The organism is Rhodococcus pseudokoreensis (assembly GCF_017068395.1).
Classification (GTDB): Bacteria; Actinomycetota; Actinomycetes; order Mycobacteriales; family Mycobacteriaceae; genus Rhodococcus_F; species Rhodococcus_F pseudokoreensis.
Genome location: NZ_CP070619.1, coordinates 4525220 through 4582890, shown reverse-complemented (window position 1 = coordinate 4582890; position 57671 = coordinate 4525220). Strand labels below are relative to the sequence as shown.

At 69.5% G+C, this 57671-nt stretch carries 33 protein-coding genes (2 of these 33 running past the window's edge); 13 read left to right on the top strand and 20 right to left on the bottom strand.

Going from position 1 to position 57671, the window contains the following annotated elements:
* The 4 genes in view from JWS13_RS26125 to JWS13_RS26110 are tightly spaced (at most 44 nt apart) and all read left to right on the top strand, a layout consistent with a single transcriptional unit that may run on beyond the window.
* On the top strand, positions 1-70 hold the end of the coding sequence (locus JWS13_RS26125) for an MBL fold metallo-hydrolase (protein WP_206008249.1). The gene continues 743 nt to the left of window position 1, outside the view; only the last 70 of its 813 coding nucleotides appear in the window; its start codon lies beyond the left edge, outside the window; it ends in the stop codon at positions 68-70.
* A 44-nt stretch (positions 71-114) separates the two neighbouring features.
* Entirely contained in the window at positions 115-1668 is a 1554-nt protein-coding gene (locus tag JWS13_RS26120) for a class I adenylate-forming enzyme family protein (protein WP_206008248.1), read from the top strand.
* Positions 1665-2564: an acyl-CoA thioesterase domain-containing protein gene (locus JWS13_RS26115; protein ID WP_338050676.1), complete on the top strand. Its 900-nt coding sequence runs from the start codon at positions 1665-1667 to the stop codon at positions 2562-2564. Before JWS13_RS26120 ends, JWS13_RS26115 begins: the two co-directional genes overlap by 4 nt.
* Complete coding sequence (locus JWS13_RS26110; RefSeq protein ID WP_206008246.1) at positions 2561-3586, top strand: NADPH:quinone oxidoreductase family protein; 1026 nt, start codon at positions 2561-2563, stop codon at positions 3584-3586. The genes JWS13_RS26115 and JWS13_RS26110 overlap by 4 nt, the downstream gene beginning before the upstream one ends.
* 48 nt (positions 3587-3634) lie before the next feature.
* On the opposite strand, the gene JWS13_RS26105 is transcribed toward JWS13_RS26110, so the two are convergent.
* Positions 3635-4738 carry an XdhC family protein gene (locus JWS13_RS26105; protein WP_206008245.1) on the bottom strand — a complete coding sequence of 368 codons (1104 nt, stop codon included), beginning with the start codon at positions 4736-4738 and terminating at the stop codon, positions 3635-3637.
* 183 nt (positions 4739-4921) lie between these two features.
* On the opposite strand from JWS13_RS26105, the gene JWS13_RS26100 reads away from it, so the two are divergent.
* Positions 4922-6109, top strand: coding sequence for a CaiB/BaiF CoA transferase family protein (locus JWS13_RS26100; RefSeq protein WP_206008244.1), 1188 nt, complete (start codon positions 4922-4924; stop codon positions 6107-6109).
* An 18-nt stretch (positions 6110-6127) separates the two neighbouring features.
* Here the strand turns inward: JWS13_RS26100 and JWS13_RS26095 are convergent, their stop codons facing one another.
* The gene (locus JWS13_RS26095) at positions 6128-7489 is read right to left on the bottom strand and encodes an amidase (protein WP_206008243.1); all 1362 of its coding nucleotides are present in this window, start codon (positions 7487-7489) and stop codon (positions 6128-6130) included.
* A 142-nt stretch (positions 7490-7631) separates the two neighbouring features.
* Between JWS13_RS26095 and JWS13_RS26090 the strand changes: the two genes are divergently transcribed.
* Positions 7632-8804, top strand: a complete 1173-nt coding sequence (locus tag JWS13_RS26090) for an MFS transporter (RefSeq protein ID WP_206011727.1) — start codon at positions 7632-7634, stop codon at positions 8802-8804.
* Between the two features lie 43 nt (positions 8805-8847).
* On the opposite strand, the gene JWS13_RS26085 is transcribed toward JWS13_RS26090, so the two are convergent.
* The 12 genes from JWS13_RS26085 to JWS13_RS26030 all read right to left on the bottom strand — a co-directional run bounded on the left by JWS13_RS26085 (position 8848) and on the right by JWS13_RS26030 (position 21409).
* Complete coding sequence (locus JWS13_RS26085) at positions 8848-9636, bottom strand: hypothetical protein (RefSeq protein WP_206008242.1); 789 nt, start codon at positions 9634-9636, stop codon at positions 8848-8850.
* Positions 9637-9750: 114 nt separating this feature from the next.
* Positions 9751-11190 carry a proline--tRNA ligase gene (gene proS / locus JWS13_RS26080; RefSeq protein ID WP_206008241.1) on the bottom strand — a complete coding sequence of 480 codons (1440 nt, stop codon included), beginning with the start codon at positions 11188-11190 and terminating at the stop codon, positions 9751-9753.
* A 45-nt stretch (positions 11191-11235) separates the two neighbouring features.
* Positions 11236-12180: an amidohydrolase family protein gene (locus JWS13_RS26075; protein WP_241032302.1), complete on the bottom strand. Its 945-nt coding sequence runs from the start codon at positions 12178-12180 to the stop codon at positions 11236-11238.
* Positions 12177-14171, bottom strand: a complete 1995-nt coding sequence (locus JWS13_RS26070) for an acetoacetate--CoA ligase (protein ID WP_206008240.1) — start codon at positions 14169-14171, stop codon at positions 12177-12179. Before JWS13_RS26070 ends, JWS13_RS26075 begins: the two co-directional genes overlap by 4 nt.
* A 29-nt stretch (positions 14172-14200) precedes the next feature.
* A complete protein-coding gene (locus JWS13_RS26065; RefSeq protein ID WP_206008239.1) occupies positions 14201-15052 on the bottom strand; it encodes a fumarylacetoacetate hydrolase family protein in 852 nt (283 codons plus the stop codon).
* A 38-nt stretch (positions 15053-15090) separates the two neighbouring features.
* The gene (locus JWS13_RS26060; RefSeq protein WP_206008238.1) at positions 15091-16335 is read right to left on the bottom strand and encodes an MFS transporter; all 1245 of its coding nucleotides are present in this window, start codon (positions 16333-16335) and stop codon (positions 15091-15093) included.
* Between the two features lie 6 nt (positions 16336-16341).
* On the bottom strand, positions 16342-16941 hold the full coding sequence (locus tag JWS13_RS26055; RefSeq protein WP_206008237.1) for a nuclear transport factor 2 family protein: 600 nt from the start codon (positions 16939-16941) through the stop codon (positions 16342-16344).
* Positions 16934-18046, bottom strand: a complete 1113-nt coding sequence (locus JWS13_RS26050) for an amidohydrolase family protein (protein ID WP_206008236.1) — start codon at positions 18044-18046, stop codon at positions 16934-16936. The genes JWS13_RS26055 and JWS13_RS26050 overlap by 8 nt, the downstream gene beginning before the upstream one ends.
* Positions 18043-18534, bottom strand: a complete 492-nt coding sequence (locus JWS13_RS26045) for a flavin reductase family protein (protein WP_206008235.1) — start codon at positions 18532-18534, stop codon at positions 18043-18045. Before JWS13_RS26045 ends, JWS13_RS26050 begins: the two co-directional genes overlap by 4 nt.
* A 35-nt stretch (positions 18535-18569) precedes the next feature.
* Positions 18570-19520 (bottom strand): VOC family protein, encoded by a 951-nt coding sequence (locus JWS13_RS26040; RefSeq protein WP_206008234.1) that lies wholly within the window; start codon positions 19518-19520, stop codon positions 18570-18572.
* A gap of 33 nt (positions 19521-19553) precedes the next feature.
* A complete protein-coding gene (locus tag JWS13_RS26035) occupies positions 19554-20159 on the bottom strand; it encodes a 3,4-dihydroxy-2-butanone-4-phosphate synthase (RefSeq protein WP_206008233.1) in 606 nt (201 codons plus the stop codon).
* Positions 20160-20194: 35 nt separating this feature from the next.
* Positions 20195-21409, bottom strand: coding sequence for an acyl-CoA dehydrogenase family protein (locus tag JWS13_RS26030; protein ID WP_206008232.1), 1215 nt, complete (start codon positions 21407-21409; stop codon positions 20195-20197).
* A gap of 156 nt (positions 21410-21565) precedes the next feature.
* Here JWS13_RS26030 and JWS13_RS26025 point away from each other — a divergent pair, with 156 nt between their 5' ends.
* Complete coding sequence (locus tag JWS13_RS26025; RefSeq protein ID WP_241032301.1) at positions 21566-22378, top strand: FadR/GntR family transcriptional regulator; 813 nt, start codon at positions 21566-21568, stop codon at positions 22376-22378.
* Positions 22379-22396: 18 nt separating this feature from the next.
* On the opposite strand, the gene JWS13_RS26020 is transcribed toward JWS13_RS26025, so the two are convergent.
* Positions 22397-23053, bottom strand: a complete 657-nt coding sequence (locus tag JWS13_RS26020) for a TetR/AcrR family transcriptional regulator (protein ID WP_206008231.1) — start codon at positions 23051-23053, stop codon at positions 22397-22399.
* Between JWS13_RS26020 and JWS13_RS26015 the strand changes: the two genes are divergently transcribed.
* Both JWS13_RS26015 and JWS13_RS26010 read left to right on the top strand, forming a co-directional pair.
* Complete coding sequence (locus JWS13_RS26015) at positions 23031-23621, top strand: DUF2867 domain-containing protein (protein ID WP_206008230.1); 591 nt, start codon at positions 23031-23033, stop codon at positions 23619-23621. The two genes, JWS13_RS26020 and JWS13_RS26015, sit on opposite strands and share 23 nt — an antisense overlap.
* A 51-nt stretch (positions 23622-23672) precedes the next feature.
* Positions 23673-24095: a hypothetical protein gene (locus JWS13_RS26010; RefSeq protein ID WP_206008229.1), complete on the top strand. Its 423-nt coding sequence runs from the start codon at positions 23673-23675 to the stop codon at positions 24093-24095.
* 1 nt (position 24096) lies between these two features.
* On the opposite strand, the gene JWS13_RS26005 is transcribed toward JWS13_RS26010, so the two are convergent.
* Both JWS13_RS26005 and helR read right to left on the bottom strand, forming a co-directional pair.
* Complete coding sequence (locus tag JWS13_RS26005) at positions 24097-24876, bottom strand: DUF899 domain-containing protein (RefSeq protein ID WP_206008228.1); 780 nt, start codon at positions 24874-24876, stop codon at positions 24097-24099.
* Positions 24877-24971: 95 nt separating this feature from the next.
* Complete coding sequence (helR, locus tag JWS13_RS26000) at positions 24972-27110, bottom strand: RNA polymerase recycling motor ATPase HelR (protein ID WP_206008227.1); 2139 nt, start codon at positions 27108-27110, stop codon at positions 24972-24974.
* A 441-nt stretch (positions 27111-27551) separates the two neighbouring features.
* On the opposite strand from helR, the gene JWS13_RS25995 reads away from it, so the two are divergent.
* Entirely contained in the window at positions 27552-27980 is a 429-nt protein-coding gene (locus tag JWS13_RS25995; RefSeq protein WP_206008226.1) for a nitroreductase/quinone reductase family protein, read from the top strand.
* A 416-nt stretch (positions 27981-28396) separates the two neighbouring features.
* On the opposite strand, the gene JWS13_RS25990 is transcribed toward JWS13_RS25995, so the two are convergent.
* On the bottom strand, positions 28397-28753 hold the full coding sequence (locus JWS13_RS25990; protein WP_206008225.1) for a helix-turn-helix domain-containing protein: 357 nt from the start codon (positions 28751-28753) through the stop codon (positions 28397-28399).
* 86 nt (positions 28754-28839) lie between these two features.
* On the opposite strand from JWS13_RS25990, the gene JWS13_RS46025 reads away from it, so the two are divergent.
* Entirely contained in the window at positions 28840-28962 is a 123-nt protein-coding gene (locus tag JWS13_RS46025; RefSeq protein ID WP_259375274.1) for a hypothetical protein, read from the top strand.
* 395 nt (positions 28963-29357) lie between these two features.
* Here JWS13_RS46025 and JWS13_RS25985 read toward each other — a convergent pair whose 3' ends face one another.
* Positions 29358-29537, bottom strand: coding sequence for a hypothetical protein (locus tag JWS13_RS25985; RefSeq protein WP_206011967.1), 180 nt, complete (start codon positions 29535-29537; stop codon positions 29358-29360).
* A gap of 390 nt (positions 29538-29927) precedes the next feature.
* Here JWS13_RS25985 and JWS13_RS25980 point away from each other — a divergent pair, with 390 nt between their 5' ends.
* Entirely contained in the window at positions 29928-31190 is a 1263-nt protein-coding gene (locus JWS13_RS25980; protein ID WP_206008224.1) for a hypothetical protein, read from the top strand.
* 16 nt (positions 31191-31206) lie between these two features.
* On the opposite strand, the gene JWS13_RS25975 is transcribed toward JWS13_RS25980, so the two are convergent.
* Entirely contained in the window at positions 31207-31953 is a 747-nt protein-coding gene (locus tag JWS13_RS25975; RefSeq protein WP_206008223.1) for a glycoside hydrolase family 25 protein, read from the bottom strand.
* Between the two features lie 241 nt (positions 31954-32194).
* On the opposite strand from JWS13_RS25975, the gene JWS13_RS25970 reads away from it, so the two are divergent.
* Positions 32195-57671, top strand: partial view of a non-ribosomal peptide synthase/polyketide synthase gene (locus JWS13_RS25970; RefSeq protein WP_206008222.1) — the 5' portion only. It continues 200 nt past the right edge of the window; 25477 of the gene's 25677 nt are visible here — the first part of the coding sequence; the start codon lies at positions 32195-32197; its stop codon lies off the right edge, out of view.

Below are 57671 nucleotides of genomic sequence, written 5' to 3'. Positions count from 1 at the left end.
GCACTTTCCCGGCCTCAATTTCGGGCGGATGGTGCTGACCGACGGGCAGCGCCGATTCTCCGCCCTCTGAGGGGCTCGGTGTCATGATCTTCAGGAAGCATTGAAAGGACGACGATGGTCACCTACGGGGAGCAACTCACCATCGGGCAGATTCCGCACCTGCACGCCCAGTCGCACCTGCTCCGCCACAAGACTGCGATCGTCGAAGGCGAAACCCGCCTCACCTGGTCGGACGTGAGCGAGCGTACGGCGAGACTGGCCAACGGGCTGGCGAGACTGGGCGTACACAAGGGCACGAAGGTGGCGGTGATTCTCACCAATCGTGCGCAGTACGTCGAGATCGTCTATGCGGTTGCCGGGCTGGGTGCGGCCGTCGTACCGATCAGCTATCGGTTCACGCCGGGGGAGATCGAGTACGCGGTCCGTCACAGCGATGCCGAGGTGGTCATCGTGGACGGATATCTCACCGGCACGTTCGCCGCCGCCCACGAGACTCTGCCGCACATTCCCGCCGACCACGTCCTCCTCGTCGCGGGGAAGGACGAGTCATCCGGCTATCTCGACTACGAGACAGTGCTCGCCGGATCGTCGACGGACGTCGAGTATCTGGACATGGATGAATGGGACGTCTATCACCTGGCATTCACCGGAGGCACCAGCGGCCCTCCCAAGGTCTGTGAGATCCCGCAGCGGATCGCCCGGCAGGGGTGGTACGACATCACCGTCGAGGTAGGCAACCGCGCAAACGACGTCACCGTCCTCGCCGGGCCCTTCTACCACGGCCTCGGGTTCACCTGGGGGCTCCAGCAGCTCATGGTCGGCGGAACGATCGTCATGCTCCGGGAATTCAACGCACGCGAACTCCTGCAGACCATCGAACGTGAACATGTGTCGTTCATCCCCATGGTCCCGACGATGTTCGAGATGCTCCTCGAGGTGCCCGACCGGGCGTCGTTCGACATCGGGTCGGTACGCCGGCTGATGTCGGCCGGATCGCCCCTGCTCACCGCGACCAAGGAGCGTCTGCTCGAGTACTTCCCCGCTGCGGGACTCTACGAGCTCTACGGCTCGACGGAGGCGGGCTTCTTCAGCATCCTCAAGCCGGAGGACCAGCTCCGCAAGGAGCGCTCGGCGGGCCTGCCGTATTTCGGATGCGAATTGCGGATCCTCGATCCCAGCGGTGAGGACGTCCCCGTGGGAACGGTGGGACAGATCTACAAGCGGGGACCGGGGCTGGGAGTGCGGTACTACAAGAACCCGGGGGCCACCGAGGACCAGTTCCTCGGGGATTGGATCTCGAGCGGGGACCTCGGCCGGTTCGACGAAGAGGGTTACCTCTATGTGGTCGACCGGGCCAAGGACATGATCATCTCGGGCGGAGTGAACATCTTTCCCACCGAGATCGAGGATGTACTCGTCAAGCATCCGGACGTCGTCGAAGCCGCCGTCATCGGTCGTCCCGACCCCAAGTGGGGCGAGATCGTCACCGCGTATGTCGTGACCAGGGACAAGATTCCGATCCCGACAGACGAACTCGATGCCCTGTGCCGGGAGAAGCTCGCCGGCTACAAGAAGCCGCGCTTGTATATCGCACTCGACGCACTACCGAAGAACGCTTCCGGCAAGCTCCTCAAGCGTGTGCTCAAATCGGAGGGGGGACACGAGTGAGATGTGATGACGTGACGACGAACGTGGGCGTGTCTGGATACTTCCGTCGTTGCCCCGGTGCGGAATTCGAGAAGCTGACGCCCTTGCCGGTGGCACTGAGCGGGTGGGGCAGCGAACACATGCGGGGCAGTGCCGTCACCGGCGCCCTGGCGCGATCGGCGGAGAATGAGGGCCGAGCGCGCCGGGACCTCCGACCGGTCAGGTTTACTGCTGATCTTCAGAGGGCGGCGACGATGGCGCCGGTGTCGACCAGGTCGACCGTCGTCCGCGAGGGCGGTCGGTTGCTGCTCGTGGACAGTGAATTCCTTCAGAACGGTCACGTCATGGCGCGCGCTCGCACGCTGTTTCTGCCGACGACCCAGCGGGTGGTCGCCGATCCACCCTGGTCGCCCGATCGGTCCCCGAGCATGCCACCCGCCGGCCTGCGGCCGGCCACCGACGAGGGACGCCTGTTCTTCAGCGAGGAGCATGGATGGAGCGCCGACGCGGCCGCTCACCAAAACTCGGAGCGAAAACAACTCTGGTGCAGGAGCATCCCGGTCGTGGAGCGCGAGAGCGTATCGCCGTTCCAAGCTTCCGCCACCGCCGCGGACCTGACCAATCTCGTCACCCACTGGGGTGGCGGCGGCGTCCGCCACATCAACGCCGACGTCACGCTCACCCTGGCCAGATTCCCCGACGGGCAGTCCCTGGGTCTGTCTGCGACGGGTCGAGTCGGAGGGGGTGCCATTTCGGTAGGTACGGCCGAAATATACGACCATCGAGGGGTATTCGGACACACCGCAGTGTCCACGGTCCTGCAATCCGGTCGTCCGGTGGACACCATCACCCAGCTCATGCGGGGTAGCCGGATTGAATTGTCCTCGGGTCGTCACGGAAGGACGGAGTACGCATGACCGCGCCGAGTCGATCAGGTGTCACGGCCCTTCGAGTCCACCGCTATCAGGAAACCCCGATCGTCGCAGTGGACGAGATCCCTTCTCCAACATGGGGACCCCACGATGTGGTGGTGGCACCCCGAGCAGCGGCTCTCCACGTTGCTGACCTGCTGATGATGAAGGGTGAGTACCAGGTTCGGCCTGAACTTCCCTTCGTCCCGGGAATGGAGGCGGCAGGACTGGTGATCGAGGTGGGCGACGAGGTCAGCCACGTCGCCCCCGGGGACAGGGTTCTCGCCGTAATGGCCCAGGGAGCGATTGCCGGCGCCGCAGTGGTGCCTGGGGCGCAGGTCGCACGGATCCCGGATTCGATGACCTACTCCGCGGCCGCGACGTTCGGAATCGCGTACTTCACCGCATACGCGGCCTTACATTTTCGAGCAGGTGTACGCGCAGGTGAGACCGTGCTGGTCACCGGTGCGCGAGGTGGCGTCGGCCGCGCCTGCGCCCAACTCGCCACGGCTATGGGGGCGACGGTCGTGGCTGTCTCCCGCGACGCAGAAAAGGCTCGTCCGGAACTACGCGAGTGCGTCGACAACGTGGTGGAAGCGGACGAGGAGACGGTCGTCGATGCGGTGAAGCGCGTGACCGGTGGTCGCGGCGTCGATGTCGTCATCGATGTGGTCGGTGGACGGTTGCTGAGTCAACTCGTTCGCGCCACGGCCTGGGAGGGCAGGATCGTAATCGTGGGGTTCGCAGCGGGCGCACCCGAACCCGTCAAGCCCGGACATCTCCTCGTGAAGAATGTCTCGGTGGCCGGCCTTCAATCGACCGACTATTGGACCCGTAGCCCAGACAGGCTCCGAGCCGCTCTCGGCGAGCTGCTGGCGCTTGTCGACACCGGCGCCCTGTCAGTCCCAGAACCCCGAGAGTTCCGTCTCGGAGAGATCGACGTCGCGATGCGTGCCTTGGCAGAGGGATCGTCTCGGCGAAGTGTCGTGATCCTTGTCGGGCAGGATGAGACGAGCGGGGCGAGATAGAGCTGAACCGGATCGCCGAGCAAGCTGTCCGTCCGCGGCAGTACCAGGTCATGCGGTGCACTCGAGCGGTCGGCCGGTGCCGGCGGGGGCGTCGCGGTGGATCGGGCCGGTGAGCAGGTGGAGTTCGAGCCCCGTGGTGCCGCGGGTCGTCTTCATCATCTCGGCGAGGATCGACACCGCCGTCTCCTCGGGGGTGCGGGCGCCCAGGTCGAGGCCGATCGGCGAATGCAGCCGCGCCAGCTCCGCCGCGGTGGTTCCCTGTTCGCGCAGCAGCGCGACGCGGCGCTCGTGGGTGGCGCGGCTGCCCATCGCGCCGATGTACGCCGCGTCCGATCGCAGGGCCAGCTCCAGCAGGGGAATGTCGAATTTCTCGTCGTGGGTCAGCACGGCCAGGACGGTCCGGCGGTCGACCGGTGCGGTCTCGAGGAATCGGTGCGGCCACATCACGACGACGTCGTCGGCGTCCGGGAACCGGGCGCGGGTCGCGAACACGCCGCGGGCGTCGATCACCGTGACGTGGTAGCCGGCGAACGCTCCCAGCGTGCACATGGCGGCGGCGAAGTCGATGGCCCCGAAGATGTACATCCGCGGTGGCGGCGCGAAGATCTCGACCATGCACACTGTCTCCGACCGCAGCTGATACACCTGCGACTCACCGGCGTCGAGCCGCCGGCGAACGTTCTCGATGTCGGCGGCGGTCAGGTCGAGGTCGCCCACCGGCCCGTCGCCGGTGATCACGCAGCGACGGGTTCGCGATCCGTCGCCGGTCTCCGTCACGACGGCGATCGATTCGCCGCCGCGGATGCGCCGCGCCGCGTCCGCGAAACCCGGGAAGTCGTGCTGTCCGATGCGCTGGACGAACACCTCGATGGTGCCGCCGCACGTCAGTCCGACGCCGATCGCGTCGTCGTCGGCCACGCAGAACACTTCGGTGCGGCTCCGCCCGTCGGCCAGCACGTCCCGCGCCGTCTCGTACAGCGTGCTCTCGACGCACCCACCGGACACACTTCCGAGGACCTCACCGGATTCCGACACGGCCATCGCCGCGCCCGGCGCCCGCGGGGACGACTTCCAGGTGCGCACCACCGTGGCGAGCGCGAACGTCTCACCGTGGTCGAACCACGCTTCCAGGCCCGTCAGGATGTCGCGCATCGTCTCGTCCTCCTCGGGTTCTTCTTCGGGTAGCTCACGCTAACCGGCGGCGACCCGCCGTCGCGGCACACAATGCGCCGAAATCCCCAGCGGCCGCTTGTGCATTCTCGCCATCGCTATCGACCGGTGAGTCCGCAATTCTCGGACGGTCCCCCTTCCTTCACAGAGAACCGAGGATCCACCATGAACCAGTTGCTCAGCGGGATCCGGGTCCTCGACCTCACGCGCGCACTCGCCGGACCGCTGTGCACGGCACTGCTGTCGGACTTCGGCGCCGACATCATCAAGGTCGAGACCCGTTCCGGTGGCGACAGTTCCCGGCAGTGGCCGCCGTTCGACGGCAGCGACAGCCTGTACTTCACGTCCGTCAACCGCGGCAAGCGTTCGGTCGCCCTCGACATGCGCAGCGAACAGGGCCGGAAACTGCTGCGCCGCATCGCCGTCGGCGTGGACGTCATCGTGGAGAATTTCCGCCCGGGTGTTCTCGCGGACATGGGGCTCGATCAGGAGTCGCTCGCCGCGGACAATCCCGGGGTGATCGTCATGAGTGTCAGCGGTTTCGGGCCGACCGGTCCCGAGCAGTTCTCGCCGGGACTCGATCAGGTGGCGCAGGGCATGTCGGGCCTGATGTCGGTGACCGGTGCCGGCGACCACACGCCGATGCGCGTCGGGATCCCGATCATCGACACGGTGTCCGGTATCTATGCGGCGCTGGGCATCACGGCGGCACTCGTGGCCCGGGGGCGGGACGGTGCGGGTCATCACGTGCAGACGTCCCTGCTCGAATCGGCGCTGTCGATCATGTCGTTCCAGGCGCAGGACTACCTGAGCACCGGACGCGTCGCGGAGCCGAACGGAAACACGCACCCGACGATCACGCCGTACGGCACGTTCGACACCGCCGATTTCCCCATCATCATCGCGACCGGCTCGGACCGGCACTGGCAGTCGCTGTGCGACGTTCTCGGGGACCGCGAACTCGCCGACCGGCCCGAATACCGCACCGGCCAGTCACGACTCGCACACCGGGATCCGCTCACGAAGGAACTGCTCGAACTGCTGTCCGCACGTCCGGCCGCAGAATGGGTGACGCTGATTCGTGCGGCGGGCATCCCGTGCGGCCCCGTCCACACGATCGATCAGGCGTTCGCCGACCCGCAGGTGCGGGCCCTGAAGATGGTGCAGCCCGTGGCCACCCCGGACGGCGGTGAAGTGCCGCTGGTCCGGAGTCCGCTCTGGGTGGACGAGGAAACCCTGCCGATCCGGAATGCGCCGCCGATGGTGCTGGGGCAGGACACGGCCGAGGTGCTGGGCGAATTCGGGTTGAGCGAGGAGAACATCGAGGGCCTCCGGCGGGACCGGGTGATCTGACGCGCGGCCGTGGTCGCCTCACAACCGGGCGGCCACGGCCAGTGCAACGTGCTCGCACCACGGCCGCGCGACCACCTGCACGCCGATCGGCAACCCGGACCGGGTGTTTCCCACCGGGACGACGACGGACGGCAGGCCCGTCACACTGACCGCGCGGCAACTCGCCAGGGCCTGAGCCCAGGTCAGCGACTGCCCACCGACGTCGAACAGTTCTTGGCCGAGCGGGGGCGCCGGAATCGAGGCGACGGGGAGGATCAGGACGTCCCCCATCTCGCCGAGCAACCGGTGCACCAGTTCCGATCGCCGCGCCCACAGCCGTTCGACCCCGCGCCGGTCCACGTCCCGCCCGGCGGCGAGCATCGCGGCGATGTCTTTCCCGAATCCGGTGCCGAGTTCTGCAATGTCGGTGTGGGTTTCGACGGACCGCAGCGACCCGAACAGGTCGTTCCCCTCCGCCAGCGCCGCACCCCGGTACGGGCGGGCACCGAGTTGCCGGGCGGCACCGGCGACGGCCGCGACGATCTCCTCGTCCACCGGGACGGTCCCCTCACCGGGCGCCCACGTGACGTCGAGACGGGAGAGGTCCACCGTGCCCGGGTCGGTCCACCGGTACTGCCGGGACGAGAGCACCCGCAGCACGAGGGCCGCGTCGTCCAGCGTCCGCACCATCGGACCGATCGTCTGCAGCGTGCCGTGCATGGTCGCCGGATTGGTCAGCAGGTGATCGCCCGACGCGACGCCGGGATACTGGCCGTCGGGGTCGACCCGGCCGACGGTCGGGCGGACGGAGCGCAGTCCCGTGCAGTGTGCGGGCCAGCGCACCGACCCGCCGAAGTCGGTGCCGAGACCGACCACGCTCATCCCGGACGCGATCGCCGCCGCCTCGCCGCCGCTCGAACCGCCGGGCGAGCGGGGAACCCCGTCGGGCCGGAGTGGGTTCACGGTGTACCCGAACAGGTCGTTGTGCGTGAGACCGCTGGCCCCGAACTCCGGGGTGTTCGTCTTGCCGACGAGGATCGCGCCGGCCGCCCTCATCGCGGCCACCGCGGGGGCGTCGACGCGCGGCACGTTGTGCTCGAGCGCGCGCGAACCCGCCGTCGTCCGGACCCCCGCGGTCGCGATGAGGTCCTTCACCGTGAACGGCACCCCGGCCAGCGGTCCGACGTCCTCACCTCGGCCGATCCGGGTGTCGAGGTCGTCGGCGGCCCGGATCGCCTGGTCCTCGGCGACGGTGACGACGGCGTTCAGCTCCGGGTTCCGCGCCTTGATGTGCGCCAGGTGGTCGTCGAGCACCTGGCTCGCGGACACCTCCCCGCCGGTCACGGCGCGGGCGATCGCGTGCGCGTCCGAGCCGACCCAACTGCCGTCGTTACCCCACACATGTCCTCCTCGGCTCGTGCTCAGAGGTCGACGCTAGACATCCCCGGGCCCGCCGCACACGGCCAGTGTGCACAGGAATGCGGGGCCCGACCTGTGAAGAGTTGATACTTCGCCGCGCTACCGGTTCTGGGAGGATCGGATGATGCTCTCGCCCTGGGTCCGCCTTGCCTTCGCGCTGTTCGCGGTCAGCTGGGGAGCCAACCAGTTCGCCCCGATGCAGCTGGTCTACCGCGAGCAACTCGGTCTCGGGAGCGGTTCGTTCACCGCGATGCTCGCGTCGTATGTCGTCGGGCTGATCCCTGCGCTGCTGTACTTCGGGCGCGTGTCCGACCGGTTCGGCCGGCGAGCGGTGATCCGCCCGATGATCCCCGTCGGCATCGTCTCCTCCCTCGTCCTGATCGCGGGAGCCGCCGTCCCCGACCTGCTCTATCTGGGACGGGTGCTGGCCGGACTCGCCTCCGGCATGGCGTTCGGCGCCGGCACCGCCTGGATGAAGGAACTCAGCTCCACGTCGCAAGCCGGGGCGGGTGCGCGCCGCGCGGCGGTGTCGTTGTCGGCGGGCTTCGGTTGCGGAGCCCTGTTCGCGGGCCTGATCGCGCAGTGGCTCCCCGCGCCGGAACTGCTCCCGTATCTGGTGCACATCGTGTTGATGGTCGGGGCGCTGGCCCTGGTGTGGTCGGTGCCCGATGCGCGGGCCCGCGCGACGGACCTCGTCGCCAAGCCCCTGTCGGCGCTCGCCACCTCCCGGTTCCGGTTGGGCATCGCGCCCTGGGCGCCGTGGGTGTTCGGGGTGGCGACCGTGTCGTTCGCGACGCTTCCGCCGCTCGTCTCCGAGTCACTGCGCTCCACGTCGGTGGCGTTCACCGGTCTCGTCGCGGCACTGACCCTGATCACCGGGGCGGTGATCCAGCCGTGGGCCAAACGGTGGTCGGAGCAGGACGACGACGCCGGGATCCGCGTCGGCATCCTGCTCGGGGTGCTCGGTTTCGGCGCCGCGACCGTGGCTGCCTATACCGGCGGCGCGCTGTCGGTCGCCGCGATCGTCGTCGCGGCCTTCCTGCTCGGATCCTGCTACGGCATCCTGCTCGGGTCGGGACTCGCGTCCGTCGAGAAGCTGGCGCCGGAAGACGAACTCGCGCAGACCGTGGCGGTGTTCTACTGCCTGATCTACATCGGCTTCGCCGTGCCGTTCGTCATCTCACTCCTCGCGCCGCACATCGGCTACGCCGCCTGTTTCGCGGGGGCGGCATTACTGATGCTGCCGTCCGTGGCCGTGAGCCGGAAGGCGACGGATCCGCACCTCACCCCCAGGTGAGTGGCAAAGTGTGCCCGGGCACGCTTTGCCACTCACGTGGGGGTCAGCGGGAGCGGACGGGGAGCAGCGGCGGCCAGGGCCAGTGCTGCGCGAGGCGACCCCGGGCCCGCAGGAAGCCGAGACCCAGCACCAGGCCGAAGATCAGGTGCCCGATCAGCGACAGGGTGATCGTCGTCGGCGTCAGCGGGAACATGTCGCGCTGACCGCGGTCCGACAGCGCGACCGTGCCGATCAGCCCGGCCCAGACCGGGAACACCGCGAACGTGACGAACGCGAGGAGAACGGTGCGACTGGACCGGTGCTGGAGGCCGAGCGCGAGGGCGATGAGGAAGAAGGCGATGCCGATTCCGCCGCCGTCGCCGAAGTAGCGCCACAGGTAGCCGACGATCGCGCCGGTCCGCGTGTCGGTTCCCGAGTGGAGCCAGGTGCCCATCTTCGGGATGAAGTCGCCCCACAGGCCGAGCAGGTACACGGTGTCGAGGCGGAAGGCGTCATAGGCCAGACACGCGAACATTCCCCAGCCGAGGCCGTGGCCGACGATGCGGTCGATCGGGTGCGGCGCGAACACGCACAGCACGGCGAGGGACGTTGCGAGCGGAATGATCACCAGCGCACCGGTGGTGTTCATCGGCACGACGCCGAACACCTGCGCAGAGATCGCCAGTAGCGGCAGGGACGCGAGCAGCAGGTACAGGCCGATCCGCGCGAAGGTCCAGTGGTGACGGACCGGTTTCGGAACGGATTCGATGGCGGGTGAGACTGCGGGCGAGACGGAGCCCGGCGGATCGTGTTCGTGCGTGTCGCGGACGGTGGTGCCGAGGATGCGGGGCATGCGGGGGTTCCATTCGGTCGAGGGACTTGTTCGGGTGGTCGGTTTTTCGAGTCCCAGCGTCCTTCGAGTGCCCGCCATGCGAATAGTCCCCCGAGGGGTGCTGATCGGCACCCCTCAATAGGCGCGACCGAAGACCACCCGCTTCCCGTACGCCGACGCCGCCCCGCACCGCACGCACACCCCCGCCTCCGATTCGCTGTCCCGGGGCACGCACCGCGGGGTGGCGGCGGTGCGGGACTTGATGCCCTCCTCGCAGGTGGCGCTCCCGCAATGCAGCGCGAGTGCCCACCCTGTCGACACCGCGTCGGCGAACTTCTCCCAGTCGTCGACGGTCCGAGTGTGGCTGTCGCGGAACGCAGTCGCACGAGCGAGCAGGAAATCCTGGAAGTCGTCCAGGACCCCCGGCAGGGCCTCGGGCAGGGAGTCGATCGGCACGGCCTGCTTACCGTCGTCACCGAGACGCTTCACCATCATCACGGTGCCCGCCTTCAGATCTCGTGGGCCGAGTTCGAGCCGGACCGGGACGCCGCGCAACTCCCACTCGTTGTACTTGTACCCGGGGGTGAGCTGGGGACGAACATCGACATGCGTCCGCACACCCGCAGTTCTGAGACGGCGAGCCAGGTCTTCGGCCGCGTCCTCGACGGCAGCGTTGCCGCCACGGGTGATCGGCACGATCACCACCTGGTACGGCGCCAGCCGCGGCGGCAGCACCAGGCCCTTGTCGTCGCCGTGCGTCATGACGATGCCCCCGATCATCCGAGTGCTCATCCCCCAGGACGTCGTGTGACACAGCTCTTCTCGACCGTCCTCGGCGGTGTAGCGGATGTCGAACGCCGACGCGAAGTTGGTGCCCATGTAATGCGACGTGCCGGATTGCAGCGCCCGGCCGTCCCGCATCATGCCCTCGATCGTGTACGTCGCCACCGCGCCGGCGAACCGTTCACCGGGTGTCTTCTCACCCGGGACGACCGGAATCGCGGCCCACTCCCGCGCCACCTCGTGATACAGCTCGAGCGCGAGCAGCGTCTCGCGGCGGGCCGCGCCTTCGCCTGCGTGCGCGGTATGACCCTCCTGCCACAGAAATTCCGTGGTGCGGAGAAACATTCGCGGCCGCAGCTCCCACCGCACGACGTTCGCCCACTGATTCAACAACAGCGGCAGGTCGCGGTACGAGCTGATCCATTTGGCCATCATCTCGCCGATGATCGTCTCCGACGTCGGCCGCACCACCAACGGTTCTTCCAGCTTCTTCCCGCCGGCGTGGGTGACGACCGCCAGTTCCGGAGAAAACCCTTCGACGTGTTCCGCTTCCCGGCCGAGGTAGCTCTCCGGAATCAGCAACGGGAAGTACGCATTCTCGTGACCGGTGTCCTTGATGCGGCGGTCCAGTTCGGACTGCAGCAGCTCCCACAGCCGGTACCCGTACGGCCGGATCACCATGGTGCCCTTGGCCGGACCCCGGTCGACGAGCCCGGCCTTGAACACCACCTCGTTGTACCAGGCGGCGAAGTCCTCACTCTGGTCGATCACACCGCGTTCATCCCGTGCCATGCCCACGCAGATTACTCGGCCGCCCGTGCGCGGGCACTTCATTTTTCAGTGGTGGGCGGCGAGCCGAGGGAACAGCCGGTGGGCGTTGTCCGTGGTCACCGTGCGCCAGGTGTCGACGGACGCGAGCTGGTGGGCCGTCGCGGATGCGGGGGTCCAGCAGTAGTCGCTGCCGTAGAGAACGCGGTCGGATCCGAATGCGGCCGTCAGGGCGGGAATCTGGTAAGGGAGCGGGGTGCCGGCCAGGTCGAACCACAGCCGGCGCAGCTGATCCGGCACCGGCGGGACACTCGGGTCGTGTCCCGGGAGCAGCCCACGGAACAGTTCCATCCGGTCGGCGAGCAACGGCAGGGCGCCGCCGCCGTGGGTGAAGACCCATTCGATGTTCGGGTACCGCAGCAGGACGCCGGTGAACACCAGGTCGCTGACCGCTCGGGCGGAGTCGAAGACGAACTCGAGCATCGGCCGGGGCCGTCCCAGCGACACGGACTCGTGGCCGGGCGGCGACGTGGGGTGCACGAAGACGACGGCCCGGCGACGGTCGAGTTCGACCCAGACCGGGTCGAACCGGGTGTCGCCGAGATACAGGCCGTGGGCGTTCGTTTCGACCGCGACCCCGTCGGAGCCCAGAACATCGAGCGCATAGCCGATTTCGAGCAGTGCACTGTCGACGTCGGGCAGGGGCAGGCTCGCGAAATGCCCGAACCGTCCGGGGTGCCGGCGCACCAGGTCCGCGGCATATTCGTTGACCTCGCGGGTGAGGTCTCGGGCGGCGCGGTCGTCACCGAAGTGCGTCCCGGGTGACGACACGGACAGCATCGCGGTGCCGATGCCGCCCTCGTCCATCAGGGCGAGGTGGTCGGCGACGTTCCAACTCGGCCAGCCCGGCATGCCGTCGGGCTGGTGGTGTCCGGCGGCGCGGGCCGCGGTGACGTAGCGGTCGGTGACGAAATGCGGGTGCACGTCGACCAGTGCCTGCGCGCCGGAAGTCACGACTGCACCTTTCGGGGAACGAACCGGGTGAAGTACTGCAGGGATGCGGAGTCGTCGACGGTGTCGCTGCCGACGACCTTCTCTATCGGTGCGCCCTGCAGCAGCCGTTTGATCGGCACCTCGAGTTTCTTGCCGGTCCGGGTGTGCGGGATGGCGGGGACGGCGATGATTTCGTCGGGGACGTGGCGGGGGGAGGCCTGGGTGCCGATGGCCGCGACGATGCGTTCGCGAAGTTCATCGTCGAGGTCGGTTTCGTCGGCGAGAACCACGAACAGCGGCATCCAGTAGCCGCCGTCAGCGAGTTCGGCACCGATCACCAGCGCCTCCCGGATCTCCGGGAGATCCTCGACGACGTCGTAGACGTCTGCGCTGCCCAGGCGCACTCCCTGCCGGTTGAGGGTGGAATCGGACCGGCCGGAGATGACGACGCTGCCGCGTGCGGTGACCGTGACCCAGTCGCCGTGCCGCCACACACCGGGGTACGTGCCGAAGTACGCGTCGCGATAGCGCGTGCCGTCGGGGTCGTTCCAGAAGTAGATCGGCATCGACGGCATCGGTGTGGTGACGACGAGTTCCCCGACCTCGTCGACGACCGGAGTGCCGTCGGCATCCCACGCGGCGAGCGCCACCCCCAGCAGCGGTGCGGAGATCTCGCCCGGCCACACCGCGGTCGTGGGTGCGCTGCCCGCGAAGCCACTGACGACATCGGTGCCACCGCTGGTCGAGGCCACCTGCACGCGGTCCCCGACGTGATCGCGGACCCACTGATAGGACTGCGGCGGCAGGGGTGCACCCGTGGATCCGATGAGTCGCAGCGCGCGCAGGTCGAGGTCGCGTCCGGGTTCGAGACCGGCCTTCGCGCAACCGAGCAGGTAGCCGGGACTCAGCCCGAGGACGCTGACGCGGTGCTCGGCGGCGATGTCCCACAGCCGCTGCGGATCCGGGTGGGCGGGACTGCCGTCGTACAGGACGATGGTGGCGCCGACCAGAAGACCCGAGACGACCATGTTCCACATCATCCAGTTGGGGGTCGTGTACCAGAAGAACCGCTCCCCGGCCCGAAGATCGTTGTGTAATCCCAGCAGTTTGTGGTGGTCGAGGATCACGCCGCCGTGTCCGTGCACAATCCCCTTCGGCAGTCCGGTCGTGCCCGAGGAGAACAGCACCCACAGGGGCGCATCGAATTCGACGCGCACGAAGTCCGGTTCGGCGTCGGCGGCAGTCACCTCGTCCCAGGGCACGTGCTGCGCGTCGTCGACATCGAGGAGCAGTCCGAGTACGGGGACGTGCACCGTGCTGCGGAGGGTGGGCAGTTGCCGAACGAGGTCGGCGACGTCACCGCGGCGGTCGTGAACGCGACCGTTCCACCGGTATCCGTCGGCGGCGACGAGGATCACCGGGTCGAGTTGGGCGAAACGGGACGCGGCACCCGACGCCCCGTAGTCCTGGCCGCAGGCGGACCACACCGCTCCGATCCCCGCGGTCGCGAGGAACGCGACGACGGCGTGGAACGTGTTGGGAAGATAGCCGACGACGCGGTCGCCCACCCCGACACCCTGCTCGCGCAGCCACGCCGCGACGGCGGCGACCTGCCGGCGCAGTTGCGTCCAGCTGATCTCGGTGGTGACGCCGTCCTCGGCGATGGAGATGATCGCGGCCTCGGGCGAGTCACCATGGCGCAGCGCGTGTTCGGTGTAGTTGAGCCGGGTCCCGGGGAACCACCGGGCACCCGGCATGGCGGCGTCGGTGAGCACCTCGCCGGCGTCGCCGTCGGCGGCGATGTCGAAGAAGTCCCACACCGCCGACCAGAAGGCGGACGGTTCCTCGACGGAGAAGTTCCAGAGGTCGTGGTAGTCCGGGTAGACCGCACCGGTGCGGGCGGCGGCGAAGTCGGCGAATTCGGTGATCCGTGCCCGCGCCACCCGCTCGGGGTCCGGTGTCCAGATCGGTTCCGGCGCAGCGCCGGTGGTGGTGGTCGAAAGGGTGTTCATCCCAGTCCTTGCGATGGTCGTGGGTGCGGTCAGGGCGCAGTCATGGTGTTGCGGAGGGTCCCGACGCCTTCGATCCAACTGGTGAGGACGTCGCCGGGCCGCAGGAACTTCGGTGGCTTGCGTGCTCCGCCGACACCCGAGGGGGTGCCGGTGAAGATCAGATCGCCGGGCAGCAGCGGGCACACCGCCGACAGGTGCGCGACCAGTTGGGGGACGCTGAAGATCAGGTCCGAGGTGCGGCCCTTCTGGAGGACCTCGCCGCCGTCGAGTGCGCAACCGATCTCGAGATCGTCCCGGTCGGGCAGTTCGTCGACGGTCACCAATTCGGGGCCGATGGGCGCGAAACCGCGGTACGACTTGCCGAGGGAGAACTGCGGTGCCGGTCCGGCCAGTTGCAGTCCCCGTTCGGACAGGTCCTGGCCGACGGTCACGCCGGCGATACGGTCCCACGCGTCGGCGGCGTCGACGTAGTCGCATCGGGTGCCGATGACCGCGACGAGTTCTACCTCCCAGTCGACGGTGTCGGCGGGCAGGGCGACGGGCTGGCCGTGTCCGGTGAGGCTGGTGGGGAATTTGGTGAACACCGGTGGAACGGCGGGACTTTCGAGTCCCGACTCGGCGGCGTGATCGTGGTAGTTGAGGCCGATGGCGAACACTTGCCGCGGCCGGGGCACCGGCGGACCCCACAGCGTCTGTTCGGTCACCCCGATCACCGGGTGGCCGCTGGTGTCCAGGCGGGCCGCCCAGTTCGTGAACTCGGCCCAGACGTCGTAGACGGCCTGCGGGTCTGCTCCGAACGCGCCGCCACTGGCCTGTTCGACGTCGATATAGCCGTTCCCGGCCGCGAGGGCGAGCCGTCCGTCGATGTTGGCGATCCTCATGTCTGTACTCCTTGTGTAGTTTTCGGGAAGAGGGGTTCTCAGACCGGTACGGTCGTGTTAATCGGCGCGGGCTCGTGGCGGCGACTCGTGAGAACGGCGAGACTGAGCAGCGACGCGAACGCGGCGATGCCCGCGAACACCGAGAAATTCGCCAGCGCAGGGAGTCCCGCGAGAACTCCGCCGAGAATCGGCCCGCACACGCCGCCGATCCGGCCGATGCCCCCGATGAATCCGAGCGCGCTGCCGCGCACGTTCGCCGGGAAGTAAAGTGCGGCGAACCCGTACACGACCGGCTGAATCCCGACGGTGCCTGCGCCGGCGAGGAACAGGGACAGGTAGAGGATCGGTTGCGGCAAATGCATCGAGAGTCCGAAGATCGCGACGGCGCCGATCGCGAAGCCCGCAATGGTGACGCGGCGCCCGCCCATCTGGTCCGCGGCCCAGGAACCGGTCGCGCTGCCGGCCATCGCCCCGATGCTGAAGACGATCAGGAACACCAGCGACGAGCCGAGGGAGTACCCGGACGACTTCATGATCTGCGGCAACCAGGTGAGCAGTCCATAGGACAGGACCTGGCAGCACCCGGTGACCACGACGAAACCGGCGAGGGCCCGTGCGCCCCCGTCACCGAGCAGCGCGCACAGCGAGACGCCCACATTCTGCCGGGATACGGTGGTCGAAACGACGCTGTCCGGTGCCCACGTCTTCAGCTTCGCCGCCCCGATCGGCACGACGGTCAGCAGCGGGATCACCCCACCGATGAGGAACACCGCCCGCCAGCCGCCGCCGTCGAGGAAGGCCAGCGCGCTGAGCGCCGCCACGATGCCGCCGACCGGAAGTCCGGTCAGCATAACCCCGTTGAGGAAGTTCCGCCGGTCGTGCGGTGCGACGCTCATCGTCAGTGCGATGGCCGCCGGGCCCAGGCCTCCGAGGCCGACTCCCGCGACGAAGCGGGCGATGCCCAGGAGTTCCGCGGTCGGGGCGGCGGCGCAGAAGATCATGCCGACCGAGAACCACGTGACGCAGGCGAGGAAGAGGCGGCGTGCACCGAAGCGGTCGGCAAGCACCCCGGCCGCGATCGACCCGAGGCACATGCCCACGATGGCGGTGCTGGCGATCACCCCGATCCGGGCCGGGGTGAGTCCCCAATCGGGATCGGCGAGGAGGTCCGGTATCGCGGCACCGAAGATGGCGAGGTCGTACCCGTCCGCAGAGATCGCGATGAATGCGAGGACCGCGACGCTGACGAAGGCAGGCACGCGCAGTCGTGGAGTGGTGGTCATGGGGTCCTATCCCTGGGGTTCGTGAAGCCAAGTGTGGTGGGCCGCAAGGTACTGGTCGACGAGCGCGGGGCGGTCCGGGCCCGGCAGATCGGGGCCGATGGTGTATCCGGCGGCGTCGAGGATCGCGGCGAGGTATTTGTACGGGCGGTCGACGGGGAACTCGACGCCCGCCAACGCGGTCACGTCTGCGGCCGGGTCCACCGGGGAGACGACGTCCTTGTAGTAGAGCATCGTGAGATCGGTGATGCGCCAAGTCCCGTCGGTCTTGATCAGCCGCTGGTAGAGCCGGCCGTGCGAGGCGATGTCCAGCTCGACGCCGGCGAGGATTCCGCGCGCGTGCACCGTGGTTCCCTCGTGCGCGAGTGCCCGGTCGCCGACGATGTCGACGCTGGGCGCACCGACCATGTGGAAGCCGCGGCTGCCCCGGTCGTGCATGGTTTTCGAGGCGTCGACGAATTCGGCGCCGGTTCCGGTGAACCAGCTGAGGCTGACGTAGGAGTCGGGGGCGAATGCCGAACGCATCCGGTCCCATTGCGCGGTGTCGCGCCCGGCTCGCTCGCGGAGGACGACGTCGATCACCGCGGCAGTGTCCGAGGGGTCAGGCACGGGTACTCCCATCGGTTGCGGCACTATGGGCCGAGGTGTGTTCGACACCGCCGCACCAGATTCGTTCGATGTTGCGGGTGGCACGGATGTCGGCGAGGGGGTCGCCGGCGACGAGGATCAGGTCGGCACGCAGACCGGGTTCGACGGCCCCGCGGTCGTCGAGACCGAAGTGGCGGGCGGGCAGGACCGTCGCCGCACGCAATGCGTCCACCGTCGACAGGCCTGCGGCGACGAGCAGTTCGAGTTCGTGGTGCAGGCTTTCGCCGTGCGTGACGAGTTGGGGCAGGCCGGGTTGCAGCGCGGCGTCCGTGCCGGCCAGCACGGGCACACCGGCCCGGTGGAGAGCGGCCACGCTGGTGGACGCGGCGGTGAACGCGTCGGGGTTCCCGCGCAGCGTCGCGAGGGCCTGCATCATCGACAGGGTCGGCACTGCGACGCGGCGCCCACTCACCATCCGGGCCACGACGTTGTCGCCGAGCGGTTCCCCGTTCGGGATGTGGGTGAGGACGTCGGCACCCACGTCGAGCGCCAATTCGTAGGCTCCCGTCGAGGATGCATGTGCGACAACCAGTTTACCGAGACGGTGCGCGGCCTCCACGACGGCGCGCGCGACCATCGGATCGGGACCACCGTCGCCGGGGGCTTCGAGGACGATCTTGACGTAGTCGGCGCCCTCCGCCACTCGTGCCGCAACGAACCGGTCGGCGGCGTCCCGGTCGGGCACCAGGGCCTCGGCGGGCATCCCGAAGTGGGAGTGCGGACCGGCCGGACCGATCACCGGGATACCCGGACTGCGGATGTCGGTCAGCCCGTCGACGTCGCGCAGTGAGGACACCAGCGACGCCGGCCAGGTGGCCATGTCCAGTCCGGTGGTCACTCCCCACGAGCACAGCTGTTCGAGGGTGTCGAGTCCGTGCAGGTGGATGTGGGCGTCGATCAGCCCGGGCAACAGCACCGCCCCGTCGGCGTCGACGATCCGGGCGCCGGCCGGGTCGGTGCCGATCACCGTGCCGTCGACGACGACGGTGCGTGGCTCGGACAGCCTGTGCCCGTCGAAGACCCGGACACCGGTCAATGCCGTCCGGCCCGTGGCTCGCGCGGTCATGACGCGGCCCCCGCGAGCGCCGGCAGTGCCGCGTGGGTGCCGAAGGTCCGCCGGCTGTACACCAGCGGCGTGGCGTCGGTGGCCGAGCAGTCCCGGACCGTTCCGAGGAGCAGGGTGTGGTCGCCGCCCGGGATTTCCGCGGCCACGTCGCATCGCAGCCACGCGCTGCTTCCGGTCAGCTGCGGCAGTCCGTCGGCGAATTCCCATGCCACACCGGCGAACCGGTCGTCGTGTCGGCTCGCGAAGCGGGTGGCGGCCTCGTGCTGTCCGGCGGCGAGGACGTTGACGCCGAACGTGCCGGTTTCCCGCACGATGGCGAGCAGCGCCGATCCGTTGTCGAGGGCGACGGTGATCATCGCCGGCGACATGCTCAGGGAGGCGAGTGAGCTGACCGTGGTGCCGTGCGGAATGCCGTCGAGGTGGGCGGTGACGACGGCGACGGGCCCGGTGACCGTGGCCATGGAGTTCTTGAACTGGTGTGCGTCCATCGGACTGTTCCTCTCTTCCGTGGGCTGTACGGGAATCATCCGTGTACTCCGGTCATCAGTTCGGCGAGGTCTTCGGGCGCGAGGAACGACGGCGGGGGCGGCGGTCCCCAGTTGTACAGGGCACGTGCGCCTTCCCAGTCCCGCGGCGTCCACAGCTGGTCGTCGACGATGCAGTCGAGGTCGGAGTAGTACTCGCTGAAATTGCCGGCGGGGTCCTTCAGATACCAGAAGAAGTTGGAACCGATGTGGTGGCGGCCGAGACCCCAGACGTGGCGCTGCGGGTCCTTGTCCAGCATGGTGGTGGCGCCGCGGCCGACCTCGTCGACGTCGTCGACCTGCCAACTGGTGTGGTGGAGCATCGTCACCGGTGCCGCCTGCACCAGGACGTTGTGGTGGTCGGTCGAGCACCGCAGGAACGCGGCCATGCCGGGAACCCGGTCGCTGACCTTGAATCCGATGCCCTCGGTGAAGAACCGTTCGCTCGCCGGCTGATCGGTGGAGCCGATGACGACGTGCCCGAGTTTGCGGGGGCGGACCCGGCCGGTCCGCTCGATCGCGTCGGCGCGGGCGGCGTCCCGTCCGATGTTGCCAGGCAGGTTGTACGCGGGAAGAGCGAACGGGGTCTGGATGATTCGGGATCCGATGGCCACCCGGACCCGGACGTCGGTGCCGGGGTCGACGACGGACAGTGCGGTCTCGGAGCGGGTCGGGTGCAGGTCCAGTCGCTGCAGGTCGTGCGTGATGCGGTCCAGGTCGTCGGCGTCGTCGACCGCGACGTCGAGTCCGATCAGCCGGCGGCGGTCGGGCACGGGGACCAGTTCGAGTTGGTCGCCGCCGTCGAGGGTGGCGAAAGAGACCGCATCGGTCCGGCCGGACTCACCGGCGGCCGGAACGGTGCGGGTCAGACCGAAATCATCGTAGAACGCGGCGGTCTCGGCGACGTTCGGAACGCCGATCGTGACGCGGGTGAGGGTGTGTAGTGGCATGGGAGAAACACCTTTTCGGATCTGGGCGACCGCTCAGTGAACGGAGAGCAGGGGCAGGTGGTGGGTGTCGGCGAACGCCAGGGACTCGGGGCGGCTGATCATCCGGGTGGGATCGGCCAGTCCGACCAACTCGGCGAGCAGCGCTCCGGGCCGCAGCCCGGCTCGCCGGGAGAGGTCCAGTGCGATCGCCGCGGCCGTGGCGGGACGCGCGCCGTCCGCGCGGTCCACGCAGACCGGGACGAGGTGGCCGGGTCTGGTGAAGTCACCGGGCTGGGCCGCCGCACCCACCAGCGCGCGGGCCGTGGTGGCACGGTCTGCGGCGGAGATCCCGGTTCCGGTTCCGCGGACGGCGTCCACGCCGACACACATCCGATCGCCGCGGCCCTCGAACGGGTCCATCGGGGGAAGCAGCAACTGCTCACACCGGTGGCGAGAGAGCGCGATCTGCAGGAATCCGGACGAGTGACGGATCGCGAAGGCCACCGATGCGGTGGACGCCCGATCCGCGGCGACGACGAGGAATCCCCGTCCCGCCGCGGTATCGGAGAGGACGATCGGCAGTCCCTGCGCGAGTTGCCGGAGGGCGTCGCCCTCGGAGGTGCCGAGCCGGGGCGAGGCGGGCTCGAGTGTCAGTGTCATGGGAATTCCTTGTGCCGGATAGTGTCTGGGAGGACTCAGACGAAGGGCGATACTTGCTCGTCGATGCCGAGCAGGGCGCGCCCGTAGATCTCCTGGTTGATGTTCAGGTTGATGAAGGCGTGCCGGGAGCTGGTTTCCAGGTCGCGCCAGATCCGCTGCAGCGGGTTGACCTGCGCGAAGCTACCGGCGCCGCTGACGTTGAGCAGCAGCTCGACCGCCTCGCGGCACAGATTCGCCGCCTGCGCGGCGTCCATCCGCGCCCGTGCCCGTTCGACGACCGGCATCTGCCGGCCGGCGGCGGCCGCGGCGTCGATCTCGTCCGCGCCGCGGAACGCGAGCAGGCGGGCCTGATCGATCAGCGAGCGAGCAACGGCCATGTTCAGTTGGGTGGAGGGTGCGTCGATCGACCGCTGGTAGTACGAGTACGCGATCGGCTTGTTCTTCTGCAGGGTCGACAGCACCGCGTCGTAGGCGCCTTCCGCCATGCCCAGCACGGGCCCGACCAGCACCAGGGCCAAGACGGGAACCAGCGAGGAGTGGTACAGGGTTTCGTCCTGAAACTCCGAGGCGGTGCGCCCCTCCATCATGTCGGTGACCGACAGGATCCGGGCGTCGGGGACGAAGACGTCGTCGGCGACGAGGGTGTCGCTGCCGGAACCGGACATGCCCGCGACGTACCAGGTGTTGTCGATCGACAGATCGGTCATCGGTATCCACGCCGACGCCGCCCCGACGGCGTCACCGTCGGCATTTGTCAGGGGGATACCGACATTGGCCCAGCTCGCGTGGTGCGACGCCGACGCGAATCCCCACCGCCCGGTGACCCGGTACCCGCCGTCCACCCGAACCGACGTCGAGGTCGGGGTGAACACGCCGCACGTGGCGATGCGCGGATCCGCGCCGAGCACGTCCTGCTGCACCGACTCGGGATAGGCGCCGACGAAGAAGGACGTCACGTTGCTCAGCGTGGTGACCCACGCCGTGGACCCGCACGACCGGCCGAGTTCCAGCGACACCTCCAGGAACGTGCGGAAGTCCTCCTGCGCCCCGCCGAAGCGTGCAGGTTTGGTGATGTCGAACAGGCCGGCTTCGCGCAGCGCCGCGATGTTCTCCTCCGGTACGCGGCGGTCCGCCTCGGCGCGCGCCGCGTTCTCGCGGAGCAGGGGGCCGAGCCCCCGCGCGGCGGTGACCAGGCGTTCCCGCTCGGAAACCGGCGACGTCGTGTGCGGGGCGGTGTCGGTGATCGTCATGGTGTGTCCTTCGGTTGGTGAGGCTTCTGGGGGAGTCGCCGGTCCGCGTGCACCCGAGCGGCGAGAAATAATCATGATTAATTGATAGAGTGATGTGAAGGCGGTCACTTGTCAAGAGCGATGCGATACTGACCCCCACGAACGGAGAGGAGACCGATGAGCGGCACCGACGGCGACGAGGACGTCCTCGCCCCCGAAGTTGCGGACTTCGAGGGACCCGCCTACTCACGTGAAATGTGGCCTCACCCAGAGAATCTCCCGTCCAAGGTGTCGCTCGGCGGTTCGCGCGCGGAGCAGGCTGCCGGTCAGATCGCCCGCCTCGCCGCCGGCGCACTGGCCGGCGAACGCATCGGGAGCAAGGACGATCTCCGGAAGATCTGCGGGTTCTCGGTCGGGACCATGAACGAGGCGATCAAACTCGCGCAGGCGCGCGGCGTCATCACCTCACGCCCGGGCCCGGGCGGCGGCATCTTCGCCTGCGACCCCTCCCCGCTGTCCCGGATGAACGGGTGGTTTCGCGCCGCCGCCGGCGACCACGCCGCCTTCGCCGAAGCCGTCCAGATCCGAGACGCGATCGCGCCCCTGCTGATCGAGGAGGCGCTGCGGCAGATGACGCTCGCCGACCAGGAAACGTTCTCGGAGCGGTTGTGGGAGGTGCGCCGCGCCCGCAACTCCGCGGCGACGTCCGACTTCGTGTGGGCGTGCTGGGAACTGCACGCCCACCTCGCCGGCATCGGCAAGGGCATCCTCCTCGACACCCTCTACCTGAGCATCATGGACGTCGGAGTGTCCTACCTGCGCGCGGTGCTCGAGGCCACCGCACCGGACGTGCACCTGGACGGACTCGCCCAGGTCATGGAAGATCTCGTCGACGCCCTCGAACGCCGCGACCGCGACTCCGCCGTCGACGCCCTCCGGCGCACCGACCCGACCATGATTCTGTCGGCACCGCCCCCTCCGGAGGTCTGATCGGCGCCGAGGGGAGCGTCACGGGCGCAGGAGGAATTCCCCGGCCAGCTGGAGGGCTTCGCGTTTGGTGTACCCGGGGTGGTCGGCGACGATGAAATGGCGGCCGATGGCGAGCCCGAACATCAGGGTGCTGCGCGCCTCGATCTCGTCGGGGTCGGTGATGAAGGTGCCGAACATGGTGCGCAGGAACTGCATCCGCTCGTTGTCGATGCGCTGCAGGCGTGCCGCGACGGACGGGTCGTGGTGCGCCCACGCCCGGATCGCGAGGTCGATCCGGTGCAGGTCCTCCGAGTAGGTGAGTTGACCCACGCGCCGGATCCGCTCGGCCGCGTCGCCGCCTTCGGCGTCGGCCTGGGCGATGACGGCCTTGGTGCAGCGGCGTTCCCACTCGTCGAGCATCTCCGCGAGCAACGCGGGCCTGCCGTCGAAGTAGCCGTAGAACCCGCCCTTCGTGACGCCGAGTTCGGCGGCGAGTGCCTCGATGCGGACGGCGTCCGGTCCGCCCCGCGCGAGGGCGTCGAGGCCGGCCTCTATCCAGCGGTCTCGTGTGGTGCGGGCGACGGCGGGAATCGGTCCACCTCCATTGATCGTGGTCAATTTGTACGGTACCGTATAGATGAAATATACGGTGCCGTATAGATCGGGGACGACAGTGCCACGAATAGCAGAGGCCACCTACACCGAGCAGCCCTGGCGCATCCACGAATTCACCAGCGACTTCGACGTCGAGGACGTGTGGTCGTACCGCACTCCGGGAGCCGGTCCGGACGACTTCCCCAGAATGCTCGCCGCGATGCGGGGCCGGGGCGGACTCGCGAAACAGCCCCGGGTGGTGCGGTTCCTGTTCGCCGTCCGCTGGAAGCTCGGCGAACTGTTCGGCTGGGACGATCCGTCGGCGGGCGTCGGCGAACGGGTCACCTCGCTCCGCGACCGCCTGCCCGACGACCTCCGCGCCGCTCCCCGCGGCCCCGACGACGCGGGCATGCCGCTCACCGCGGTCTACGAACTCGACCGGGAGGCCGCCCGCGAACTCGCGAACAAGACCGTGCACACCGTGATGCATCTCGGCTGGGTGCAGGGAGCGGACGGCGACTACGGGCTACAGATGACGGTCCTCGTCAAACCCAACGGCCGGTTCGGGCGGCTCTACATGGCCGCCATCGCACCGTTCCGGCATCTCCTCGTCTACCCGGCCCTGACCCGGCAATGGGAACGCGCCTGGCGTGACTACGCCGCGAAATGAACAAATCGCTGTTCCCGATAGGAGACGGCCCCGGCCGGGTACCTTCGTGGCATGGGTGACGAGGCCATCGACCCCGTGACGGCGTATGAAGCGCTCTCCGCCGGCGCGCGCCTCGCCCTGCTGCGAGACCCCGAAGGCATCATGCCGCCGCAGTTCATCGGGCAGGTGATGGCCGTGTGCGGGGATTCGTGCGTCGCGGGCATCACCGGGGGACCCGATCCGATTCCGCAGATGGCGATGCTCCAGGGGCCGCTCTCGGAGTACCTCGCCCAATGCCGGTGCGTGCTCGACTCGTGGTGGAACTCGCTGACGCCGCGAGCCCGGGCGGGCATCAGGTGCCGCGAAGCCGTACCCGAATCGCTGGCACTACAGCTGCCCAAGCACATTCCGTGGACCGCGGTGTCCACGCCCGGTTCCCACCTGCTGGTGCGCGACTACCTGGAGCTGCAGGCGGCGGGGTACGAACTGATGTAGTTCAGTCGGGGACCTTCTTTCCCGAGATGGCGTCCGGTTCGTATTCGTCGTGGCGGCGCAGCCAGCTCATGAACGGGTCGTCGCCGCGGCGCGGTTCCGGTTCCCAGTCCTCCTGGCGGCCGCGGGCGGTGAGGTCGAGCCAGTGGTAGGTGCCGACGAGCATGTCGGTGGAGCGCGCGTAGCCGGAGTAGGTGTGGAAGACGCGCTCACCCTGACGGAGAAAGGCGCTGACGCCGTGCTCCTCGCCCGACCAGCCCCTCCAGGCGGGGTCCATGCGCTCGAGCTCGGCCGCGTCCTTGTAGTTGTATTCGACCGGCGCGACCGACGCGTCGATGGTGACATGGAAGTCGTAGTTGAAGTCGCTCCCGAGCGAGGAGTACCACGGGACCGTCCAGCCCATGCGCTGCCGGTACTGCTCGAGCTTGTGCAGGGGTGCGCGCGACACGGCCGCGAACGAGGTGTCCCGGGCGTAGAGGTGGTGGAGATCGCCGACGTTGTCCAACGTGAACGTGCAGGACGGGCATCCCTCGTCGGCCTCGGGTTCGAACATGAAGTGGTAGATCAGGAGTTGGCCGCGGCCGTCGAACAGGTCGACCAGCCGGGCCCGACCCCCGGGACCGTCGAACTCGTAGTTCTCGGTGATTTCGACCATCGGTAGCGCTCGCCGGGCGGCGTTGACCCGGTCGCGGTGGCGGGTCAGCTCCTTCTCCTGCGCGAGCAGTTCGCGCCGCGCGACGAGCCATTCTTCGCGGGTGGTGACCTGTGGATCGGACGCTGTCATCGTTCGTCTCCTCTCGTAGGGCAACTGTCATCGTCCCAGGCCGCACTCGGCGGCGGCTACCCCGTTTCCGCCGCCGATCGATCCGGTCTCCGGCGTCAGCGGCTGGTGAGGACGACGAGTTGCTGGGTCGCCCGGGTCATGGCGACATAGCGGTCGACGGCACCTTCGATGCCCTCGCCGAACGACTCCGGGTCGACGAGCACGACGAGGTCGAACTCGAGCCCCTTCGCCAGCTCCGGCGTCAGCGACCGGATACGCGACGTCGCCCGGAACGCCGGATCTCCTATGACGCAGGCGATCCCGTCGGTGTTCGACGCGAGCCAGGTGTCCAGGATCGCGCGCAGATCCGACACCGGGCCGTGGACGACGGGGATGCCGCTGCTGCGGATGGACGTCGGCACGTTGGCGTCCGGGAGTACGGCCCGGATCACCGGTTCGGCCTCCGTCATCACCTCTTCCGGTGTCCGGTAGTTGATGCTCAGCGCGGCCAGATCGATCCGGTCCAACCCGATCCGCTCGAGCCGTTCGCGCCACGACTCCGTGAATCCGTGCCGGGCCTGGGCACGGTCGCCGACGATGGTGAAGCTGCGGGACGGGCAGCGCAGCAGCAGCATCTGCCACTCCGCGTCCGTGAGTTCCTGGGCCTCGTCCACCACGACGTGCGCGAACGGTCCGGCCAGCAGGTCGGGGTCGGCGCTCGGCAGGGCGGTCTCGTCGACCAGGGACTGCTGCAGGTCCTGGCCGCGCAGCATCGACATGACGAGCAACTCGGAGTCGTCGGCCGCGATCAGGTCGTCGACGACGGTGCTCATCCGCGCGCGTTCGGCGGCGAGGGTGGCGTTGTACCGGCGCTGCCGGAGCGACGCCTCCGGGTCCCCGAGCCGCTGCCGTGCCGCATCCAGGAGCGGCAGGTCGGACACCGTCCAGTTCTGGGCGTCCGCCCGCTGCAGTTGCCGAACCTCGTCGGGGCTGAGCCAGGGCGCGCACTTGCGCAGATAGGCGGGCACCGACCACAAGTCCCCGACGAGATCGGCGGCCTCGATCATCGTCCACGCGTTGTCGAGGGTCGCGCGCAGTTCGTCGTTCTGCAGCAACGACTTCCGGACCTGGGCCGCGGGAGCGTCCCCGTCGTACTTGTCGACCAGGATCGTGAGCAGCAGTTCCCAGATCTGTTCGCGCGCTTCGTTGTGCGGGGTCCCGGGCTCCGGCGCTTCGAACGCCTCGGCCCAGTCTTCGGCGCTCAGCCAGATGTCGGACCAGTCGGTCGCGACCGTCATGCCCTTGGCGGGCGGCTCCTCGTAGAACTTCACGGCCGCGTCGATCGCCTTCACCAGATCCGCCGACGACTTCAGCCGCGCCACCTCCGGATCCTTCTCCATCCCGGCGGTGGCACCCTCGGTGACGAGGTCCCGCAGCGTGCAGAGCTGCACACCCTCCTCGCCGAGACTGGGCAGCACGTCGGCGACATACGCCAGGTAGGGCTCGTGCGGGCCGACGAACAGCACGCCGTGACGGAGCCGGGGATCGGAGTACAGCAGGTACGCGGCACGGTGCAGCGCGACGACGGTCTTGCCCGTACCCGGACCGCCGTCGACGACGAGGGCGCCGCCGGATCCCGCGCGGATGATGGCGTCCTGATCGGCTGCGATGGTGCTCAGCACGTCACGCATCCGCGCCGACCGGTTACTGCCCAGGCTGGCGATGAACGCGGACTGGTCGTCCAGCGCGGCGTTCCCTTCGAACCCGTCCGACGTGAACACCTCGTCCCAGTAGTCGCTGATCCGGCCGCGGGTCCAGCGGTACCTGCGGCGGCTGGCCAGGCCCATCGGGTTGGCGTGGGTGGCGCCGAAGAACGGCTCGGCCGCGGGCGACCGCCAGTCGACCAGCAACTGATTGCCCGCGCTGTCCATGAGACCGAGGCGTCCGATGTACACGGGCTCGGAGTTGTCGGCACCGACGATGCGCCCGACGCACAGGTCCAGGCCGAAGCGGCGCAGGGCGCGCAGTTGAGCGCTCAGGTCGTGAACCATCATGTCTCGCTCCATCGCCTCCTGGCCCAGGCGTCGGGGTGCCTTGCGCTCCGAATCGATGCGGCGGGACAGGTCGGCGATGGACCGCTCGAGACTCTCCTCGATCGCCGCGAAGTGCCGCTCGTCGCCGGCGATCAGCGCGGGGTCGGCTTTGGGCGCGAGGTGGTCCGGAAGGTCGAAAGCGGAGGCAGTAAGGGGTCTCACGTCAACAGCTCCGATCCGAGTTGGGTGATGTGGATTCAGATTTTCGGCGCGCACTCACGACTCCCATTTCCGCAGGTTCCGGGTCAGGCCGGTAATTCTGCGACACCACCCGGGCCTTGCCGCAAGCCCCCGGGTGCGCTATACATTGAAAGTGGAAGAGAGTTGTTCTCCTTCCTCTCCTCGCCCGATCAGGATCGGCACACCCCTGTGCGCAGTAAACCCTCGTCGATGCGACGTGGGCAAGGTCCGCCCGAATGTTCGCGACCCGAATGCGCGCGTTCGGAAGCCGAATCAGTCGGACTGTCAGTACATTTGACGATGACAAGCGTGCAGCCGCCGGAGGTTCGGCCCGGCCGACGGAGTGAGACAGGAATCCGACACCACGCCGGGCGACCAGAGAATCCGACCGCACCCTGCACCGGACGAGGAGAGGTTATTACGATGAGCAGTCCCAAGGACTGGAACACGAACGTCATCGCCGAATTCCGAGCGAACCAGGGCCGAGTGGGCGGCCCGTTCGAGGGTGCCCCGATGGTGCTGGTGCATCATCGGGGCCGTAAGACCGGGCGCGAGCTGGTGAGCCCGATGATGTATTTACCGGACGAGCAAGATCCGGACACGATCTATGTCTTCGCTTCCAAGGCCGGCGCACCGACCAATCCCGACTGGTACTACAACCTCGTCACCGCAGGTCAGGCAGAGATCGAACGTGGTACCGAGCAGCACCCTGTGGTCGTCGCCGAGGTGACCGGTGACGAGCGGGATCGCATCTTCGCCGAGCAGGCTCGTAGGTATCCCGGCTTTGCCGGATACGCTGAGAAAACTGTGGGCATTCGGACGATTCCCGTGCTGGCGCTGCGCCGCTCATGAGAGCGATCGGGCACGCGGGCTGTCAGGAAAGTCCTGGTGGCGCCGGCGCCATCAGGACTCCCAGTTGGGCTGGTCCGATGGCGACGCGGCACGGTTGACGGTGATGGCCCGGCTGCGACGACTCGGGTTCACCGAGTTCATGATCCGTGACGATTCACCGAGCTACACACTGTTGCAACGGATTCCTGCGGATCAATGGGCGCTCGTTTTCGACGGCTGGGAACGGTTGCGTGTGGCGCCAGGCGGATCCGTGGTGGCAGGTCGAGATCCGTGCCAGTCGAACGTGACAAGCAGCCGATGGCGGGCGGGCGTCGCCCGCGAGGCGTGCGTGGTGTCTGTTGGCGACGGTGGTTGCCGACCGCCTGTTCGGCTTTGCTTGTGTGGGCCGAGGCTAGCTGTGGAGTTGCCGGAGACATTCAGGCGAACGTGTCGAGGTCCAGGGTGATTTCGACACCGTCCTTTTCGATGACGATTTTCGGGTGCTCGGCGCCGGTCGCGGCGAGGTACTGCCGCAGGGTCGACAGCAGCAGATCGGCGCGGCGTTCGATGCGCGACACGGTTCCTTGGTCGGTGTCGAGGGCGGCGGCGACTTGTTGCTGTGTGAGGTTGCTGGCCTTACGGATGTCGGCGAGCCCTTCGGCGTGGATACGGTTGACGGTCTCGCGCTCGGCCCGGTAGCGGCGCACGTCGTCGGCGATCAACGGGTCGCCTCGGAGTTTGTCGATACGGTCGTTGGCGCGGCTGAATCGGGTGCGCGGGGTGGGTTCGGTCATGACGGGTCCTCTCCTCGGGTTTGGTGGAGCCAGTCGCGGATCGCGGTGTCGGCCCGGGGCCGACGCTGTTGTAGAACACATCTCCCATGCGTGCTTTGTCGGCGGCGAAGAGGGCGACGACAACGGTGTCGCTGTTCGGCGGGAACCAGCAGATCAGCCGGAAGGCGATGGACGGATCGAAGGGGTGGGCGGTGCGCCATACCTGGTAGTCGCGCGACTGGAGGACGCGTTTGAGGTCTGGGGTTTCCGAGGTGGGTGGGCCGTCGAGGTCCCGGAGTTGGGACAGTGCATCGGCGGCGCGGGCGAGTGTTCTACCGGCGTGCTCGTCCCCGCCGCGAGCCTTTGCTTCGATGCGGTCGAGCCAGTCGAAGAAGTCCTCGGGTGCGTCGACGTTCACACCTAGTATGTATTTGAAACCATATGGCGTCAACACCATGTTTGCGATAAAGTTGCCTGGTTATTTCACCGACCCCGCCCACGGTTCTGGTCAGCGGGGCTTACAGGAATCGGTTTCGCCATCCTGATAGACAACCAGCCAGCAGTCGCGATCGTCGAACGGCACGGTCATCAGGATCTGCGCCCATTGCCCGGTGCCGTAGCCGTGTCAGTGGTTTTCGGCGGCCGTGCGGTTTGTAGGGGTATCGCTTGCTTGGCCGTCGTGCTGAGTGCCCTGGACTTCGGCAACATGGTGTGCCGATCCCGGGTCGCTGGGTGTGCGGAGGACGTAGGTGACCGCGGCTGCGGCGAGGTACAGTCCCGCGAACGTCCAGATGAGCACCGGCATGTGTGCCGCTCCGCCGAGCAGCCCGGCGAGTGCGGGGCATGGAGGCGTCTACCTCGAGCCGTGCGAGTGGCGGTATCGATCACGGCAAGCGGAACTTTTCCCGCGACCTCGAACACTTGATCCACTGACTACGTGGATCTGACCCATCTGTCCGACGAAGTCGAGCACGTCTCCCAGGTGTATGCCGCGAACCCTGTTGCTCGCCCGCTTTCACGACATCGACCTGATGGATGCAGTGAACGACAAGTGGCTGGTGTGGGCGGAGGGGCGAAACGAGTTCTGAAAAAGTCACGGGTGGTGACACTTTCGACCCCGCGTCGAATCCGGTCCGCGCGCGTATTCCCCGGTGTTAATGTGGGAATACTCGTCCTCACCGAAAGGTGCACCTCGATGAGAAGATTCGCTCGAAGAGCCGGTGGAACCATCGTGGCGCTGACGCTCACCGCGGCCGCTTTCGTCGTGTCACCACCACCGGTGTACGGATTTGCCGAGGACATTTGCTACACCGAGGACGGTGCCCCGCCGCACAATTGCGCTCCGCTGCCACCCGAATGCCCACTCGACGATCCCAACTCGCCGATCTGCGGCGCCGAGGCCTTCGTCAGCTACGGGGTCACGTTGCGCCGCCCGCTCGGCGGACGGAGTCTCGTGCACTCGGACTCGACGTACATCATCGCCCGCACCGTCGGCTTCTCCGAACAGGATGCGTACTGGATCGCGGCGTACGACGAGGCGACCGACCTCGGGACGTTCATCCCACGCGACATCTTCGGCAGGCCTGCCGCCGGCGCCGACGCGCTGACCACCAAGGACATCAGCGGCCTGGTGCGCACCCACTTCGACACCGGCGGGTTCCTCTTCCACTTCCTGCCCACGTTGCGCGGGCCGACGGATCCCCTGCCCAACGGGTTGCAACCGAACGTCGACGATGCGCGGCACGAGATCATGCTCACGCACCTTCGGACGTGGGCCATGGCCGGTCCGGGAAGCAACGCGCCGCTGTGCACGGGCGGTTTCACGAATCCCTCCGCCAACGGCGACTATGGCACGGGCGCAACGTGTTACGGAGACGCGAATCCGGTCCCGATCAACGGCACGTACAGCCTCGAGACTCCGGCCGCCATCCCGTTCACCAACATGACCGGGCAGCAGGTCATCACCGACAACGTCCTGTCATCGCAGTTCGACTCGTGGGTCGGCGAGAATTCCTGGAACGCCCGGACCGGCATCTACCTTCACGCTCTCGGTGACCGCATCTCGCACCACGTGTGCACCGACGCCGGCACGATCACGCCGCCGGGCCCTGCCGGGCAGGACTTCCGGATCGACCTGAATCAGCCCACCTGCGACCAGGGTCCGCACGCGCTCCGCCACGAATACGAGACGGGTGTGGACTTCGCCGGCCTGAACCCGGAAGACCAGACGACCGAGGCGGCGTTGTCGATGGTGTACGACGAACTCGTCAACTTCGCGCGTGAGCGCGGAACGCTGGACGAGAGCGCCACCGCACCCGCGACGAAGAACGCACTCCTGAACGACGGCCTCCTGCCGGCGCTCGAGATCCGCGAACCGGTCGAGCGACTCACCGCCGTGACCGACGTCGGTTGCCGCGCGGGCGTTACCGCGTTCCCCGGAAATCCGGCCTGCCGCTGATCGTGCCCGCCGGCCGTCAGCTGCCGAAGGGTGAGGCGCTGTTGGAGTACCGCGCGAAGTCGCCCTGCGCCCCGCTGTAGACGTTGAGGTCGACGTCGCCGTTGACGCCGGGGATGCGACCGGTGCTGGTGTACTGCCAGAACGTCCAGTTGCTCCAGCCGCCGGGGAGGGGGCCGGGCGTGTTCTGGCCGTTGTAGTCGGCGATCCACAGGGGGTATCCGGCGAACTCGTTGGTGTTCGCCATCGCCGTCCGCCAGAAGGTCGGGTAGGTGTAGATGATCGGCTGACGTCCGGTGAGCTGTTGGACCGTGTTGAGGTAGCGGTGCGTCCAGTCGATCAGCGCGGCGGGCGGCAGTCCGGCGGAATGCTCGAGGTCGAGGACCGGGGGCATGTCGCCCGGACCGTTGATGCCCAGGACCACGGTCGAGTAGAAGGCGGCCTGCGCTTCGGGCGACTGGGTGGGGTCCGCGTAGTGGTAGGCACCCCGGGCGACGCCGGCGACGCGCATGGCGAGGCAGTCCTGGACGAAGTACGGATTGACGTAGTTGAGGCTCTCGGTGGCCTTGACCATCGCGAAGTCGTGGCCGGCGTTGCGGACGGAGAACCAGTCGATCGGTGATCCGCCCGGGTGTTGCCACGACGCCACGTCCGGACCTCGGACGGGTTCGGCCGCGGCGTGCCCCGGCACCGCGGCCGCGAGTGCACCGGCGAGCAGTAGCAGTGCGATCTTGGAGAACCTTCGGACCTTCACCCCGATAGCCATGCGCCCGAGGGTAGTGGTTGCGGCGCCCGAGTTCCGGTCAACGACGACGGTTGCCGGCACACCCGTATGGGAAACGATCCCGCTGGTCTGTTTTGTCCGAAAATTTGACCATCGCGGTAGGTTATGCGACTCTTCCCTAGTCAGATCCATAGGTTACCCAAACCTAACTAGAGCTTTTCCGTAGTCGGTCCCCGGAGCACGAGTCGTCACCCGCTGCTCCCAGCAGATAAGAGAACGACCCTTGGAACCGGCAGAATTCGCGGCTGGTAGCCCCGCCCGCACCGAGACCAGTGCCAGCGACGACGCTGCACGCCCCTTCGCACTGACCGCCGCTCAGCGCGGGATCTGGTTCGCCCAGCACCTGATGGGCGACGTGCCGATCACGATCGCGCAGTACGTCGACATCGAGGGCGAACTGGACGTCGATGCCCTGCGACGTGCCGGTCAGGCCGCTGCCCGCGAGATCGGCAGCGGCATGCTCCGCATCGTCGAGGTCGACGGCGAACCGCTCCAGACGGTCGATTTCACCCTCGACGACCGGGTGGAGCATCACGACTTCCGGAGCGAACCGGACCCGCACGCCGCCGCCCTGCGCTGGATGCGCGCCGACTACACCGCGCCGCTCGACCTGCTCGCGGACCGGCTGATCCGGGGCGCGACGCTGCAGATCGGCGAGAACCACCACCTCTGGTACTGCCGCATCCACCACATCGCACTCGACGGGTACGGCGCGATGAAGTTCATGAACCGCGCCGCCGAGTTGTACACGGCCGAGGTCCGGGGCGTGGAACCCGCGGTGTCGGTGGCGGGCGACCTCCGGGACGTCTCGGCCGCCGAGGACATGTACCGCGGTTCATCCCGGTTCCGCTCCGACCGCGACTACTGGGCCACCCGCTCCCGGGACCTTCCCGCCCCGGTCGGCCTCGCGGGCCGCACTGCCCCGGCGCAGGCCCGGTCGCGGTGGCACGGCGGGCCGGTGCCCACCGGCATCGCCCGGGCGGTGGACGGCGCCGTCGAACGTCTCGATTCCGCCTTCGCCGCCGTCGCGGTGGCCGCGACCGCCGCGTTCGTCGCCCGGATGACCGGTTCCGACGACGTCGTCCTCAGCCTGCCCGTGTCGGCCCGCACGAACGCCGTGCTGCGCCGGTCGGGCGGCATGGTGTCCAACGTGGTGCCGCTGCGGGTGTCCATCACCCCGGACACGACGGTCGCCGCGCTGGTCTCCGCCGTCCAGCTCGAACTCACGGGTGCCCTGCGGCACCAGCGGTACCGGAGCGAGGACATCCGGCGCGACGCCGGCGCCGCCCGGGATCAGCGGGGCTTCTTCGGTCCCGCCATCAACATCATGAACTTCCACTCCGAGATCACCCTCGGCGAACTCACCGGACAGTTCCACGTGCTGTCGACCGGGCCCGTCGAGGACCTCTCCGTGAACCTCTACCCGAGTGTGGCGGGGAGTTCGTCGCGCATCGATTTCGAGGCGAACCCGGCCCTGTACGGGGACGGGGAGCTCGCCGGGCACCACGCCCGTTTCCTCGACCTCCTGGCCCGGTTCGCCGACGCGGACCCGGACACCAAGGTCGCCGATCTCGACGTGCTGACCGCGGACGAGCACACGCAGCTCGTGCCCGCGACCGGCCCGCAGGCACCCGCCCCGGCGCTGCTGGCCGACCTGTTCGAGGCGGGGGTCCGCGCAAACCCGGACGGCACGGCGCTGATCCTCGACGGCACCACGATCGGTTACCGCGAACTCGACGAGCGCAGCACCGCGCTCGCACGTCTGCTGCTGGACCGCGGGGTGGGCCCGGGCGACTTCGTGGCGGTGTCGTTCACCCGGTCCGTCGACTCCGTGGTGGCGGTGTGGGCCGCGGCGAAGTCGGGCGCCGCCTTCGTCCCCGTCGACCCGGCCTACCCGGCCGAACGCATCGCGCACATGCTGTCCGATTCCGGGGTGACCCTGGGGCTCACCGCAACCTTGCACCGCGACGTGCTTCCGGGAACCGACATCGACTGGCTCGCCCTCGACGACCCCGCACTCACGTCGGCCTGCGCGGAGATGTCGGTCGCGCCGGTGACGGACGCCGACCGTCCGGCAAAGCTGATGCCGCAGCATCCGGCGTACATGATCTACACGTCCGGCTCCACGGGCACGCCGAAGGGTGTGGTGGTCACGCACACCGGACTGGCCACGTTCGCCGCGTCGGCCCGGCCCGAATTCGGTGTGACGCAACGCTCGCGGGTGCTGCGCTTCTCCTCGTCGAGTTTCGACGCGTCCGTGTTCGAGATGGTGCAGGCATTCAGCGCGGGCGCGGCGATGGTCATCGCGCCTGCCGACATGTACGGCGGCGACGATCTCGCGGCGTTGCTGCGCTCGCAGCGGGTCACCCACATCATCAGCGCGCCCGCAGTATTGGGGACGGTGGACGCCACCGGCCTCGACTCGCTCGAGGCCGTGATCGTCGGCGGCGACGTGTGCCCACCGGATCTCGTCGAGCGTTTCGGCGCCCGCTGTCGCCTCTACAACAGCTACGGCCCCACCGAGTCGACGATCGTCATCACCATGACGGATCCGCAGACCGACCCCGCGGCCATCACCATCGGCCGTCCGATGCAGGGCGCCCGCGCACTCGTTCTCGACCGTTGGCTACGGCCGGTGCCGCGCGGAGTGACGGGAGAGCTGTATCTCGGCGGCCCCGGTCTCGCCGAGGGATATCACGACCGATCCGGTCTGACGGCGTCGCGTTTCGTGGCCGACCCGTTCCCCGCTGCCACGGGCGACCGCCTGTACCGCACCGGCGACCTCGTGCAGTGGAGCCGCAGCGACAGTCCCGTCCTCGAATACGTGGGGCGCAGCGACTTCCAGGTGCAACTGCACGGGTTGCGGATCGAACTCGGCGAGATCGACGCGGTGCTGTCGGCGCACGAGTCGGTGGACTTCGCCGTGTCCGCCGTGCACGAACGCGACGGCGGCACGCCGGTGCTGGTGTCGTACGTCCGGATCCGCCCGGATCACCGGTTCGACCCCGCCGTGCTCGCCGCGTTCGCCGGTAAATTCCTTCCGGCGCACATGGTGCCGTCGCTGACCGTGCCACTCGACACGATTCCGCTGACACCCGCAGGCAAGGTGGATCGCAGCGCCCTGCCCGCCCCCGAATTCGGCACCACCGCCGTGCCGTTCCGCGCGCCGTCCACGCCGATCGAGCAGATCGTCGCGGACGCGGTGGCCGAGGTGCTGCACGTCGACGCAGTGGGCGTCGACGACTCCTTCTTCGCGCTCGGCGGCGACAGCATCGTCGCGATCCAGCTGGTGTCCCGGGCGAAGGCCGCCGGGGTGGTGTTCACCCCGCGGGATGTGTTCGAACGCAAGACTGTTGCCGGGCTGGCCGAGGTCGCGGTCGACCTCGCTGCCGCGCAGAAGTCGCGACTGCCGGAGTTGCTCGGCGGGGGAGTGGGCGCCGCGCCGCTCACACCGATCGGCCGCGACGTCCTCGGCCGCAGCCGCGGGAACCGCAGCAACCTCGACGCCTTCTATCAGGCCGTGACGCTGACGGCGCCCGCCGACCTCGACCTGCCTCGGCTGCACCGGACGGTCGCCGCGATTCTCGACCATCACGACGCGTTGCGCTCCCACCTTCCCGTCGACGGCCGGGAGCTGGTGGTCGAGCCCGCGGGAACCGTGGACGCCGAGCGTGTCGTCACATACGTACGTACCGAATACGCGCCCGGCACCGAACACTTCGACGCCGTGCTCGACACCGAATGCCGGGCCGCGGTGGGCCGTCTCGACACCGCCGCCGCGGCGATGCTGCAACTGGTGTGGGTCGACCCCGTCGGCGCCTCGGGCGTGCTCGTGGTGGTGGCCCATCACCTGGTGGTCGACGGAGTGTCGTGGCGGATCCTCGTGCCCGACTTCGCCACCGCCTGGGCGCAGGTGGCCGCGGGTAGCGCACCCGAACTTCCGCCGGTCGCGACGTCGGCCCGCCGCTGGGCGCACGCACTCGCCGAGACGGCCGGAACCGACTCGGTGACGGACGAACTCGACGCCTGGCGGTCCCTCCTCGACGGCCCGGTTCCGGCACTCGGTTCCCGCCCGCTCGATCCCGCCGTCGACACGGGCGCGACCACCAGCCGGGTGTCCACCGAGGTCGAACCCGACACCACCACCGCGCTCCTCACGACTCTGCCGACCGCGTTCCGCGGGAACGTGACCGACGGCCTGGTGACGGCACTCGGTCTCGCGTTCGCCGCGTGGGACGGCGACCGCACGCTGCTGCTGTCCCTCGAAGGCCACGGCCGCGACGAGGCCCTCGTCCCCGGCGCCGACCTGTCGCGCACCGTCGGCTGGTTCACCACCGCCTACCCGGCCCGGATCGCGCTGGACTCGCTGGACGTCGCGGAAGCGCTCGCGGGCGGCGCCGCGGCCGGGCGCGCGATGAAGACGATCAAGGAACAGCTGCGCCGTATCCCCGGGAACGGTACCGGTTTCGGACTGCTGCGCCACCTGCACGACGACAGCGCGGAGATCCTCGGCGCCCTGCCGGCGCCCCCCATCAGCTTCAACTACCTGGGCCGGGTCGGCGCCGGTGACCTCCCCGAGGCCGTGCGCGAGAACGGCTGGATTCCCGTGACCACCGGGATCGACCTCAACACCGGCAGCGGCGCAGACCTGTCGACCGCGTTCGTCCTCGACATCAACGCGTCCGTCGGTGACGACGGCCGGCTGTCCGCCACGTTCGACTTCCCCGCCGGGGTCCTGACCGCGCCCGAGGTCGCGCGCTTGGCGGACCTGTGGCGGACGGCGCTCGAGGCCCTGGCCTCCCACGTGCGGGACTCGGGGCCTGCCGGACTGACCCCGTCCGACGTTCCACTGGTCTCCGTCGATCAGAATCGGATCGAGCTGTGGGAGAACAGCTACGGACCGCTGGGCGACATCTGGTCGCTGTCGCCGCTGCAGACGGGTCTGCTGTTCCACGCCGGCCTGTCCGCCGGCGCGGCGGACGTGTACACGGCGCAGATCCTGCTGGATCTCGGCGGCGACGTCGACGCTGGCCGGTTGCACCGCGCGGCGCAGCGCCTGCTGGACCGGCACGCGCCGCTGCGGACCGCGTTCGTCTACGACCCCGACGGCGTCCCCGCACAGTTGGTCCTCGACTCGGTGACCGTGCCGTGGCGGGAGATCCACGTGCGGGGGTCCGGCGGACTGGACGAACTCGTCGCCGCCGAGCGCGCGACGCGGTTCGACATGTCGGCGCCGCCGCTCCTGCGGTTCGTGCTCGCACACTCGGGTGACCGCACCACCGTGGTGATCACCAATCACCACATCCTGTTCGACGGCTGGTCGATGCCGCTGTTCGTCAAGGACTTCCTGCTGCTGTACGCGTCGGACGCGCCGATCGCCGCACCGGCACGCCCCTACCGCCGGTACCTGGCGTGGCTCGCCGAACAGGACCGTGCCGGTGCGCTGGCGGCGTGGGCGGCCGCCCTCGACGGGGCCACCGAACCGACGATCCTCGCCCCGCAGCAAACGAGCCAGGGTTCGGCGCCCCGGGACTTCGCCGTCCCCGTCACGGCGGAGCTGTCCGGGCAGCTCACCCGGATCGCCCGCGAGCAGGGCGTCACCGTGAACACGGTGATCCAGGCTGCGTGGGGAATACTGCTGAGCGGCTTGCTCTCCCGCAGCGACGTCGTGTTCGGTGCCACCGTGTCCGGCCGCCCAGCCGATCTCCCCGGGGTCGAGGAGACGCTGGGACTGTTCATCAACACCGTTCCCGTCCGGCTGCGCCTCGATCCGAACGAACCCGTGGCTTCGCTCCTGCGCCGACTGCAGGACGAGCAGGTGCGTCTACTCGACCGGCACCACGTCGGTCTCACGGAGATCCAGGCGGTCGCAGGCCCGGGCAGTGTGTTCGACACGCTCACCGTGTTCGAGTCGTACCCTGTCGACCGCGCGGCACTCGACCCGGACACCGACATCGACGGACTGCGGATCCGTGGTATCGACGTCACCGACGCCACGCACTACCCCTTGGCACTCGTCACGGTGCTCGAACCGGATCTGCATCTCACGCTGGAGTATTCGGGCGATACGTTCGCCGAAGACGACGCCCGGCGCATCTCGGAGCGGTTCGCGCGAGTGCTGACTGCGATGACCCGGACGCACACCCCGGTCGGTGCCGTCGATCTGCTCGGGGACGCCGAACGCGCTCTCACCCTGCGGGAGTGGAACGCGACCGGTCACCCGATCGACGACGTCACCCTCGTCGATCTTCTCCACGGCGCCGCGCTCCGCACACCCGAGTCGGCGGCGGTGACGTTCGGGCAGGAGACGTTGTCGTACACCGACTTCGACACCAGGACGAACACCCTGGCCCGCCATCTGATCTCGCAGGGAGTGGGTCCCGAATCCATCGTCGCGGTTACGCTGCGCCGGTCGCTCGACCAACTCGTCGCCCTCCACGCCGTCGTCCGGGCGGGTGGGGCCTACCTGCCCGTCGACCCCGGGCATCCGCAGGCGCGCATCGCCCACGTACTCGACAGCGCCCGACCCACGCTGGTACTCACCACCGCGCCCGACGCCGGGATCGTCCCCGACGGCCTGCGTACGGTGCGGGTGGACCTACTCGACCTCTCCGCCGTCGCCGGGACGACGGTGTCCGATGCCGAGCGTCTCGCCCCGCTGCACGCCGATCACCCCGCCTACGTGATCTACACGTCCGGGTCGACGGGACGCCCCAAGGGCGTGGCGGTGTCGCACGCCGCGATCGTCAACCGTCTGCTGTGGATGCAGGACAGTTACCCCCTCGACGCGCGGGACGTGACGCTCCACAAGACCCCGGCCACGTTCGACGTGTCCGTGTGGGAACTTTTCTGGCCGTTGATGACCGGCGCGCGAATGGTGATCGCCGAACACGACGGGCACCGGGACCCGCACTACCTGTCCCGGCTGATCCGCGACGAACGCGTCACGACGCTGCACTTCGTCCCCTCCATGCTCGACGTGTTCCTCGAGCACGCCGACACCACGGACTGCACCACCGTGCGGCAGGTCTTCGCCAGTGGTGAAGCGCTGCCGCGGACCACCGTCGCGCGCTTTTACCGGCAATTCGGCGCCGCGCTGCACAACCTGTACGGACCGACCGAGGCCGCGGTGGACGTGACGTTCCACCGCACCGATCCGACAGCGACCGGTCCGGTGCCGATCGGTGCGCCCGTGTGGAACACCCGCGTGTACGTCCTCGACTCCCGTCTCCGCCCGGTGCCCGTCGGTGTACCCGGCGAGCTGTATCTGGCCGGCGCCCAACTGGCCCGCGGGTACGTGGGACGCCCCGACCTGACGTCCGACCGGTTCGTAGCCGATCCGTTCTCGGCCGACGGCGCACGCCTCTACCGGACCGGCGACCTGGTGCGCTGGACCGACGGCGGAGAGCTGGACTATTTGGGCCGCACCGACTTCCAGGTGAAGCTGCGCGGACAGCGTCTCGAACTCGGCGAGATCGAAGCCGTCCTCCTGAGCCACCCCGACGTGACGGGGGCGACTGTCCTGGTACGCGGGGACGGTTCTGCCGAACGTCTCGTCGGTTACGTCGCTCTCCGAACCGGAAGCGCCGCGGACCCCGAAATACTGTCCGCGCACGCGGCCGCCGAGTTGCCGTCGTACATGGTGCCGTCGGCGGTCGTCCTGCTCGACGCGCTGCCGCTGGGACCCAACGGCAAACTCGACCGCAGGGCGCTGCCCGAACCCGCGCTCGCGACCGGCGCGTTCGAGCAGCCCGCGACCGCCGAGGAGATCGCCGTCGCCCGGATCTTCGCCGACGTCCTCGGCGTCCCGGAGGTCGGCGCCACCGACAACTACTTCGACCTCGGCGGCAACTCGCTGACCGCGACCCGGGCCGTTGCCCGGATCAACGCCGACCTCGGCTCCGCTCTCGGTGTGCGCGAATTGTTCGACGCCCCCACCGTCCGCGCGCTCGCGACGGTGTCGACAGCCGACCCCGCAGACCAGGCCCACCCCGCCCTCGTCGCCGGCGACCGCCCGGCGCGGTTGCCGTTGTCTCCGGCGCAATACCGGATGTGGTTCCTCAACCGTTTCGACACGACGTCCGGCGCCTACAACATCGCCGCCGCGCTGCGACTCACCGGCGAACTGGACGTGGACGCACTCACCGCGGCCGTCGGCGACGTAATCGCGCGCCACGAGGTCCTGCGGACCGTCTACCCCGACTCCGCCGACGGACCCCACCAGGTGGTGCTCGGCGCGACCCCCGTCGACCTCTCGCCCGTCCCCACCACGGATCAGGAACTGCCTGCCGCCGTCGAAGACCTCGTGACCCGCGGCTTCGACGTGACGGCGACCGTCCCGCTGCGCGTGGTCCTGCTCCGCGTCACACCGGACGAGCACGTGCTGGTTCTGGTGACCCACCACATCAGCGCTGACGGCTGGTCGATGGGACCGCTGGCCCGGGACGTCATGTCCGCGTACGTCGCCCGCGCGGCGGGCGCGGCACCCGCAGTGCCGCCGCTGCCCGTGCAGTACGCCGATTACGCGCTGTGGAAGCTCCGTGTCCTGGGCGACGAGGGCGACGCCGGATCGCCCGCCGCCCGGCAGATCGACTACTGGACACGGACCCTCGCCGGACTGCCGGAACGCCTCGAACTGCCCACCGACCGTCCCCGGCCGCAGGTCGCGTCGCATCGCGGCGGCACAGTCGATTTCGCCCTCGACGCCGAAACGTACAGCGCGATCACGGCACTCGCCCGATCCATGCGCGCGACCCCGTTCATGGTGCTGCACACCGCCCTGTCGGTGTTGCTCGCCCGGCTGTCCGGCAGCACCGACGTCGCCATCGGCACCCCGGTGAGCGGGCGCGGGGAGGCCGCCCTCGACGACGTGGTCGGCATGTTCGTCAACACCCTGGTGCTGCGCACCGAGGTCGACGCGGCGCGCACGTTCCGCTCGCTCGTCGAGCAGACCCGCGACACCGACCTCGCCGCCTACGCGCACGCCGACATCCCGTTCGAGCGTCTGGTCGAGATCGCGAACCCGGCCCGCTCGACCGCCCATCACCCGCTGTTCCAGGTGGTCCTGTCGATCGACGACGTCGCACCGCCCCGCATCGACCTCCCCGGACTGACCGTCGCGACCCTCCCACTCGACGAGGCCGTCGCCAAGTTCGACCTGCAACTGTCGGTGACGGAGAACCCCGACGGGTCCGGCGCCCAGGGCCGGTGGACGTTCGCCACCGACCTGTTCGACCGGACGACCGTGCAGGCGTTCGGACGCAGGCTGGTCCGGATCCTCGCCGCCGCGGCCTCGGATCCGACCCTCGCCGTCGGTGACTTCGCGCTGCTCGACGACGCCGAACGCGACGTCCTCGCCGCACGCACCGACCTGCGGTACGCCGGAAGTCGCACGCTCCCAGAGATTCTCGCCGACAGAGCTGCGTCCGGCGGCACGGCGCTGATCACGGAAGACGGGGAACTGTCCTACGCCGAACTGGATGCCCGCTCGAACCGGCTCGCCCGGGTTCTCGTCGCGCGGGGAGCCGGGCCGGAAACGGTGGTCGCGGTGGCGCTGCCGCGCTCCGCACTGTCCGTGACCGCGGTGTGGGCGGTGGCCAAGACCGGCGCCGCGTTCGTGCCCGTCGATCCGGGCTATCCCGCGGATCGCATCGAGCACATGCTGACCGATTCCGGCGCGGTGCTCGGCCTGACGGACTCCCGGTCCGCAAGGACCCTGCCGGGGACCACCGACTGGCTGCACTTCGACGACCCGGAACTGGGTGCGGAGGTGTCGGCCGATCCGATCACCGACGCCGACCGGACCGTGCCGCTGCGCGCCGAACACCCCGCCTACCTCATCTACACGTCGGGCTCGACGGGAATCCCCAAGGGCGTCACCGTCACCCACGCCGGACTCGACGCCTTCGCCACCGAGCAGGTGGAACGGTACGCGCTCGACAAGCGCAGCCGGACGCTGCATTTCGCGTCGCCCAGCTTCGACGCGTCCATCCTCGAACTGCTGATGGCGTTCGCCGCCGGCGCGGCGCTCGTCGTCGTGCCCGCCGGGGTGTACGGCGGGGCGGACCTCGCCTCCCGGATCCGCGACGGGCGGGTGACCCACCTGTTCGTCACCCCCGCCGCGCTCGCCACCCTCGACCCGCGCACGCTGCCGGAGCTTGGCACCGTGGTGGTGGGCGGCGACGCCTGCGATGCGGCACTGGTCGAGAAGTGGGCTCACGGCCGCCGGATGTTCAACGCGTACGGACCCACCGAGTCGACGATCATGGCCACCCTCTCGGGGCCGATGACCGCCGGCGAGCCGGTGCGGATCGGCGCCCCGATCCGCGGAACCAGTGCCCTGGTGTTGGATTCGCGACTGCATCCCGTCCCCGACGGCGTCGTGGGCGAGCTGTATCTGGCCGGGCCCGCACTGGCCCGCGGCTACCACGACCGTCCCGCGCTCACCGCCGAGCGGTTCGTCGCCAGCCCGTACGCCCCCGGACGCCTGTACCGCACCGGCGATCTGGTGCGGTACACCCCCACCGGTGAATTGGAGTACCTCGGCCGCGCCGACTTCCAGGTGAAGATCCGCGGTTTCCGCATCGAACTCGGCGAGATCGACGCCGCCCTCGCGGCGCACCCGAGTGTCGAGTTCGCCGTCACGGCAGCGGTGACCGTGCGCGACGACCAGACCGCCCTGGTGGCCTACGTGCTGCCCGCGGGCGGAACCGCCGTCGACCCGGCCGACGTGACCGCGCACGCGGCGCGCCTCCTGCCCGGCTACATGGTGCCGTCCACCGTGATGGTGCTCGACCGGATTCCGCTCACCCCGGCCGGCAAGGTCGACCGCAGAGCCCTGCCCGAACCCGTCTTCGCGGCCCGCGAATACCTGGACCCGCGCACCGACGCCGAACGGCTGGTCGCGGCCGCCTACACCGACGTGCTCGGCGCCGGCGCGGTGGGAGCGGACGACGACTTCTTCGACCTCGGCGGCAACTCGCTGAGCGCCACCCGGGTGATCGGCCGGATCAACGAGTCGGCGGGCACGTCGCTGGCCGTGCGGACGATCTTCGAGGCACCCCGCGTCGCGGCCCTCGCCGCGGTGATCGACGCCGCCGAGCGCGGGGACCGTCCGACGCTGGCAGACATCGCACGGCCGGAACGCATTCCGCTGTCCGCGGCGCAGTCCCGGATGTGGATCCTCAACCGCTACGACCCCGAGTCGGTGGCGTACAACATCCCGCTCGTGCTGCGGCTGTCCGGAACCCTCGACACCACGGCGCTCGCAGCGGCACTGCGCGACGTCCTGGAACGCCACGAGGCGCTGCGGACCGTGTACCCCGACTCCGCCGACGGCCCGTACCAGCGGATCGTGCCGCTCGGTGACCTCATGGTGGACCTCGAGCCGCACCGCGTGGACGACGAGGACCAGTTGTTCGCGCTGCTGACCGCCGAGCTGTCGACCGGGTTCGACGTGACGACTGCGGTCCCGGTGCGCAGCCGGGTCTTCCAGCTGTCGGCGGACGAGCACGTCCTCGCCGTCGTCGTGCACCACATCAGCGCGGACGGCGCATCGATGGGGCCGCTCGCCCGCGACCTGATGCTGGCGTACACCGCCCGCGCCGGGCAGCGGGAACCGGATTGGTCACCGCTCGCCGTCCAGTACGGCGACTACAGCGTGTGGCAGCGGCGGCTTCTCGGCGACGAATCCGACAACACGAGTGTCGCCGCACGCCAGACCGCCTACTGGCATCGGCAGTTGCGCGGCGCGCCGGAGTTGCTCGACCTTCCGACCGACCGGCGACGGCCGGCCGTGGCGTCGCTGCGCGGAGACGTCGCGACGTTCCACCTCGACACCGCACTCGTCGAGCAGGCCACCGCCTTCGGGCGCGGTCACGGCGCCACCCTGTTCATGGTGCTGCACGCGGCCCTCGCCACCCTCCTCGGACGCCTCGCCGCCACCACGGACGTGGTGATCGGCACTCCCGTCGCCGGCCGCGGTGAGCAGGCCCTCGACGACCTGGTGGGCATGTTCGTCGGAACACTCGCCCTGCGAACCCGCATCGACCCGGCGGCGTCGTTCGCGGACGTCCTGGGGCACGTCCGGGAAACCGACCTGGCGGCGTACGGCAACGCTGATCTGCCGTTCGAGCGGTTGATCGACCTGTTGCAGCCGGCTCGCTCGCAGGCGTATTCGCCGATCTTCCAGGTGGCGTTGTCGCTCGAGGACCAGACCGTGGATCAGCTCGCGCTGCCCGGGTTGTCGGTATCCGCAATGGATCTCGGCGTGGTGCCCGCGAAGTTCGACCTGCAGTTGACCCTCCGTCCCGACGGCACGGGAATGGCGGCGTCGTGGATCTACGCCACCGATCTCTTCGACCGCGGCACGATCGACTCCCTCTCCGTCCGCTTCGAGCGGATCCTGCGGGAGGCGATCACCGAACCGACGCGCGCGGTCGGCGATCTGGACGTGCTGGACACGACCGAACGCGCCGCACTGGTTGCCCGACCCGAACCGTCGGCCGTGGTCGAGCGGGCGTTGCCGGAGATCTTCGCCCGCGGAGCCGAACTCGGCGGGATCGCACTGGTCTCCGAGGAGGGCGAAACCTCCTACGCGGACCTCGACGCGCAGTCGAACCGGCTGGCCCGCGTACTCATCGCCCACGGCATCGGACCGGAAACGGCTGTCGCGCTGGCACTTCCGCGGACGGCACGGGCGGCTCTCGCCGCATGGGCCGTCGCCAAGACGGGCGCCGCGTTCGTGCCCGTCGATCCGGGCTACCCGCGCGAACGCATCGAGCACATGCTGTCCGACTCGGGTGCGACCCTGGGGCTGACCGACACCGTCACGGCGACGACGCTGCCCGGTGCTACCGAATGGCTGTTGCTGGACGACGCCGAACTCGTCGCGGACGCCTCGGCGGCACCGGTCACCGACCGCGACCGCACGGCACCGCTGCGCCTGTCGCATCCCGCGTACCTGATCTACACGTCCGGCTCCACCGGAACACCGAAGGGCGTCACGGTCACCCACACGGGGCTGAGCGCGTTCACGGCGGAGGCGCGCCCGGAACTGGGCACCACGGCGCAGTCCCGTGTGCTCCGGTTGTCGTCGGCGAGTTTCGACGCCTCCGTCTTCGAGATGATCCAGGCGTTCAGCGCCGGGGCCACCCTCGTGATCGCACCGCCGACCGTGGTCGGCGGCGAAGATCTCACCGCCCTGCTCCGCGACCAGCGTGTCACCCACGTGCTCACCGCCCCCGCGGCGCTGAGTACCGTCGACGCCAGTGGGCTCGACGACCTGCGCACCGTCGTCGTCGGGGGCGAGGTGTGCCCGCCGCAACTGGTCGAGCAGTTCGCCCCGGGGCGCAGGTTCTTCAACAGCTACGGCCCCACCGAGACCACCATCGTCGTCACCATCGGTGAACCCCTCACCCCGGGTGCCGACATCACCATCGGCCGCCCGCTGGACGGCGCGCAGGCACTCGTCCTCGACGCCCGGCTGCGGCCGGTGCCGCGGGGTGTCACAGGTGAGCTGTATCTGTCGGGGCCCGGTCTGGCCCGTGGATACCATGCCCGGTTCGGCCTGACCTCGGACCGGTTCGTCGCCAACCCCTTCGGATCCCCGGGGTCCCGGATGTACCGGACCGGGGACCTGGTGCGGCTGCGCACCGACGGGCAGCTCACGTATGTGGGCCGCGCCGACGCGCAGGTCAAACTGCGGGGCCTGCGCCTCGAACTCGGCGAGGTCGAGGCGGCGCTGACCCGGCATCGCGACGTGGTCGCCGCGGCGGCGTCCGTCCACCACCATCCGCGGCTCGGCGATCAACTCGTCGGCTACGTCGTGCCCGCGCCGGGCACCGGCCTCGACGTCTCCGACATCCTGGCGGCAGCGGCCGAGGTCCTGCCGCGCGCGCTCGTGCCCGCCACCGTCACCGTGCTCGACGCCATTCCGCTCACCCCGGCCGGCAAGATCGACCGCCCGGCGCTGCCCGCCCCGACGTTCGCGGCGCGGACGGAGTTCCGGGCGCCGTCGACCGCGTCCGAACTGCTGGTCGCGCGGGTGTTCACGGAGATCCTCGACGTCGAGCGGGTGGGCGCCGACGACAGCTTCTTCGAGATCGGCGGCAACTCCCTGTCCGCCACCCAGGTGATCGCCCGCCTCCGCGCGGCCACCGGCACGTCCCTGTCGGTGCGGTCCCTGTTCGACGCACCCACCGTCGCGGCGCTGGCCGCCGCCGTGGACACCGCGGGCACGTCCGATCGTCCGGTCCTCGCGGTGCGTCCGAGACCGGACCGGATTCCGCTGTCCCCGGCGCAGGCGCGGGTGTGGTTCCTCAACCGTTTCGACCCGGCGTCCGCCGTCGACAACCTGCCGCTCGCCCTCCGTCTGGCGGGGACGCTCGACGTCGCGGCCCTGCGGGCCGCGCTCGGCGACGTTCTCGCACGGCACGAGGCGCTGCGCACGATCTACCCCGACACCCCCACCGGGCCGCACCAGGTGCTGCTTCCCACCGAATCGGCGACCCCGGACCTGACCGTCCTCGCCGTGAACGAGGACGAGGCACTGCAGCGGGCCCTGGAGTTCGCGACCACCGGATTCGACCTCACCGTGGACGCACCGCTGCGCGCAAGACTGTTCGCGGTCTCCGAGGACGAGCACCTGCTCGTCGTCGTGGTCCATCACATCGCCGCCGACGGTTTCTCGCTCGCGCCGCTCGCCCGCGACGTGATGCTCGCGTACACGGCGCGGGCGCAACACCTCGCGCCGGCGTGGTCGCCGCTGCCGGTCCAGTACGCCGACTACAGCCTCTGGCACCACGAACTGCTCGGCGACGAGCACGACCCCGCGTCGCTCGTCGCACGCCAGACCGACTACTGGACAAGCACTCTCGCGGATCTGCCCGACGAACTCACCCTGCCCACCGACCGTCCGCGTCCGCGGCGGCAGTCGCACCGCGGCAGTGAACTGAAGTTCGCCGTCGACGCCGGCACCCACGGGTTGCTGCGCGAACTCGCGGCCGCTTGGGACGCCACCCTGTTCATGACCGTGCACGCCGCGTACGCGCTGTTCCTCGGCCGGTTGTCGAACACGGCGGACATCGCGGTCGGGACTCCCGTCGCCGGCCGCGGTGAGCAGGCCCTCGACGACCTGGTCGGAATGTTCGTCAACACCCTGGTGCTGCGGACCCGGATCGACCCCGCGACCACGTTCGGCGAACTGGTGGAGCACACCCGCGAAGCCGACCTCGGCGCGTTCTCGCACGCCGACGTGCCGTTCGAGCGCCTGGTGGAAGTACTCGATCCGGTTCGCTCCCAGGGCAGGCACCCGCTGTTCCAGGCGGCCCTGTCGTTCCACAACCTCGCCCCCGCCACGTTCGACCTGCCGGGGCTCGAGGTCTCCGCGGTCCCGGCCGAGATGCGGACGGCCGAGTTCGATCTGCACCTGACGCTCACCGAACAGGCCGAGGGCGGAATCCTCGCGTCCTTCACCTACTCCACCGATCTGTTCGACAGATCGACCGTCGCCACGTTCGCCGAACAGTTCACCCGCGTCCTGCGGGCCGTCGCCGCCGACCCGTCCACCGCGGCCGGTGACGTGGTGTTGCTCGATTCGGCGGACTACGCCGAGTTGGTCGACAATCGCAACCGCACAACCCATCCGCTGCCCGACGCCCACCTGCTCGACGCCTTCGCCGATCAGGTTCGCCGGGCCCCGGACGCACCGGCGGTCGTGTTCGAGGGCCAGTCGCTGACCTACGGGGAGTTCGCGGCCCGGGTCAACCAGGTGGCGCGGGCGCTGATCGCCGAAGGGGTGGGGCCGGAATCGCTGGTGGCCCTGGCCATGCGCCGCTCCCTCGACCTCGTCGTGGGCATGTATGCCGTCCTCACCGCCGGCGGCGGCTACGTGCCCGTGGACCCCGACCACCCCGCCGACCGCATCGGCTACATCCTCGACGCCGCCGACCCGACCTGCGTCCTGACCACCACCCAGGACGCCTGTGCGAGCGAGCGGACGCTCATCTGCCTCGACACGCTCGATCTCGACGCCGTGTCCGCTGCACCGCTGTCGGGTTCGGAACTGCGGGCACCGCTGCACCCGGACGACGTGGCGTACGTGATCTTCACGTCCGGCTCCACCGGAAAGCCGAAGGGCGTCACGGTCACCCACCGGGCGATCGTGAATCAGATCGCGTGGATGGCGTCCGAGTATCCGCTCCGCACCGGCGACGTGTACCTGCAGAAGACCGCGACCACGTTCGACGTGTCGCTGTGGGGATACTTCCTGCCCCTGGCCGCCGGAGCGACGCTGGTCGTCGCGACCCCGGACGGGCATCGGGACCCGCAATACCTCGCCGCGCTGATCGACGAGTACTCGGTCACCGCAACCGACTTCGTTCCGTCGATGCTGTCCGTGTTCGCGGACTCGGTGGATCCACGGCAGATCGAATCCCTGCGGCACGTGTTCGTCATCGGTGAGGCGCTCCCCGCCGCCACCGTCCACGACGTCACCCGCGTCTCCGCCGCCCGCATCCACAACCTCTACGGCCCCACCGAAGCCGCCGTCTCCATCACCTACGCCGACGTCACCGACACCCCGCACGACGGCACCGTCACCATCGGCACCCCCGAATGGAACAGCCGCGTCTACGTCCTCGATTCGCGCCTGCACCCCGTGCCCACCGGCGTCCCCGGTGAGCTCTACCTCGCCGGGTCTCAACTGGCCCGCGGTTACCACGGCCGCGTCGACCTCACCGCCGACCGCTTCGTCGCCGACCCCCACGGCGCACCCGGCGAACGCATGTACCGCACCGGCGACCTGGTCCGCTGGACCGCCACCGGCGAACTCGACTACATCGGCCGCACCGACTTCCAAGTCAAATTCCGCGGCCAACGCATCGAACTCGGCGAGATCGAAACCGCCCTCCTCACCCACCCGCTGGTCTCCCAGGCCGCGGTCCTCGTCGTCCCCACCGCCACCGGCGACCACCTCGTCGCCTACCTCGTCGCCACCACCGGCGCCGACCCCGACACCCAGAACCTGCGCGCCCACCTCGCCCAGACTCTGCCCACCTACATGCTCCCCGAAACCATCACGGTCCTCGGCAGCTTCCCGCTCGGCACCTCCGGCAAACTCGACCGAAAAGCCCTGCCCGCACCCATCTTCGAAACCCGCACCTTCCGGGCACCGGCCACCCCCACCGAGGCCGCCGTCGCCCACACCTTCGCCGACGTCCTCGGCGTCGACACCGTCGGACTCGACGACGACTTCTTCGCCCTCGGCGGCAACTCCCTCATCGCCACCCAGGTCGCCGCCCGCCTCGGCCGCGCCCTCGACACCCGCATCCCCGTCCGTGAACTCTTCGAAACCCCCACCGTCGAAGCACTCGCCGCACGCGTCGAGACGCTCGCCGGGACGGGTGGCCGGGCGGCACTCGTGGCCGCCGCGCGTCCCGAGCGAATCCCGTTGTCGCCGGCGCAGAACCGGATGTGGTTCCTCAACCGATTCGACCCGGAGTCGGCCGCCTACAATCTTCCGCTCGCGATCCGGCTGACGGGAACCCTGAACGTCGCGGCACTACACACCGCCGTGCACGACGTGCTGGAACGCCACGAGTCGCTGCGCACCGTCTTCCCCGACCACGGTGACGGCCCGGTGCAGGTGATCCTGCCCGCCGGCCGGGTCGACCTCGATCTCACCCCGGTCGACGTCACCGCCGACGCCCTTCCGGGCGAGGTGCGGGACACCCTGCACGGCGGTTTCGACGTGACCGCCGGGATCCCCATCCGCGGACGGCTTCTGCGGACCGCCGTCGAGGAGTACGTACTCGTCATCGTCGTGCACCACATCAGCGGCGACGCCGTATCGATGGGCCCGCTCGCCCGCGATGTGATGGTCGCCTACGCCGCCCGGAGCGCGGGCCGGGCCCCGGATTGGGCGCCGTTGCCGATGCAGTACGCCGATTTCGCGATCTGGCAGCATGCGGCACTCGGCTCCGAGGGCGACCCGGGATCCCTCTCGGCACAGCAGATCCGGTACTGGACCGACACGCTGTCCGGTGTGCCGGACCTGCTGGAACTGCCGACCGATCGGCCGCGCCCGGCGGTGCCTTCGCAGCGCGGCGACACCGTGCCCTTCGACGTGCCTGCGGCCACCGCCGCCGCACTCGAGCAGACGGCCCGCGATCACGGTGCCTCCGTGTTCATGGTGCTGCACGCGGCGCTGACCGTCGTGCTGTCGCGGCTGTCCGCGACGTCCGACATCGCCGTCGGCACCCCGGTCGGTGGCCGCGGCGAACAGCACCTCGACGACCTGGTCGGGATGTTCGTCAACACCCTGGTCCTGCGTACCCACGTCGCGGCGGACGAGAGTTTCACCGAACTCCTGGCGCGGGTGCGCGACACCGACCTCGGCGCGTACGGTCATGCGGACATTCCGTTCGAGCGGCTCGTCGACGTCCTCGCCCCGGTCCGCACACAGGCGCACACACCGCTGTTCCAGGTGGCGCTGTCGTTCGAGCATCGCGGTGTCACCCGCTTCGAATTGCCCGGCGTCACCGTCGAACCCGTCCCGTTCGAGGTCGACACCGCCCAGTTCGACCTCGCGCTGACCCTGTCCGAGGGCGGTTCGGCGGAGGAGTTGTCGGGTGCGTTGCGCTTCGCCACCGACCTCTTCGACCGCGGGACCGCGGTGGACTTCACCCGGCGGTTCGTCCGCGTTCTCGAGGCCGTGGTGTCCGACCCGGGCGCGATCGTCGGCGACATCGACCTTCTCGAGCCGGACGAGTGGGCGACGGCCCGCGTGCGGGGCCTGCCCTCGGCGGCCCCCCTCACGCTCGCCGGTCTGATCGACGCCGTCGTCCGCATCGACCCGGACGCGTCCGCGCTGTCCTGGAACGACCGGGAGTACACGTACCGGGAGGCGGACGAGTGGTCCACCCGGCTGGCCCGGGTGTTGCTCGACCACGGCGTGGGCCCGGAAACGTTCGTGGCCCTGGCGCTTCCGCGTTCGCTCGAATCGGTGCTGGCCGTGTGGGCGGTCGCCAAGACCGGTGCCGCATACGTGCCGGTGGACCCGACGTATCCGGCGGAGCGGATCGCGCACATCCTCACCGACTCGGGCGCCGCCCTCGGTGTCACGCTGTCCGGTGAGCGGGCCGCGTTGCCCGGCACCGTCGTCTGGCTGGCACTCGACGCCGACGACGTCTCCGCCCGGCACGCGTCCGCGAGCCCCGACCCGATCACCGACGCCGACCGGGTCCGTCCGATCCGCGTGGAGAATCCGGCGTACATGATCTACACGTCCGGCTCGACGGGTCTGCCCAAGGGCGTCGTGGTCACGCACGGCGGCCTCGCGAACCTCGCCGCCGAGCGTCGCGAGCACTACCGCATCGATGCGACGTCCCGGTTCCTGCACAAGGCGTCGCCGAGCTTCGACATGGCCGTCGGCGAGATGGTGTCGGCACTGAGCGCCGCGGCCACGCTGGTGATCACCCCGACCGAGGTCGTGGGCGGCGACGACCTGTCCGCGCTCCTGGACCGTCAGCAGGTCACGCATGCGCTGATCACCCCGGCCGTGCTCGCCACGATGGATCCCGGCGGTCACCCGCGGTTGCGGGTGCTCGGTGTCGGCGGCGAGGCGTGCACCCCCGAACTCGTCTCCCGCTGGCAGCCCGGACGCACCATGCTCAACGGGTACGGGCCCACCGAGGCCACCGACATCTCCACCGTCGCAGATCTCGAGGACGGTTCACCCGTCACGATCGGGCACCCGGTGCGCGGCTTCGACGTGATGGTCCTGGACACCCGGCTGCGCCCCGTCCCCGCGGGGGTTTCCGGCGAACTGTACGTCGCGGGACCGGCACTGGCCCGCGGCTACCACTCCCGGCACGGCCTTACCGCCGAACGCTTCGTCGCCAACCCCCACGGCGCACCCGGCGACCGCATGTACCGCACCGGCGACGTCGTCCGGTGGACGGGAACGCACGGGCTCGAATACTTCGGTCGCGGCGACAGCCAGGTGAAGATCCGCGGTAACCGGATCGAATTGGGGGAGATCGAGTCCGCGGCGTCCCGGCACGACACGGTGGGTCAGGCGGCCGTCGTCGTCCACGACACCCCGTCGGGTCAGCGCCTCGCCGCCTATCTCGTGCCCGCCCCCGGGCACGCAGTCGACACGGACACGGTCCGGCGCCACCTGGAGGACGCCCTGCCTGCGCCGATGATCCCGGACGCCTACGTGGTGATCGAGGCGCTGCCGGTGACGGTGAACGGGAAGCTCGACCGGGCGGCACTGCCCGAACCCGTGTTCGTCACCGCGACCGCACGTTTCCGTGCACCGGTCACCGACACCGAGAAGGTCCTGGCGGCCGTGTTCGCCGAACTCCTCGGCGCCGAGACGGTCGGCGTGGACGATTCGTTCTTCGGCCTCGGCGGCGACAGCATCGCGTCGATCCAGCTGGCATCGCGGGCGAAGGCCCACGGTCTGGTGATCTCACCCCGGGACGTGTTCGAGCACAAGACCGTTGCCGGGCTCGCGCAGGTCGCGGCCCGGGCCACCGGCACCGAACCCGTCGTGCTCGAGGAACTTCCGGGTGGCGGTGTCGGCTCGCTGCCGCTCACCCCGGTGATGCGTCTGGTCACCGAACGCGGCGGCACCCTCGACCGCTACTCGCAGTCGGTGGCGCTGGAGTTGCCGGTGGGCATCGATCGCGCGGGTCTGCTCGCGACCCTGTCGGCCGTGGTCGATCATCACGACATGCTGCGTGCCCGTTTCGTCGGCGACACACTGGAGGTGGCACAGGCAGGCGCCGTCGACGTCGCCGCGCTCGTGCACCGGATCGCGTGGGATCCACGAACCGATCCCACCGAACTCGCACGGCGGGAACTCGATTCGGCACTGAACCGCCTCGACCCCCGCGCCGGCATCATGCTGCAGTGCGTGTGGCTCGATCCGGTGGGCGCACCCGGACGCAGCGGTCGCCTGATCGTTGCCGCCCATCACCTCGTCGTCGACGGCGTGTCCTGGCGCATCCTGATTCCGGACCTGATCGCCGCGTGGGCGCAGATCTCGTCCGGGGCGGCCGCCACGCTCCCGCCGGCCGGCACGTCGATGCGCCGGTGGGCGCACGCGCTGACCGAGGACGCGCACACGCCCGGCCGGATCGCGGAATTGTCGCTCTGGCAACGGATTCTGGACGGACCGGACCCGACGCTCGGCTCCCGGCCGCTCGACCCCGCCGTCGACGTCCTGGCGACGGTCGACCACGTGCGCGTCGAACTCGACGCGTCGGTGACGCGGTCGCTCGTGACGTCCGTTCCCGCGGCCTTCCGGGGCGGCGTGGGCGACGGGCTGATCGCGGCGTTCGCTCTCGCCGTGAGCGCCTGGCGGCGCCGCCGGGGGATCGAGGAGCCGTCGCTGCTCCTGCAATTGGAGGGTCACGGACGCGAGGAGCAGGCGGCGCCCGGCGCCGACCTCTCCCGCACGGTCGGGTGGTTCACCAGCGTGTACCCGGTCCGCCTCGACCTCGACGGGATCGACGTCGACGCCGCCCTGGCGGGGACCGCCGACACGTCCCGCGCGATCAAGGCCGTGAAGGAGAACCTGCTCGCGGTGCCCGGCCGCGGGCTGGGCTACGGACTGCTGCGTCATCTCAATTCCGGGACCGCCGCTGCGCTGCAGCACCTTCCGGACCCGCAGATCAGCTTCAACTATCTGGGCCGGGTCTCCGAGGCCGACATTCCGGAGGAGTTCGCGCACCTGGGCTGGACGCCGGCCACCGACTTCGACGACCTCCGTGGCGCCGGCAACGACGACATGCCGGCGGCCGCCGTTCTCGACGTCAACGCGATCGTCACCGGCGTGGACGGCGAATCCCGGCTGACGGCGACGTTCTCGTATCCGCGGGAACTGCTGTCGGACGGTGACGTCCGGGAGCTGGCAGACCTGTGGACGAGCGCGCTCACGGCCGTCGCCGGGCACGCGGACAGCGGCACGGCCGGCGGGCTGACCCCGTCCGATGTGCCGCTCGTCCTGGTGGGGCAGCGCGACCTCGAATTGTGGGAGGAGCAGTACACGGGTCTGTCCGACATCTGGTCGCTGTCGCCGTTGCAGCACGGGCTCGCGTTCCACGCCCAGCTCGCGCAGGACACGGTGGACGTGTACACGACGCAGACGGTGCTCGAACTCGGCGGCGTGGTGGACGCCGACCGGATGCGGGCGGCGATCTCCGCACTGCTCGACCGGCACGCGAACCTGCGCACCGCGTTCGTCGGCGCGAGCACGGGCGATCTCGTGCAGGTGGTGCTCGACGAGGTGGAGATTCCTTGGCGCACGCTCGATCTCGGGGAGCTGGCCGCATCCGACAGGGCGGCCGCACGGGAGGAGGCGCTCGCCGCCGACCGCGAACGCCGGTTCGACCTCGCGTCGCCCCCGCTGCTGCGCTTCACGCTGATCGACGGCGACGACGGCCGTCACGCCCTGGCCGTCACCCTGCACCACATCCTCGTCGACGGCTGGTCCATGCCGTTGCTGCTGAAGGAACTGCTGGTCCTGTACGCCACGCGCGGCGACGCGTCCGTGCTTCCGCGGGTGCCGTCGTACCGGGCGTTCCTGTCCTGGCTGGCGTCGCGCGACCGGGCCGCGTCCCGGGACGTGTGGGCCCAGGCTCTCACCGGTGTCGACCAGCCGACGCTCGTCGCCTCCGACAGTGCCGGGCTACCGGGGACCGCGTCGGTCGAGGCGGTGGACGCGGACGCCGGACCCGAACTGTCCGCGCAGCTCACCGCGCTCGGAGCGGAACTCGGGGTCACCCTCAACACGCTGGTGCAGGCGGCGTGGGGAATCCTGCTGTCCCGCATGCTCGGCCGCGACGACGTCGTGTTCGGGGCGACCGTGTCGGGTCGGCCCGCCGAACTCGAGGGCGTCGAGTCGATGGTCGGCCTGTTCATCAACACCCTGCCCGTGCGGGTGCGGGTCGACCCGGACGAGTCGGCGGCCGGCCTGCTGATCCGCGTGCAACGGGAACAGGCGACCCTGCTCGATCACCACTACCTCGGCCTGTCCGACGTGCAGCAGACCACCGGCAGCGGTGCGCTGTTCGACACGCTGACGGTGTTCGAGTCGTATCCCGTGGACACCGCCGCGCTGGCCGAGGTGACGTCCATCGACGGCATGACCGTGCTCGGGGTGTCCGGCGAGGAAGCCACCCACTATCCGTTGACGCTCACGGTGTTCGCCGACGACGGACTGCGATTCACGCTGCGGTATCGATCCGACGTGTTCGACGCGCAGTACGTGACCGGGCTCCGCGCGCGGCTGCTGACGGTGCTCACCGCGCTGGTCGCCGACCCCGCCGCACCGATCGGCCGGATCGAGATCCTCGACGCCGGCGAACGCGCCGCCCTTGCACCCGTCCGGGGCCTGCCTGCCGCGCCGCCGGCCACCCTCGCCGGGATCATCGACGACGCCGTGAGCGCCGCCCCGGACCGGGTCGCGCTGTCCTGGCGGGGCCGCGACTGGACGTACCGCGAGGCGGACGCCTGGTCGAACCGGCTGGCCCGGTTGCTGCTCGCGCAGGGTGTGGGGCCCGAAACGTTTGTCGCCGTGGCGTTGTCGCGGTCAGCGGAATCGGTGCTGTCGGTGTGGGCGGTCGCGAAGACGGGCGCCGCGTACCTCCCCGTCGATCCCACCTACCCGACCGACCGCATCGACCACATGCTGTCCGACTCCGGCGCCCACATCGGTATCACCGTGACCGGTGAGCGGGAAGCTCTGCCGGACAGCGTGTCCTGGCTCGCGGTCGACGAACTCGCGGACGCACTCGAGGCCGCCCCGGCCACCCCGGTGACCGATGCGGAACGCGGGCAGCCCGTCCGGGTCGGGAACCCGGCGTACATGATCTACACGTCCGGCTCCACCGGCCGCCCCAAGGGCGTCGTCGTCACCCACGGCGGGCTGGCGAACCTGGCGACCGAACGCCGCGAGCACTACCGCGTCGACGCGTCGACCCGGTTCCTGCACAACACGTCGCCCAGCTTCGACATGGCGGTCGGCGAGATGATGTCCGCCCTCTCCGCCGCCGCAACACTCGTGATCACCCCGCCGAGCATGATCGGCGGGGAGGAACTGGCCGCCTTCGTCCGCGACGAGCACGTCACGCACGCGCTGATCACCCCGGCGATGCTGTCCTCGATCGACCCCACCGGACTGGAGGAACTGCGCGTCCTCGGTGTCGGCGGCGAGGCGTGCACGCCCGAACTCGTCGCCCGCTGGCAGCCCGGCCGCACCATGCTCAACGGGTACGGACCCACCGAGGCCACCGACATCTCCACCGTCGGAGACCTCGTCGCGGGTCAGCCGATCACCATCGGGCACCCGGTGCGCGGCTTCGAGGTCATGGTCCTCGACGCGCGGCTGCGCCCCGTCCCCGCGGGGGTGTCAGGCGAACTGTACGTCGCGGGACCGGCACTGGCCCGCGGCTACCACTCCCGGCACGGCCTCACCGCCGAACGCTTCGTCGCCAATCCCCACGGCGCACCCGGCGACCGCATGTACCGCACCGGCGACGTCGTCCGCTGGACCGCATCGGGACAGCTCGAGTACAGCGGCCGCTCCGATCACCAAGTGAAGATCCGCGGCTACCGCATCGAACTCGGTGAGATCGACGCCGCCGTCCTCGAACACCCCGACGTCGACTACGCGATCACGCTCGGTCGCCGCGGCCCGTCCGGCGACACGGTGCTCGTGTCGTACGTGGTTCCTACCGCGGGATCCGCCCCGGATCCCGCACGGGTCCGCGCCTTCGTGTCCGAGTTCCTGCCGACGCACATGGTGCCGTCGGCGGTGGTGTGCATCGATTCCGTCCCGCTCACCCCCACCGGGAAACTCGACGCGAACGCGTTGCCGCGCCCCGAGTTCCGGGCCGCCGAATACCGCCGCCCGGGTGAGGGTCACGAGAGCACGGTCGCGTCGGTCTTCGCGGAGGTCCTCGGGGTCGACCGGGTCGGCGCCGACGACAACTTCTTCGACCTCGGCGGCACATCACTGTCCGCGATGCGGGCGGTGAGCCGGCTGCGGGCGAGCAGCGACGTGACGGTGCCGCTGCAGTGGCTGATGACCGAGCCGACACCGGCCGCGATCGCCGCACGCATGGACGCGGCGGACGGCGACACCGGCGACGCCGCGCTCGACGTGGTGTTCCCGATCCGCGGCGGCGGTGCAGGCACGCCGATGTTCTGGATCCACCCGATCAGCGGACTGTCCTGGTGCTACACGGGATTCGCCGAGCACCTCGACGAAGACCGGCCCGTGTTCGGCATCCAGACCCCGGCCGTGGTGGGGGAGGTGCTGCCCGACTCGATCGAGGCACTCGCCGCCCGCTACCTCACCGAGGTGCGGCGGATCCAGCCCGAAGGTCCCTACGATCTGGCCGGCTGGTCGATCGGCGGTGTCATCGCGCACGCGATGGCGGTGCAACTGCAGGAGACCGGGCAGACGGTGCGGTCACTGGTGATGCTCGACAGCTTCGCGGAAACGCAGCAGTCGCGGGACACCGGTGGCGCGACGGTCGTCGGCGAGGACGAGGACACGGCGGCCGCGCTGTCGGCCCTGAGCCCCGAGCACACGCACCGGCTGACCGCGGCCGCACACCACAACGGCGGCCTCATGCGCGACTACCGGCCCGGACTGTTCGACGGGGACGTGCTGTTCTTCACTG

Coding starts and splice junctions, on each gene's coding strand:
- JWS13_RS46025 (WP_259375274.1), top strand. CDS start 28,840: ATGCGTGCTTTGTCGGCGGCGAAGAGGGCGACGACAACGGTGTCGCTG.
- JWS13_RS26100 (WP_206008244.1), top strand. CDS start 4,922: ATGAACCAGTTGCTCAGCGGGATCCGGGTCCTCGACCTCACGCGCGCA.
- JWS13_RS26050 (WP_206008236.1), bottom strand. CDS start 18,046: ATGACCGCGCGAGCCACGGGCCGGACGGCATTGACCGGTGTCCGGGTC.
- JWS13_RS26030 (WP_206008232.1), bottom strand. CDS start 21,409: ATGACGATCACCGACACCGCCCCGCACACGACGTCGCCGGTTTCCGAG.
- JWS13_RS25995 (WP_206008226.1), top strand. CDS start 27,552: ATGAGCAGTCCCAAGGACTGGAACACGAACGTCATCGCCGAATTCCGA.
- JWS13_RS25985 (WP_206011967.1), bottom strand. CDS start 29,537: ATGCCGGTGCTCATCTGGACGTTCGCGGGACTGTACCTCGCCGCAGCC.
- JWS13_RS26045 (WP_206008235.1), bottom strand. CDS start 18,534: ATGGACGCACACCAGTTCAAGAACTCCATGGCCACGGTCACCGGGCCC.
- JWS13_RS26065 (WP_206008239.1), bottom strand. CDS start 15,052: ATGAGGATCGCCAACATCGACGGACGGCTCGCCCTCGCGGCCGGGAAC.
- proS (WP_206008241.1), bottom strand. CDS start 11,190: ATGGCACGGGATGAACGCGGTGTGATCGACCAGAGTGAGGACTTCGCC.
- JWS13_RS26060 (WP_206008238.1), bottom strand. CDS start 16,335: ATGACCACCACTCCACGACTGCGCGTGCCTGCCTTCGTCAGCGTCGCG.
- JWS13_RS26110 (WP_206008246.1), top strand. CDS start 2,561: ATGACCGCGCCGAGTCGATCAGGTGTCACGGCCCTTCGAGTCCACCGC.
- JWS13_RS26025 (WP_241032301.1), top strand. CDS start 21,566: ATGAGCGGCACCGACGGCGACGAGGACGTCCTCGCCCCCGAAGTTGCG.
- JWS13_RS26040 (WP_206008234.1), bottom strand. CDS start 19,520: ATGCCACTACACACCCTCACCCGCGTCACGATCGGCGTTCCGAACGTC.
- JWS13_RS26010 (WP_206008229.1), top strand. CDS start 23,673: ATGGGTGACGAGGCCATCGACCCCGTGACGGCGTATGAAGCGCTCTCC.
- JWS13_RS26105 (WP_206008245.1), bottom strand. CDS start 4,738: ATGCGCGACATCCTGACGGGCCTGGAAGCGTGGTTCGACCACGGTGAG.
- JWS13_RS26120 (WP_206008248.1), top strand. CDS start 115: ATGGTCACCTACGGGGAGCAACTCACCATCGGGCAGATTCCGCACCTG.
- JWS13_RS25975 (WP_206008223.1), bottom strand. CDS start 31,953: ATGGCTATCGGGGTGAAGGTCCGAAGGTTCTCCAAGATCGCACTGCTA.
- JWS13_RS25990 (WP_206008225.1), bottom strand. CDS start 28,753: ATGACCGAACCCACCCCGCGCACCCGATTCAGCCGCGCCAACGACCGT.
- JWS13_RS25980 (WP_206008224.1), top strand. CDS start 29,928: ATGAGAAGATTCGCTCGAAGAGCCGGTGGAACCATCGTGGCGCTGACG.
- JWS13_RS26085 (WP_206008242.1), bottom strand. CDS start 9,636: ATGCCCCGCATCCTCGGCACCACCGTCCGCGACACGCACGAACACGAT.
- JWS13_RS26090 (WP_206011727.1), top strand. CDS start 7,632: ATGCTCTCGCCCTGGGTCCGCCTTGCCTTCGCGCTGTTCGCGGTCAGC.
- JWS13_RS26070 (WP_206008240.1), bottom strand. CDS start 14,171: ATGAACACCCTTTCGACCACCACCACCGGCGCTGCGCCGGAACCGATC.
- JWS13_RS26035 (WP_206008233.1), bottom strand. CDS start 20,159: ATGACACTGACACTCGAGCCCGCCTCGCCCCGGCTCGGCACCTCCGAG.
- JWS13_RS26005 (WP_206008228.1), bottom strand. CDS start 24,876: ATGACAGCGTCCGATCCACAGGTCACCACCCGCGAAGAATGGCTCGTC.